Origin of the sequence: uncultured Massilia sp. (assembly GCF_913773735.1) — a bacterium.
In the GTDB taxonomy this organism is placed as follows: Bacteria; Pseudomonadota; Gammaproteobacteria; order Burkholderiales; family Burkholderiaceae_D; genus Telluria.
Genome location: NZ_CAJYEB010000003.1, coordinates 1 through 56,351 on the forward strand (window position 1 = coordinate 1; position 56,351 = coordinate 56,351).

Annotated in this window: 49 protein-coding genes and 1 pseudogene (1 of these 50 running past the window's edge); 15 read left to right on the forward strand and 35 right to left on the reverse strand. The window is 66.6% G+C overall.

The genetic code is table 11. From position 1 onward, the window contains the following. From QZ749_RS01235 to mnmG, 12 genes and pseudogenes are all read right to left on the reverse strand, one after another. A pseudogene (locus tag QZ749_RS01235) lies at window positions 1-530 on the reverse strand (F0F1 ATP synthase subunit beta); the annotation flags it as partial. 54 nt (window positions 531-584) lie between these two features. Beyond that, window positions 585-1,466 carry a F0F1 ATP synthase subunit gamma gene (gene atpG / locus QZ749_RS01240; protein ID WP_296942418.1) on the reverse strand — a complete coding sequence of 294 codons (882 nt, stop codon included), beginning with the start codon at window positions 1,464-1,466 and terminating at the stop codon, window positions 585-587. Window positions 1,467-1,529: 63 nt separating this feature from the next. Continuing rightward, window positions 1,530-3,065, reverse strand: coding sequence for a F0F1 ATP synthase subunit alpha (atpA, locus tag QZ749_RS01245; protein ID WP_296942420.1), 1,536 nt, complete (start codon window positions 3,063-3,065; stop codon window positions 1,530-1,532). 76 nt (window positions 3,066-3,141) lie between these two features. Continuing rightward, window positions 3,142-3,675 carry a F0F1 ATP synthase subunit delta gene (locus QZ749_RS01250; RefSeq protein ID WP_296942422.1) on the reverse strand — a complete coding sequence of 178 codons (534 nt, stop codon included), beginning with the start codon at window positions 3,673-3,675 and terminating at the stop codon, window positions 3,142-3,144. A 2-nt stretch (window positions 3,676-3,677) separates the two neighbouring features. Then, window positions 3,678-4,148, reverse strand: a complete 471-nt coding sequence (locus QZ749_RS01255) for a F0F1 ATP synthase subunit B (RefSeq protein ID WP_296942424.1) — start codon at window positions 4,146-4,148, stop codon at window positions 3,678-3,680. An 80-nt stretch (window positions 4,149-4,228) separates the two neighbouring features. Further along, complete coding sequence (gene atpE / locus QZ749_RS01260) at window positions 4,229-4,471, reverse strand: F0F1 ATP synthase subunit C (protein WP_091665119.1); 243 nt, start codon at window positions 4,469-4,471, stop codon at window positions 4,229-4,231. An 88-nt stretch (window positions 4,472-4,559) separates the two neighbouring features. Continuing rightward, window positions 4,560-5,393, reverse strand: coding sequence for a F0F1 ATP synthase subunit A (atpB, locus tag QZ749_RS01265; RefSeq protein ID WP_296942427.1), 834 nt, complete (start codon window positions 5,391-5,393; stop codon window positions 4,560-4,562). A 2-nt stretch (window positions 5,394-5,395) separates the two neighbouring features. Next, window positions 5,396-5,734: an ATP synthase subunit I gene (locus tag QZ749_RS01270; RefSeq protein WP_296942429.1), complete on the reverse strand. Its 339-nt coding sequence runs from the start codon at window positions 5,732-5,734 to the stop codon at window positions 5,396-5,398. A 502-nt stretch (window positions 5,735-6,236) separates the two neighbouring features. Further along, on the reverse strand, window positions 6,237-7,118 hold the full coding sequence (locus tag QZ749_RS01275) for a ParB/RepB/Spo0J family partition protein (RefSeq protein ID WP_296942431.1): 882 nt from the start codon (window positions 7,116-7,118) through the stop codon (window positions 6,237-6,239). Window positions 7,119-7,137: 19 nt separating this feature from the next. After that, window positions 7,138-7,908 carry a ParA family protein gene (locus tag QZ749_RS01280; RefSeq protein ID WP_296942433.1) on the reverse strand — a complete coding sequence of 257 codons (771 nt, stop codon included), beginning with the start codon at window positions 7,906-7,908 and terminating at the stop codon, window positions 7,138-7,140. Window positions 7,909-8,043: 135 nt separating this feature from the next. After that, window positions 8,044-8,697 carry a 16S rRNA (guanine(527)-N(7))-methyltransferase RsmG gene (gene rsmG / locus QZ749_RS01285; RefSeq protein WP_296942435.1) on the reverse strand — a complete coding sequence of 218 codons (654 nt, stop codon included), beginning with the start codon at window positions 8,695-8,697 and terminating at the stop codon, window positions 8,044-8,046. Next, entirely contained in the window at window positions 8,694-10,628 is a 1,935-nt protein-coding gene (gene mnmG / locus QZ749_RS01290) for a tRNA uridine-5-carboxymethylaminomethyl(34) synthesis enzyme MnmG (protein ID WP_296942437.1), read from the reverse strand. Before mnmG ends, rsmG begins: the two co-directional genes overlap by 4 nt. Before the next feature lie 202 nt (window positions 10,629-10,830). On the opposite strand from mnmG, the gene QZ749_RS01295 reads away from it, so the two are divergent. Then, complete coding sequence (locus QZ749_RS01295; RefSeq protein ID WP_296942439.1) at window positions 10,831-11,877, forward strand: DUF1176 domain-containing protein; 1,047 nt, start codon at window positions 10,831-10,833, stop codon at window positions 11,875-11,877. Window positions 11,878-11,900: 23 nt separating this feature from the next. Here the strand turns inward: QZ749_RS01295 and QZ749_RS01300 are convergent, their stop codons facing one another. Both QZ749_RS01300 and QZ749_RS01305 read right to left on the reverse strand, forming a co-directional pair. Then, window positions 11,901-12,671 carry a TSUP family transporter gene (locus QZ749_RS01300; protein ID WP_296942441.1) on the reverse strand — a complete coding sequence of 257 codons (771 nt, stop codon included), beginning with the start codon at window positions 12,669-12,671 and terminating at the stop codon, window positions 11,901-11,903. Window positions 12,672-12,750: 79 nt separating this feature from the next. Continuing rightward, entirely contained in the window at window positions 12,751-13,584 is an 834-nt protein-coding gene (locus QZ749_RS01305; protein WP_296942443.1) for an alpha/beta fold hydrolase, read from the reverse strand. Between the two features lie 1,474 nt (window positions 13,585-15,058). Between QZ749_RS01305 and QZ749_RS01310 the strand changes: the two genes are divergently transcribed. Then, the gene (locus QZ749_RS01310) at window positions 15,059-15,874 is read left to right on the forward strand and encodes a 5'-methylthioadenosine/adenosylhomocysteine nucleosidase (protein ID WP_296942445.1); all 816 of its coding nucleotides are present in this window, start codon (window positions 15,059-15,061) and stop codon (window positions 15,872-15,874) included. On the opposite strand, the gene ald is transcribed toward QZ749_RS01310, so the two are convergent. Together ald and putA are read right to left on the reverse strand one after the other, a co-directional pair. Continuing rightward, window positions 15,844-16,959: an alanine dehydrogenase gene (ald, locus tag QZ749_RS01315; protein ID WP_296942446.1), complete on the reverse strand. Its 1,116-nt coding sequence runs from the start codon at window positions 16,957-16,959 to the stop codon at window positions 15,844-15,846. The genes QZ749_RS01310 and ald overlap by 31 nt on opposite strands. Window positions 16,960-17,079: 120 nt before the next feature. Beyond that, window positions 17,080-20,733, reverse strand: a complete 3,654-nt coding sequence (gene putA / locus QZ749_RS01320) for a trifunctional transcriptional regulator/proline dehydrogenase/L-glutamate gamma-semialdehyde dehydrogenase (RefSeq protein WP_296942448.1) — start codon at window positions 20,731-20,733, stop codon at window positions 17,080-17,082. 213 nt (window positions 20,734-20,946) lie between these two features. Between putA and QZ749_RS01325 the strand changes: the two genes are divergently transcribed. Continuing rightward, window positions 20,947-21,402, forward strand: a complete 456-nt coding sequence (locus QZ749_RS01325; RefSeq protein WP_296942450.1) for an Lrp/AsnC ligand binding domain-containing protein — start codon at window positions 20,947-20,949, stop codon at window positions 21,400-21,402. Between the two features lie 82 nt (window positions 21,403-21,484). Here the strand turns inward: QZ749_RS01325 and QZ749_RS01330 are convergent, their stop codons facing one another. Further along, window positions 21,485-22,465: a LysR family transcriptional regulator gene (locus tag QZ749_RS01330; protein WP_296942452.1), complete on the reverse strand. Its 981-nt coding sequence runs from the start codon at window positions 22,463-22,465 to the stop codon at window positions 21,485-21,487. Window positions 22,466-22,630: 165 nt separating this feature from the next. On the opposite strand from QZ749_RS01330, the gene QZ749_RS01335 reads away from it, so the two are divergent. Continuing rightward, the gene (locus QZ749_RS01335) at window positions 22,631-22,924 is read left to right on the forward strand and encodes a hypothetical protein (protein WP_296942454.1); all 294 of its coding nucleotides are present in this window, start codon (window positions 22,631-22,633) and stop codon (window positions 22,922-22,924) included. Window positions 22,925-23,655: 731 nt separating this feature from the next. Here QZ749_RS01335 and QZ749_RS01340 read toward each other — a convergent pair. The 6 genes from QZ749_RS01340 to QZ749_RS01365 all read right to left on the reverse strand — a co-directional run bounded on the left by QZ749_RS01340 (window position 23,656) and on the right by QZ749_RS01365 (window position 27,669). Next, entirely contained in the window at window positions 23,656-24,252 is a 597-nt protein-coding gene (locus QZ749_RS01340; protein ID WP_296942456.1) for a chalcone isomerase family protein, read from the reverse strand. Between the two features lie 151 nt (window positions 24,253-24,403). Beyond that, on the reverse strand, window positions 24,404-24,970 hold the full coding sequence (locus QZ749_RS01345) for a DUF1003 domain-containing protein (protein ID WP_296942458.1): 567 nt from the start codon (window positions 24,968-24,970) through the stop codon (window positions 24,404-24,406). Between the two features lie 176 nt (window positions 24,971-25,146). Continuing rightward, window positions 25,147-25,413 carry a YfhL family 4Fe-4S dicluster ferredoxin gene (locus QZ749_RS01350; RefSeq protein WP_296942460.1) on the reverse strand — a complete coding sequence of 89 codons (267 nt, stop codon included), beginning with the start codon at window positions 25,411-25,413 and terminating at the stop codon, window positions 25,147-25,149. 17 nt (window positions 25,414-25,430) lie between these two features. Next, on the reverse strand, window positions 25,431-25,931 hold the full coding sequence (gene coaD, locus QZ749_RS01355; RefSeq protein ID WP_296942462.1) for a pantetheine-phosphate adenylyltransferase: 501 nt from the start codon (window positions 25,929-25,931) through the stop codon (window positions 25,431-25,433). Window positions 25,932-26,052: 121 nt separating this feature from the next. After that, complete coding sequence (rsmD, locus tag QZ749_RS01360; RefSeq protein WP_296942464.1) at window positions 26,053-26,685, reverse strand: 16S rRNA (guanine(966)-N(2))-methyltransferase RsmD; 633 nt, start codon at window positions 26,683-26,685, stop codon at window positions 26,053-26,055. Window positions 26,686-26,772: 87 nt separating this feature from the next. Next, complete coding sequence (locus QZ749_RS01365) at window positions 26,773-27,669, reverse strand: DUF6279 family lipoprotein (protein WP_296942466.1); 897 nt, start codon at window positions 27,667-27,669, stop codon at window positions 26,773-26,775. Window positions 27,670-27,696: 27 nt separating this feature from the next. Here QZ749_RS01365 and glmU point away from each other — a divergent pair, with 27 nt between their 5' ends. After that, window positions 27,697-29,073, forward strand: a complete 1,377-nt coding sequence (glmU, locus tag QZ749_RS01370) for a bifunctional UDP-N-acetylglucosamine diphosphorylase/glucosamine-1-phosphate N-acetyltransferase GlmU (RefSeq protein WP_296942468.1) — start codon at window positions 27,697-27,699, stop codon at window positions 29,071-29,073. A gap of 315 nt (window positions 29,074-29,388) precedes the next feature. On the opposite strand, the gene QZ749_RS01375 is transcribed toward glmU, so the two are convergent. Continuing rightward, window positions 29,389-29,862 carry an Lrp/AsnC family transcriptional regulator gene (locus QZ749_RS01375; protein ID WP_296942793.1) on the reverse strand — a complete coding sequence of 158 codons (474 nt, stop codon included), beginning with the start codon at window positions 29,860-29,862 and terminating at the stop codon, window positions 29,389-29,391. 150 nt (window positions 29,863-30,012) lie between these two features. Between QZ749_RS01375 and glmS the strand changes: the two genes are divergently transcribed. Further along, complete coding sequence (gene glmS, locus QZ749_RS01380) at window positions 30,013-31,842, forward strand: glutamine--fructose-6-phosphate transaminase (isomerizing) (RefSeq protein ID WP_296942470.1); 1,830 nt, start codon at window positions 30,013-30,015, stop codon at window positions 31,840-31,842. Between the two features lie 6 nt (window positions 31,843-31,848). On the opposite strand, the gene QZ749_RS01385 is transcribed toward glmS, so the two are convergent. Then, on the reverse strand, window positions 31,849-32,940 hold the full coding sequence (locus QZ749_RS01385) for an HNH endonuclease (RefSeq protein WP_296942472.1): 1,092 nt from the start codon (window positions 32,938-32,940) through the stop codon (window positions 31,849-31,851). Continuing rightward, window positions 32,940-33,332: an HIT family protein gene (locus QZ749_RS01390; protein ID WP_296942474.1), complete on the reverse strand. Its 393-nt coding sequence runs from the start codon at window positions 33,330-33,332 to the stop codon at window positions 32,940-32,942. The genes QZ749_RS01385 and QZ749_RS01390 overlap by 1 nt, the downstream gene beginning before the upstream one ends. Window positions 33,333-33,485: 153 nt before the next feature. On the opposite strand from QZ749_RS01390, the gene QZ749_RS01395 reads away from it, so the two are divergent. Beyond that, window positions 33,486-34,379, forward strand: coding sequence for an AraC family transcriptional regulator (locus QZ749_RS01395; RefSeq protein ID WP_296942476.1), 894 nt, complete (start codon window positions 33,486-33,488; stop codon window positions 34,377-34,379). A gap of 69 nt (window positions 34,380-34,448) precedes the next feature. Here QZ749_RS01395 and QZ749_RS01400 read toward each other — a convergent pair whose 3' ends face one another. Next, complete coding sequence (locus QZ749_RS01400) at window positions 34,449-35,204, reverse strand: SDR family NAD(P)-dependent oxidoreductase (protein ID WP_296942478.1); 756 nt, start codon at window positions 35,202-35,204, stop codon at window positions 34,449-34,451. A gap of 101 nt (window positions 35,205-35,305) precedes the next feature. Then, a complete protein-coding gene (locus QZ749_RS01405) occupies window positions 35,306-36,919 on the reverse strand; it encodes an aryl-sulfate sulfotransferase (RefSeq protein WP_296942480.1) in 1,614 nt (537 codons plus the stop codon). Between the two features lie 170 nt (window positions 36,920-37,089). Between QZ749_RS01405 and QZ749_RS01410 the strand changes: the two genes are divergently transcribed. Continuing rightward, window positions 37,090-37,788 (forward strand): MOSC domain-containing protein, encoded by a 699-nt coding sequence (locus QZ749_RS01410; protein WP_296942482.1) that lies wholly within the window; start codon window positions 37,090-37,092, stop codon window positions 37,786-37,788. A 7-nt stretch (window positions 37,789-37,795) separates the two neighbouring features. Here the strand turns inward: QZ749_RS01410 and tssG are convergent, their stop codons facing one another. From tssG to tssE, 3 genes are read right to left on the reverse strand one after another with little or no spacing between them, the layout of a single operon-like run. Continuing rightward, window positions 37,796-38,926 carry a type VI secretion system baseplate subunit TssG gene (tssG, locus tag QZ749_RS01415; RefSeq protein WP_296942484.1) on the reverse strand — a complete coding sequence of 377 codons (1,131 nt, stop codon included), beginning with the start codon at window positions 38,924-38,926 and terminating at the stop codon, window positions 37,796-37,798. After that, complete coding sequence (tssF, locus tag QZ749_RS01420) at window positions 38,890-40,731, reverse strand: type VI secretion system baseplate subunit TssF (protein ID WP_296942486.1); 1,842 nt, start codon at window positions 40,729-40,731, stop codon at window positions 38,890-38,892. The genes tssG and tssF overlap by 37 nt, the downstream gene beginning before the upstream one ends. Window positions 40,732-40,733: 2 nt before the next feature. Then, the gene (gene tssE, locus QZ749_RS01425) at window positions 40,734-41,228 is read right to left on the reverse strand and encodes a type VI secretion system baseplate subunit TssE (protein ID WP_296942488.1); all 495 of its coding nucleotides are present in this window, start codon (window positions 41,226-41,228) and stop codon (window positions 40,734-40,736) included. A 212-nt stretch (window positions 41,229-41,440) separates the two neighbouring features. Between tssE and tssK the strand changes: the two genes are divergently transcribed. Both tssK and QZ749_RS01435 read left to right on the forward strand, forming a co-directional pair. Continuing rightward, window positions 41,441-42,784, forward strand: coding sequence for a type VI secretion system baseplate subunit TssK (gene tssK, locus QZ749_RS01430; RefSeq protein WP_296942490.1), 1,344 nt, complete (start codon window positions 41,441-41,443; stop codon window positions 42,782-42,784). Window positions 42,785-42,913: 129 nt separating this feature from the next. Beyond that, window positions 42,914-44,524, forward strand: coding sequence for a hypothetical protein (locus QZ749_RS01435; protein WP_296942492.1), 1,611 nt, complete (start codon window positions 42,914-42,916; stop codon window positions 44,522-44,524). 85 nt (window positions 44,525-44,609) lie between these two features. Here the strand turns inward: QZ749_RS01435 and QZ749_RS01440 are convergent, their stop codons facing one another. Together QZ749_RS01440 and QZ749_RS01445 are read right to left on the reverse strand one after the other, a co-directional pair. Next, the gene (locus QZ749_RS01440; RefSeq protein WP_296942494.1) at window positions 44,610-46,457 is read right to left on the reverse strand and encodes a patatin-like phospholipase family protein; all 1,848 of its coding nucleotides are present in this window, start codon (window positions 46,455-46,457) and stop codon (window positions 44,610-44,612) included. Window positions 46,458-46,558: 101 nt separating this feature from the next. Continuing rightward, window positions 46,559-47,827 carry an ROK family protein gene (locus QZ749_RS01445; protein ID WP_296942496.1) on the reverse strand — a complete coding sequence of 423 codons (1,269 nt, stop codon included), beginning with the start codon at window positions 47,825-47,827 and terminating at the stop codon, window positions 46,559-46,561. 492 nt (window positions 47,828-48,319) lie between these two features. Between QZ749_RS01445 and QZ749_RS01450 the strand changes: the two genes are divergently transcribed. After that, complete coding sequence (locus tag QZ749_RS01450) at window positions 48,320-51,364, forward strand: TonB-dependent receptor (protein ID WP_296942497.1); 3,045 nt, start codon at window positions 48,320-48,322, stop codon at window positions 51,362-51,364. Window positions 51,365-51,493: 129 nt separating this feature from the next. On the opposite strand, the gene QZ749_RS01455 is transcribed toward QZ749_RS01450, so the two are convergent. Continuing rightward, window positions 51,494-52,450: a zinc-binding dehydrogenase gene (locus QZ749_RS01455; RefSeq protein WP_296942499.1), complete on the reverse strand. Its 957-nt coding sequence runs from the start codon at window positions 52,448-52,450 to the stop codon at window positions 51,494-51,496. 220 nt (window positions 52,451-52,670) lie between these two features. On the opposite strand from QZ749_RS01455, the gene QZ749_RS01460 reads away from it, so the two are divergent. Next, a complete protein-coding gene (locus tag QZ749_RS01460) occupies window positions 52,671-53,591 on the forward strand; it encodes a LysR family transcriptional regulator (protein WP_296942501.1) in 921 nt (306 codons plus the stop codon). A gap of 46 nt (window positions 53,592-53,637) precedes the next feature. Here QZ749_RS01460 and QZ749_RS01465 read toward each other — a convergent pair whose 3' ends face one another. After that, window positions 53,638-54,450, reverse strand: coding sequence for a TOBE domain-containing protein (locus QZ749_RS01465; RefSeq protein ID WP_296942503.1), 813 nt, complete (start codon window positions 54,448-54,450; stop codon window positions 53,638-53,640). Window positions 54,451-54,562: 112 nt separating this feature from the next. On the opposite strand from QZ749_RS01465, the gene modA reads away from it, so the two are divergent. The 3 genes in view from modA to modC are tightly spaced (each overlapping or abutting the next) and all read left to right on the forward strand, a layout consistent with a single transcriptional unit that may run on beyond the window. Further along, window positions 54,563-55,315, forward strand: coding sequence for a molybdate ABC transporter substrate-binding protein (gene modA / locus QZ749_RS01470; protein ID WP_296942505.1), 753 nt, complete (start codon window positions 54,563-54,565; stop codon window positions 55,313-55,315). Next, on the forward strand, window positions 55,316-55,999 hold the full coding sequence (gene modB, locus QZ749_RS01475) for a molybdate ABC transporter permease subunit (RefSeq protein ID WP_296942507.1): 684 nt from the start codon (window positions 55,316-55,318) through the stop codon (window positions 55,997-55,999). Continuing rightward, window positions 55,996-56,351, forward strand: the beginning of a protein-coding gene (gene modC / locus QZ749_RS01480; RefSeq protein ID WP_296942509.1) for a molybdenum ABC transporter ATP-binding protein. The gene runs 718 nt beyond the window's last position; 356 of the gene's 1,074 nt are visible here — the first part of the coding sequence; its start codon is at window positions 55,996-55,998; its stop codon lies beyond the right edge, outside the window. The genes modB and modC overlap by 4 nt, the downstream gene beginning before the upstream one ends.

Here is a 56,351-nt window from a genome sequence, read left to right on the forward strand (position 1 = left end):
CCGGCGAACACGGACAGACCCGAGTGCGCCTTGGCGATGTTGTTGATCAGTTCCATCATGTTGACGGTCTTGCCGACGCCGGCGCCGCCGAACAGGCCGACCTTGCCGCCCTTGGCGAACGGGCACACCAGGTCGATCACCTTGATGCCGGTTTCCAGCAGGTCCTGCGACGGCGACAGCTCGTCGTACTGCGGTGCGGTGCGGTGGATCGAGGCGGTGCGCTCGGCGCTGACCGGGCCGCGCTCGTCGATCGGGTTGCCCAGCACGTCCATGATGCGGCCCAGGGTGGCCTGGCCGACCGGCACCATGATCGGGTTGCCGGTGTTCTGGATGGTCATGCCGCGACGCAGGCCTTCCGAGCTGCCCAGCGCAATGGTACGGACGATGCCGTCGCCCAGCTGCTGCTGGACTTCCAGGGTCAGTTCGGAGCCTTCCATTTTCAGTGCGTCGTACACTTTCGGCATTGCGTTGCGCGGGAATTCCACGTCAACCACGGCGCCGATACACTGAACGATTTTGCCATCAGCCATGTTCGTTCCTTCAGATATAGTTTTAATGTCGTTACGAGAGGTCGCTTACCGGGCTTAGCCGCTGATCGCAGCTGCGCCGGACACGATCTCCGAGAGTTCTTTCGTAATCGCCGCCTGGCGGGTCTTGTTGTAGACCAGCTTCAGCTCGCCGATGACGTTGCCCGCGTTGTCGGTCGCGGCCTTCATCGCCACCATGCGCGCCGACTGCTCGGACGCCAGGTTCTCGGCCACCGACTGGTAGATCAGCGCTTCGACGTAGCGCATGAGCAGCTCGTCGATGACGACCTGCGCGTCGGGCTCGTAGATGTAATCCCACGAGTGCGCGCCGCTGTCGGCTTGCAGGTGGCCGGCCGGCAGGGGGAGCAGCTGCTCGACCACCGGTTCCTGGCGCATGGTGTTGATGAACTTGGTGTAGCACAGGTACACCGCGTCCAGCTGACCATCCTGGTAAGCGTCGAGCATGACCTTGATCGGGCCGATCAGCTTTTCCAGGTGCGGGGTGTCGCCGATCTGCGTGACACTCGAGACCACCTTCACGCCGATGCGGTTCAGGAAGCCCAGACCCTTGTTGCCGATTGCAACGACTTCAATGCGATTGCCCGCGGCTTCCAGCTCGCGGGTCTTTTGCGTCACCTGGCGCAGCACGTTGGTGTTCATGCCGCCGCACAGACCCTTGTCGGTCGTGACGACGATGAAGCCGACGGCTTTCGCCTTCGTGTCCTTGGCGTTGGCCATGAACGCGTGGGTATATTCCGGGTTCGCGGTGGCGAGGTTGGCCGTGATGTTGCGGACCTTCTCGCTATAGGGACGGGCGGCGCGCATCCGGTCCTGCGCCTTGCGCATCTTGGACGCGGCGACCATTTCCATCGCCTTGGTGATCTTCTTCGTATTTTCTACGCTCTTGATCTTGCCACGTATCTCTTTGCCTGCTGCCATGAGCCCTTACTCCTTGTGAGGACGGGAATCGCTTCCCGTCCTGCGATCCATCAGAAAGCCGCCTTAGAACGACTTCTTGAAGTCGGCGATGGCGGCGGCCAGCGCTGCTTCGCCGTCCTTGTCCAGGGCCTTGACCTCGTCGATCTTCGACAGCAGCGCGGCGTGGCTGGACTTCAGGAAGTTGTGCAGGCCCGCTTCGAATTCCAGCACGCGCTTGACTTCGATGTCGTCGAAATAGCCCTTGTTGACGGCAAACAGCGATGCGGCCATCAGCGAGATCGGCAGCGGCGAGTACTGCTTCTGCTTCAGCAGTTCGGTTACGCGTGCGCCGCGGTCCAGCTGCTTGCGGGTCGACTCGTCCAGGTCCGACGCGAACTGCGCGAACGCGGCCAGTTCACGGTACTGCGCCAGGTCGGTACGGATACCGCCGGACAGGCCCTTGATGACCTTGGTCTGGGCTGCGCCACCGACGCGCGACACCGAGATACCTGCGTTGATCGCCGGACGGATACCGGCGTTGAACAGCGAGGTTTCCAGGAAGATCTGGCCGTCGGTAATCGAGATGACGTTGGTCGGCACGAAGGCCGAGACGTCGCCCGCTTGCGTTTCGATGATCGGCAGTGCGGTCAGCGAGCCGGTCTTGCCGGTCACGGCGCCGTTGGTGAAGGCGGACACGTAGTCGGCGTTCACGCGGGCGGCGCGCTCGAGCAGGCGGCTGTGCAGGTAGAACACGTCGCCCGGGTACGCTTCGCGGCCCGGCGGACGGCGCAGCAGCAGCGAGATCTGGCGGTAGGCGACGGCCTGCTTCGACAGGTCGTCGTACACGATCAGCGCGTCTTCGCCGCGGTCGCGGAAGTATTCGCCCATCGCGCAGCCCGAGTAGGCCGAGATGTACTGCATCGCTGCCGATTCCGAGGCCGAGGCCGCGACGACGATGGTGTACTCCATCGCGCCGTGCTCTTCCAGCGAGCGCACGATGTTCTTGATGGTCGAGGCCTTCTGGCCGATGGCGACGTACACGCAGGTGACGCCCTGGCCCTTCTGGTTGATGATCGCGTCGACGGCCACGGCCGACTTGCCGGTCTGGCGGTCGCCGATGATCAGTTCGCGCTGGCCGCGGCCGATCGGCACCATGGCGTCGATCGACTTGATGCCGGTCTGCAGCGGCTGCGACACGGATTCGCGGGCGATGACGCCCGGGGCGATCTTTTCGATCGGAGCGGTCAGCGCGGTGGCGACCGGACCCTTGCCGTCGATCGGCTGGCCCAGGGCGTTGACGACGCGGCCGCGCAGTTCCGGACCGACCGGGACTTCCAGGATGCGGCCGGTGGTCTTGACGGTATCGCCTTCCGAGATGTGCTCGTAGGCGCCCAGGATGACGGCGCCGACCGAGTCGCGCTCGAGGTTCATCGCCAGGCCGAAGGTGTTGCCCGGGAATTCCAGCATCTCGCCCTGCATCACGTCCGACAGACCATGGATGCGGCAGATACCGTCGGCGACGGAGATCACCGTGCCTTGGTTACGAACATCAGCCGAACCTTCCAGGCCCTGGATGCGGCTCTTGATCAGTTCGCTGATTTCAGACGAATTAAGTTGCATGAGTGCTAACTCCTAATAGTTTCTTGATGCGTAGGGCAAGTGCCGGTGCGTCGCGACGGTGCTTATTCTTCGATCGTCAGGCAACCAGCGCGGCATGCATCTGCTGCAGCTTGGCGCGGACCGAGGTATCGAGCACTTCGTCGCCGACGACCACGCGCACACCACCGATCAGCGACGGATCCACTGCGACCGTGGGGTTCAGCTTGCGGCCAAATTTCTTTTCCAGCGAGGCGACCAGTTGGTTAACCTGGTCGGCCGAAAGGTCGAACGCGCTATGGATGGTCGCGTCGGCGGCGCCAGCCAGTGCGTTCTTGAGCACGGTGAACTGGACGCCGATTTCCGGCAGCAGGGCGATGCGGCCGTTTTCGGCCAGCATCGCGATGAAGTTCTTCGCCTCGAGGTTCAGCGGCGACTTGACCAACGACGCAATCGTGTCGACCAGCTGGTCCTGCGTGACGTGCGGATTGCCGGCGAAGGCCTGCAGGTCCGGGTTGGCGCCGATCTGGGCCAGTTCCCCGACGATGGCCGACCAGGCCGCCATGTCGCCGTTCTGGGCGACACGGAACAGCGCTTCGGCGTAGGGGCGGGCTACGGTTGCGAGTTCGGCCATGATCAGAGCTCGGTCGACAGACGGTTCAGCAGGTCGGCGTGGGCCGCTGCATTGACTTCGCGCTTCAGGATCTGCTCTGCGCCGGCGACGGCGAGGGTAGCGACCTGGCCGCGCAGTTCTTCGCGCGCGCGGGTAATCTGTTGCTCGGCATCGGCACGGGCAGCCTCGATGATGCGGGCGGCTTCGACGGTCGCCTGTTGCTTGGCTTCGTCGATGATGGCCTGGGCACGCTTCTCGGCGTCGGCGATGCGCTTGGTGCTCTCGTCGCGGGTGGCGGACAGTTCGGCGGCGATGCGCTTTTCGGCAGCGGCCATTTCGGCCTTGCCGCGGTCGGCGGCGGCCAGGCCGTTCGCGATCCTCTGGGCGCGCTCGTCGAGCGCTTTCATCACCGGCGGCCACACGAATTTCATGGTGACGAATGCCAGGATGAAGAAGACCACGAACTGGGCAAACAGGGTTGCATTCAAGTTCACGGTAGATTCCTTCTCAGAAAAACGGATGCCGAACCAAGGAAGGTTCGGCGCTTGGAAGCACGATGTCTATCGTGGGAATCTTAGCTGGTGAACGGCTTGGCGAACACGAACAGCATGGCGATACCGACACCGATCAGGAATGCCGCGTCGATCAGGCCAGCCAGCAGGAACATCTTGGTCTGCAGGGTGTTCATCAGTTCAGGCTGACGTGCCGAAGCTTCCAGGTATTTACCGCCCATGATAGCGATACCGATACATGCGCCGATAGCGCCCAGGCCGATGATCAGACCGCAAGCCAGTGCAACGAAAGAAACGTCAGTCATGAGATTTACTCCAAAAGTTAATTTAAAAAACTAGAAAATTACAACTTCTTTACTACCACTATCTTGGTCGTTCTTGCGATCGCGCCGATCAGTGGCCTTCATGGGCCTGACCGATGTACACCAGCGTCAGCATCATGAAGATGAATGCCTGCAGGACCACGATCAGGATGTGGAAGATTGCCCAGATCGAACCCGCAATGACGTGGCCGACGAAGCCGAACACGGTTGCAGTGGAGCCGAGCAGTGCAATCAACAGGAACAGCAGCTCACCGGCGTACATATTGCCGAACAGTCGCATGCCCAGCGACACGGTTTTTGCTGCGTATTCGATGAGGTTCAACAGGAAGTTGAACGGCGCCATGTAGATGCCAAACGGTGCTGCGAACAATTCGTGGATCCAGCCGCCCAGGCCCTTGATCTTGATGCTGTAGTAGATCATCAGCGCCAGCACGCCGAGGGCCATGCCCAGGGTGCCGTTCAGGTCGGCGGTCGGGACGACGCGGAAGTGCGGCTCGCCCATGCCCAGTGCGCGGAAGATGCCGGCGAACAGGTCGACCGGCAGGAAGTCCATCGCATTCATGAAGGTGACCCAGATGAACACGGTCAGCGCCAGCGGGGCGATGAAGGTGCGGTCGCCGTGCACGATCGACTTCGACTGGTCTTCGACCATTTCGACGACGGCCTCGATGGCGGCCTGGAAGCGGCCCGGCACGCCCGACGTGGCGCGGCGCGCGGCCAGCCACATGACGAACACGGCCAGGATGCCCATCACCGACGACCACAGGACGGTGTCCAGGTTGATGATCGAAAAGTCGACCACGAAGGTCTGGTGACCGCTGGCCAGGTGGCCGAGGTGGTGCTGGATGTACTCCGATGCGTTTGGAGCGTGCTGCGCTGCGCCTTCTACGGTTGGACTCGTCATTGTCAGTGCCTAAATAATAAAATGATGTAACTTTTTAGCGCCACGATGAAACCGACCAGCAGCGCCAGCCAGTTCAGATCGTGGTACAGCCGCGCCGTTGCGAGCAACAGCGCCAGCGTTAAAGCAATCTTTACAAATTCCCAGATGAAAAATGTGGCGGGGTTTGCTCCGCCCATTTTTTGTGAACTGGCAAACAGGCGAACAGCCATGACGCCATTGGGCACGACACAACACAACCCGCCAAGTACCGCCGAAAACATCGCAGACCATCCCCCCAGCAGTCCGGCGATCAGGCCGGCCACAAGTGTTGCCAGGAGTTGCAGGGAGACCAAGCGCAGCATTGTTATTGTTCTTTCGCGCTAGCCGTGATGGAACCGAGTTACGGTATGGTAATTACATGAATCAGCGGGATTATAAAGGTTTATCGAATGCATAGTCAAACTGTTCCGACCCGTGATGAGGGCGTTTGCGATGTAAAAACGACAAAGAAAAATCGGCTGAATTTGTTAAATTTCCTACGTTTTTGACGTCGGTTTTGTCCTATTCCGCCTGTAAACGCTGGCGTTCTGCCATTCGCGGGCGTCGATCGAAGGAAACTTGGGATAACGTCGCGTGATAACGACAGTGCACCGTGGAGGTGAGGAATCACTTTCCTTTTCGGTGCGGATATGCTTGATGTCGGTGCGCAGCGGCAACACGCCGGCGGCCGTCGACGCGGCGACCGGCGTCGTGTGAGCGCCCACCAACTGCCCGGCGCGTGCTGCGCCGGCGATACGCCATCGCGCGCGGGGCGGGTGTCCGCGCGCGCCATGCACTAGAGGGAACCGCGCTGCGCCTGCGCGCTCAGGCGCGCAGGCGCGCCAGCACGCTGTCGAGGATGTCGAGATCGGCGAAGTCGATGATCATCTGCCCGCCGCCCCTGGCGCCCATCTTGAACACGACCGGGGTCGCCAGCCGGTCGGACAGTTCCTCTTCCAGCCGGACGATGTCGCCCGACTTGTCCTTCTGGCGCCTGGCGGCCGCCGGCGCGTCCTGCTCTTCCAGTGCGCGCGCCACCACCTTCTCGGTCTCGCGCACCGACAGGCGCTTGGCGATCACCTGGTTCGCCAGCGCGATCTGGCTGGCGGCGTCGACCGCCAGCAGCGCGCGGGCGTGGCCCATGTCGATGTCGCCGGCCATCAGCATCGTCTGCACCGGCTGGGCCAGGTTCACCAGGCGCAGCAGGTTCGAGACGGCGCTGCGCGAGCGGCCGACGGCGCCGGCCGCCTGTTCGTGGGTGAAACCGAATTCGGCGATCAGGCGCGCGATGCCCTGCGCCTCTTCGAGGGGATTGAGGTCCTCGCGCTGGATGTTCTCGATCAGCGCCATCGCGGCGGCGTTCTGGTCGTCCACGTCGCGCACCAGCACCGGGATCTCGTCCAGTCCCGCCAGCTGGGCCGCGCGGAAGCGCCGTTCGCCGGCGATGATCTCGTAGCGCGCGTCCCCTGCCCCGTCGATCGGCCGCACCAGTACCGGCTGCATGATGCCCTGGGTCTTGATCGACGCGGCCAGCTCGGCCAGCGAGCCGTCGTCCATGCGCGTGCGCGGCTGGTACTTGCCGGCCTGCACCTGATTCACCTTCAGCGTCGACGGCGCGCCGGACGGCGCCGCCGGCGTGTCGTCGGACGTCGCGCCGAGCAGCGCGTCGAGGCCACGGCCGAGCCCCTTGAGTTTCTTGGTTGCCATGATGTCTGCTGTCTTCTCTTTATAGGGTCTTGATGCGCTCGACCATCTCGGCGCCGAAGGCGATGTACGCCTGGGCGCCCTTGGACGAGGGATCGAACACCACGCCGGGGATGCCGTAGGACGGCGCTTCCGCCAGCCGCACGTTGCGCGGGATGATGGTCTTGAACACCTTGTCGCCGAAATGCTGCTCGAGCTGGCCCGAGACCTGCTGCGACAGCGTCATGCGCGGATCGAACATCACGCGCAGCAGGCCGATGATGCGCAGGTCGTGGTTCAGGTTGGCGTGCACCTTCTTGATCGTGTTGACCAGGTCGGACAGGCCCTCAAGCGCATAGTATTCGCACTGCATCGGGATGATGACCCCGTGCGCCGACACCAGCCCGTTCAGGGTCAGCATCGACAGCGCCGGCGGGCAGTCGATCAGGATGAAGTCGTAGTCGGCGTCCACCTTGGCCAGCGCGTCCTTCAGGCGCCGCTCGCGGTTTTCCAGCTCGACCATCTCGACCTCGGCGCCGGCCAGCTCGCGGTTGGCCGGCAGCACGTCGAAGCGCCCGGCCTCGCTGCGCAGGCGGCTGCCCTGGACGTCGGCTTCACCCAGCAGCACCTCGTAGATCGACGAGGTCAGCCCGGCCTTGTTGATGCCGGCGCCCATGGTGGCGTTGCCCTGCGGGTCGAGGTCGACCAGCAGCACGCGCTGGTCCAGCTTGGCCAGTCCCGCCGACAGGTTGACGCTGGTGGTGGTCTTGCCCACCCCGCCCTTCTGGTTAGCTACGCAAAATATTTTCGCCATGCAGTATCTTGTTCCTTGGCGGCATAAATCAACATACCATTAATATCGTTAAAACGATTTATATCGTTCATACGGTATTAACGATACTAATCGTTTATACCATTTACATGGTTGATCGGATTTTCGACGCCGGCCTCACGGCGCCGGCTCGACGAATACCAGGTGGCGTTCCGCGCCCAGCCTGGGCACCTGCAGCGGCTGCACCCCGCTCACGCGCCAGCTGGCCGGCACCCGCTCCTGCTCCTCCCTGGGCGCCGTGCCCTTGAGCGCGATGTAGCGCCCGCCCGGTGCCAGCAGGTGATGCGACCAGTCGATGAAATCGGACAGGTCGGCGAAGGCGCGCGAGGTAATGACGTCGAACCTGGCGCCCTCTTCCTTTTGCAGGTCCTGCACCTTCATCGTGTGGACGGTGGCGTTCGCCAGGCCGAGTTGCGCCTTCACCTGGGTGAGGAACGCCGTCTTCTTGTGCACGGTGTCGATCATCGACACGGCCATGTCCGGCCTGACGATGGCCAGCACGATGCCGGGCAGGCCGCCACCGGAACCGACGTCCAGCACGTTCTTCGCGCCGGCGAACGCCGGCACGGCCGCCAGCGAATCGAGCAGGTGGTGGGTCACCATCTGCATCGGGTCGCGCAGCGACGTCAGGTTGTACACGCTGTTCCACTTGAACATCAGCGCCAGGTAATCCAGCAGTCGTTCCTGCTGGGCCGGCGTCACGTCCAGTGCCATCTCCTTGACGCCGTCGGCCAGTACCTGGCCCAGCGCGGCGCGGTCGAAATGCTTCATGCTGCGGATTCCTCGTTCGACACGCTGGCAAAGCCCTTGGCGCCGCGCTTCTTCAGGTGCACCAGCAGCAGCGAGATCGCCGCCGGGGTCACGCCGGAAATGCGCGATGCCTGGCCCAGCGTTTCCGGCCGTTGCTTGTCCAGCTTCTGGCGCACCTCGATCGACAGCGCCGCGATGTCCAGGTAGTCCAGGTTTTCCGGCAGCTTCAGGTTTTCGTAGTGGTCGTGGCGTTCCACCTCGCGCGCCTGGCGGTCGATGTAGCCCGAATATTTCAGCTGGATCTCGACCTGTTCCTTGACGGCCGGATCCTCGATGCCGGGGCCGGCCAGTTGCTGGCCGTCGGTGCCGGTCAGCGTGACCAGCTTGTCGTATTCGACGCCCGGACGGCGCAGCAGGTCGGCCAGGTTGTATTCGCGCTCGATGGCCTGGCCGATCACGCGTTCGGATTCGGCCGCCGCCAGGATGCGCGGATTGACCCAGGTCGACCGCAGGCGTTCCAGCTCGCGCGCGACGGCCTCGCGCTTGCGCTCGAACGCGTCCCATTGCACGTCGCCGACGACGCCCAGCTTGCGGCCGATTTCCGTCAGGCGCATGTCGGCATTGTCTTCGCGCAGGCTCAGGCGGTACTCGGCGCGGCTGGTGAACATCCGGTACGGTTCGGCCACGCCCTGCGTGGTGAGGTCGTCGACCAGCACGCCGAGATAGGCTTCCGAGCGGCCCGGGGCCCAGGCCTCGCGGCCCTGGGTCTGCAGCGCCGCGTTGATGCCGGCGAGCATGCCCTGCGCCGCCGCTTCTTCGTAGCCGGTGGTGCCGTTGATCTGGCCGGCGAAGAACAGCCCGCCGATCGCCTTGGTTTCCAGCGAGGCCTTCAGGCCGCGCGGGTCGAAGTAATCGTATTCGATCGCATAGCCGGGACGCAGGATGAAGGCGTTTTCCAGGCCCTTCATCGAGCGCACCAGCGCCAGCTGCACGTCGAACGGCAGGCTGGTCGAGATCCCGTTCGGGTAGAACTCGTTGGTGGTCAAGCCTTCCGGCTCGAGGAAGATCTGGTGCGACTCCTTCGACGCGAAGCGGTGGATCTTGTCCTCGATCGATGGGCAGTAGCGCGGGCCGACGCCCTCGATCACGCCGGTGTACATCGGGCTGCGGTCCAGGCCGTTGCGGATGATGTCGTGCGTCTGCGCATTCGTGTGCGTCACCCAGCACGGCACCTGCTTCGGGTGCATCGCGGCATTACCCATATAGGAAAACACCGGGACCGGGTCGAGGTCGCCCGGCTGCTCGGTCATCGCCGAGAAGTCGATGCTGCGGCCATCGATGCGCGGCGGCGTGCCGGTCTTCAGGCGGCCCTGCGGCAGCTTGAGTTCCTTCAGGCGGCTCGACAGCGACAGCGCCGGCGGATCGCCCGCGCGGCCGCCCGCGTAATTCTGCAGGCCGACGTGGATCTTCCCGTCGAGGAAGGTACCGGCGGTCAGCACGACGGCGCGCGCGCGAAAGCGCAGGCCGACCTGGGTCACGGCGCCGACGACGCGGTCGCCCTCGACCATCAGGTCGTCGACGGCCTGCTGGAACAGCCACAGGTTCGGCTGGTTTTCCAGGCGCGCGCGGATCGCCGCCTTGTACAGGACGCGGTCGGCCTGGGCACGGGTGGCGCGCACGGCTGGTCCCTTGGACGAGTTCAGGATGCGGAACTGGATACCGGCCTCGTCGGTGGCGATCGCCATCGCGCCGCCCATGGCGTCGACTTCCTTCACCAGGTGGCCCTTGCCGATGCCGCCGATCGACGGGTTGCAGGACATCGCGCCCAGGGTTTCGATATTGTGCGTGAGCAACAGAGTCTTCTGGCCCATGCGTGCGGACGCGAGTGCCGCTTCGGTGCCGGCATGGCCGCCGCCAACGACGATCACGTCGAATTCTGTCGGAAATAGCATGATGGAGTGTAGTGCGAGGAGAGTTAAGCGTGGATTATAGATTCTTTTTTCCGTGCGGCTCGAAAGCGGTTCGGAAAACGACAGATTTTGTTTCACGTGAAACCGTCATACGCGACGTTTGCCGCGCACGCCAGCGCGGCGCGCACGGAAGCCGGCAAGTCATCATGCTAAGCTGCCATCTCCTCCATTACCCCGTTCGCCCATGATGCATCGCTACCTGTTCAGCCTATTGCTCGGCACCGCCGCCATCGCCCATGCCTACCCGCGTTCCGACCTTCCCTCCGTCAAGTTCGAGCACAAGGATTGGGAACTGGTCTGCGACAACACGAGGACGTGCCGCGCCGCCGGCTATCGCAAGGAAACCGAGGACCCGGGGGCCAGCATCCTGTTGACGCGCCTGGCCGGCCCCAACCAGCCGGTACGTGTCGAGCTGCAGCTGGCCGACGATCCCGACCACCCGCCGCCCGCGAGCGTGCGGATGACGATCGGTGGACGCGCCGCGGGCGTCGTGCGCTTCGAGGGGGGCGCCAGCGTCGCGACCTTGTCCAGCGCCCAGGTACGCGCGCTGCTGCCGGCACTGCTGCAGGACGATCCCATCGTCTGGACCGCCGGCAAGCGCAGCTGGACGATTTCCACCGCAGGCGCGAATGCCGTGCTGTTGAAGATGGACGATTTCCAGGGACGGGTCGATACGCCCGGCGCGCTGGTCCGCACCGGCGCCAAGGCGGAATCGTCGGTGCTGCCGCCGCTGCCGAAACCCGTCGTGCGCGCCACCGCCGTCCCGAAGAGTCAGCCGCAACAGATCCACCTGGCGCCCGCGCAGGAGCGTCAACTCATCGCGGAATTGCGCAAGACGCTGTCGGAAGGCGATTGCGACCTGCTCGAGTCCGACGGCGACGAGCATGCGCCGTTCGACATCCGACCCCTGTCGAGCGACAAGCTGCTCGTGTCGCACCTGTGCTGGCGTGGCGCCTACAACACCGGTGACGGCTATTGGGTCACGGCGACGAAGCCGCCCTACTCGCCCGTGCTCGTGACGACATCGGCGACCGACTACAAGGACGGGACGATCGGCGCGACGCAGCGTGGCCGCGGCATCGGCGATTGCATGGCGGCGTCGAGCTGGGTATGGGATGGCCGGACGTTTTCGCAGACGCTGGAGCAGACCTCGGGCATGTGCCGCCAGATCGCCGCCGGCGGCGCCTGGGACCTGCCGACGCTGGTGGCCGACGTGCGCCGCCGCAACTAGTCGTGCTGTTTCACGTGAAACAGTTACCAGCCCAGATGGCGGAAGGTGTCCCAGGCAGTCTTGACGATGAGCAAGCTGACCACGACCAGGAACAGCTTGCGCACGAAACCGCTGCCGTGCTTCAAGGCCAGCCGGGTCCCCACCAGCGATCCGGCAACCTGGCAGACCGCCATCAGCGCGGCCAGTTGCCAGATCAGGTGGCCGCTGTAGCCGAACCAGAGCAAGGCCGAGACATTGCAGGCGACGTTCACGACCTTGGCCGCGGCAGAGGCGCTGAGGAAGTCGAAACCGAAGAAGCGGACAAACAGGAAGATCAGGAAGCTGCCGGTGCCGGGACCGAAGAAGCCATCGTAGAAACCGATCGCCGAGCCGACGCCGATGGCCAGCAGGCGCTCGGTATTTCCGCTGTGCAGCGGCGCATGGGTGGAACCCAGGTCCTTCTTCTTGAACGTGTAGATCGCCACCGCCAGCAGGATCAAGGGCAGCAGGCTGCGCACGAAATCGCCCGGGACGCGGGTCACGGTCCAGGCACCGACGAAGGACAGGGCGAACGCCGCAGCCGCGGCCGGCGCCGCCGTGCTCCAGGCGACCCGGACGCGACGCGCATACTTGACCGCCGCCACGGTCGTCCCGCACATCGATGCCAGTTTATTCGTACCCAGCAAGGTCGCCGGCACTTCTTTTGGATACACCGCAAAGATCGCGGGAATCTGGATCAACCCTCCCCCACCGACGACAGCATCAACGAGACCGGCAACGAAGGCCGCGCAGGCCAGCAGGGTGAAATCGAACATGGGAAGCGGAGAGATCGGCGGGAAACCGATATTTTAAAGTAAGCAACGCTTCCCGGCCGGCATCCGCTTTGCGGCCAGTTCAGGACGGCAGGTGCGCCTCGCCCAGGAATGCCAGCAGCAAGGCGTTCACCTTCTCGTGCGCCGTCAGTTGCAGCCAGTGGTCCGCGCCACGGATGCGTTCGAACCGGAATTCGCCTTCCACGTAATGCGCCGAGTCGCGCATCTGCTTCTCGCCCATCGCCGGATCGCGGTCGCTCCAGATTCCCATCACCGGCACCTTGATGCGCGAGTAGGTTTGCGGCAGCACGAGGCCGGCATTGGCGCGGTAATAATTCAGCGCGGCCGTCAACCGGCCCGGCGCCGACAGTTCGCGTTTCCAGTGATCGGCCTGCCCGGGCTCGTCGGTGAACTGGCGCAGCATGAACCAGTCGCCGGCGCGCAGCACCTGTTCGGCGATGACGGGCAGGATGAAACCCAGCACATACGTCATGCGCAGGTACTGGAAGGGACCGGACCGGGCGATCGCGAGCGGATGGCCGACCGACAACGCCACCAGGCGATGCACGCGTTGCGGCGCCAGCGTCGCCACCTGCCAGCCGATCAGGCTGCCCCAATCGTGGCCGACGATGCATGCCTTGTCGATGTGCAGCGCATCGAGCAGGCCGAGGACGTCGCCGCGCAATTTGTCCAGCGTGTAATCGGCAATACCGCCCGGCGCATCGCTGCGGCCGTAGCCGCGCAAATCCGGCGCCAGCACGCGATAACCGGCCCCCGCCAGCGCATCGACCTGCTTGCGCCAGACCTGGTGGGTGTCGGGAAATCCGTGCAACAACAAGACGGCCGGACCGTGCCCGGTCGTGGTGACATGCATGCGTATGCCGTTTACGTCCAGCATCAGGGAGTCGTCGATCACGTCCTGCCTCCGTTTCGTCAGCGCCGCACCGTGTTGTCGTCCTGCGAGCGTCCGCGATGGCGCTCGCGACCCATTCTACGCGCCTCTTGCCGCTGTCCACGCACCCGATCCTGGGCGATGACGGGCCTTGCCGGGCTGTGGATAAGCCTATGCATATCCACAGGTACGAAATGTGGGGAAACCCGGATATCTCGACGATCGAAAAATTTATTCATTTTTTCCACTAGGAACATACATGGAAAACCCACCGGCTTGCACGCATCGTAAACGCTTGATCTTGTGGAAAAAACCCAGCTTATCCACAGATGAGTACCACCGTTAACTACTATCATCATTCTGTATACAAGCTTTTGGTTGTAAACCTGGCGCCGTGCGGCGCGCCGGCGTTCGCGCAAAAAAAAATCGACTCCGGCCCTGCCGACGTCGATGCGACGGGAACGACGTCGACCACGCCGGATAGCCTTGACGATCCGTCGCCAGGCCGGCACGACGAACGCGTCGACGGTCGCTTCGATGGCCACTTCGACTACGCCGTCCACCCTGGAAACATCTTTTCGACGCCATTTCCCGCACGCCTGTGGACAAACCCTTGCATATCCACAGCACGGTATGTGCGAAACCGGCCGAGTTGGCCACCGCCAATTTTTTGTCCAGTTTTGCTCCAAGCCGGATACAAGGCTTGTCCAGCCGCTTCGACACCACGTAAACCCTTGAGCTTGTGGAAAAAAATCGGTTTATCCACAGTTCAGGGCGCGTTTACTACCACTACTATCCTTTCTTTCTATCCAAGTTAACTAATATAAAAAAAAGCGCTCGCTACGCTCGCGCCAGGACATCAACTCGACAAATACCCTAGCCGCAAAGCAAAGGCAGTCGGTTCGCAAAAAAAATCGTCTACAGGAACAAGGCCGATCTCAGGCCTGCATCCCCAGGCAGGCCAGTTCGACGCAAAAAAAAAGCGCCGCCACCGTCTGCGAACGGCAGCAAGCGTCAACACGGTGCAAACGCTCGACGGTCTACAGGAAAACGACGACGCCCACGTCCAGGCTGCAAAACAAGACAGCGTCATGCATGCCCCTGTCGTTCCGGCAAGGACAGCCGTAGCGACCGCTGCTGGCGGGATGGATGACCTGCCAGCCATGCTATGCAGGCAAGAAAAGACGCGCGGTCGGCAGCGTCTGTGGAAAAGCGCCTGCATATCCACAGGAGCAAGTGTGCAAAACCGGGCTGTTTTCTGGAAAACCGTTTTTTGTCCAACATCGGTCCCGCATCGATACAATGCTTTTCCAGCACTTCCGGCAACACGTAAACCGTTGACGCTGTAGACAAATCCCGTCTTATCCACAGCAACATCGACGTTTACTATCACTACCAGTTTTTATATATACCTACGTTTACTAAAACAAAAAGACCGTGAACAAGGTGCACAAGCCTTGAAAAACGGTTTTCCAGACCATCCAGGACGATCGAACACATGCGACTAGGGATCATCAGCGCGTTGCACGAAGAACAGCAGGGGCTCGTGGAGGCCATGCAGAGGCCCTACAAGCTCATCCACGGCATGCGCGAGTACGTTGTCGGACACCTCTGGGAAATCGACGCTGTGTGCGTCCTATCGCGTATTGGCAAGGTTGCTGCGGCAATGACAGCCACGACGCTTGTGGAGAAGTTCGGTGTTACCCACATCCTGTTTACGGGAGTCGCCGGTGCCGGCGATGCGGCGATCCGTGTCGGCGACGTCGTCGTGGCCGAATCGCTGGTCCAGCACGACATGGATGCGACGCCGCTGTTTCCGCGCTACGAAGTGCCGTTGACGGGGCTGACGCACTTCCTGTCCGACCGCCGGATGGCCGTGCACCTGCTCGAGGCGGCGCAGCGTTTCCTGGCGCACGACTTCGCCGCGGCCATCGAGGCGCAGGAACGGGCCGCATTCGCCCTCCAGCAGCCGCGGGTGCACCGCGGGCTGGTCGCCAGTGCCGACGAGTTCGTGAAGGGCCGGGAGCGCGTACGGGCCCTCCACGCGGCCTTGCCGGGCCTGTTGGCGGTGGAGATGGAGGGCGCGGCGGTGGCGCAGGTGTGTTTCGAGCTCGGCATCCCGTTCGGCGTGATCCGGACGATTTCCGACAATGCCAACGAAAACGCGGCCACGGATTTCATGCGCTTCGTGAAATCCGTGGCCGCGCGGTATGCGTTCCACATCGTCAGGCAGTTCTGCCTGGGGTGGCGGGACGGGCTGCCCGCCGCCGGTGCCGCCCCGGCTCAGGCCAGCAGGGACTCGGCCGGCACGTAGTCGTAGCCCAGCGCGCTGGCCACGGCCGCGTGGGTGACCTGCCCCGCGCAGACGTTCAGGCCGTTCCTGAGGTGCGGATCGTCGCGCAGGGCCTGGCGCCAGCCCTTGTCCGCCAGCGCGACGGCATGGCCGATCGTCGCATTGTTCAGCGCGAAGGTCGACGTGCGCGCCACCGCGCCCGGCATGTTGGCCACGCAGTAGTGCACGACGCCGTCGACGACGAAGGTCGGATCGGCATGCGTGGTCGGATGCGAGGTATCGAAGCAGCCGCCCTGGTCGATCGCCACGTCGACCACCACCGCGCCCGGTTTCATGCGCGCCACCATGGCCTTCGTCACCAGCCTGGGGGCTTGCGCGCCCGGTACCAGCACGCCGCCGATCACGAGGTCGGCCGACAGCACCGCTTCCTCGACCGCGTGGGCCGTCGAGAACAGCGTCGCGATGCGGTTGCCGTACACCAGGTCGAGCTGGCGCAGGCGGTCGACGTTCTTGTCGAGGACCGTCACGCGGGCGCCGATGCCGGCCGCCATCTGCAGCGCATTGGTGCCGACCACGCCGGCGCCCAGGATGACGACGTGGCCCGCCGCCACGCCCGGCACGCCGCCCAGCAGGACACCGGCGCCGCCCTTCGATTTTTCCAGGTGGCTGGCGCCGGCCTGGATGGCCATGCGGCCCGCCACCTCGCTCATCGGTGCCAGCAGCGGCAGCCCGCCGCCCGCGCCCGTGATGGTCTCGTAGGCGATGCAGACGGCGCCGGACGCCAGCAGCGCCTTCGCCTGCTCCGGATCCGGCGCCAGGTGCAGGTAGGTGTACAGGATCTGTCCCGGGCGCAGCAGCGCGCATTCCTGCGGCTGCGGCTCCTTGACCTTCACGATCATGTCGGCGCGCGCGAAGATGTCCTGGGCCGAGGGGACGATCATGGCGCCGGCCGCCGCGTAGTCCGCATCGGCCAGGCCGATGCCCGCGCCCGCGCCGGCCTGCACCAGCACCTGGTGGCCATGCGCCGCCAGTTCGTGGACGCCGGGCGGGGTCAGCCCCACCCGGAATTCGTTGTTCTTGATTTCTTTGGGAACGCCTACCAGCATGTCTGCCTCCATGTTGTAAAAGAACTACCGCACCACGCTTCTCCGACCAGTGAAAAAAAAAGCGTGCCGCAGCGCAGGACCAGCCTGCACCGCGGCACGCCGCGTCTCGTTGCCTCCCGCTTATGCGCCGAGCGTCATCAGGCTGGCGTTGCCTCCCGCCGCCGTCGTGTTGACGCACAGCGCCCGCTCGGCCACCAGGCGCCACAGCGCGACCGGTGCGCCTTCCTGCGTGTCGACGATGCCGACGATGGCGCCCGGGCGCGCCGCCAGCGTGCGCTGCATGTCCGCCTTCAGGCCGGCATCGACCAGGGCCATGGCGATGTCGCAGCCGTCCAGCTGCGCCGCGTCGACGAAGCGCAGGCGCGCCGTGGCCGCGGCCGGCAGCGTCGTCAGCGCATGATCGCGCGCATCGGCAAGGACCAGCGCGTGGTTGCCGGTGGCGAACACGGCCGCCAGCTGGTTCAGCAGTGCCGGCACGCCGCCGGCCGCGCACAGCACGGCGCCGCGCGGGACGAAGGCGAGCTGGTTGCGCTCGCCGGTCGGGCCCGGCAGGTCGATGCGCACGCCTTCCAGCGAGGCCGCGCGATAGGCTTGCGCCAGCGTGGCCACGTTGCCGTGGCCGTTGGCGCGGGCCCAGTCGAGCAGCGCATCCAGGGCCGCGTCGGTACGCGGTGCGCGCGCCTGCAAGGGCTGTTGCCCGGCCTGCTGCTGCAGGCGCTTCAGGTACAGCGGGCCGCCGGCCTTGGGACCGGTGCCGGACTTGCCCTCGCCGCCGAACGGCTGCACGCCGACGACGGCGCCGACGATGTTGCGGTTCACGTAGATGTTGCCGACGTGGGCGCGCGAGGTGATGAAGTCGATGGTCTCGTCGATGCGCGAATGCACGCCCAGGGTCAGGCCGTAGCCGGTGGCATTGATCGCGTCGATCACCTGCGGCAGGTCGGCGCGGCGGTAGCGCACGATGTGCAGCACGGGGCCGAACACTTCGCGCGTCAGTTCGGCCAGCGCGCCGATCTCGAGCACGGTCGGCGGCACGAAGGTGCCCTGCGCCTGCAGCGTCTCCGGCAGGGCCAGCGAGAAGTGCTGCTTGGCCGTGGCCTTCATGCGCTCGATGTGGCCGAGCAGGTTCTGCCGGGCTTCGGCATCGATCACGGGACCGATGTCGGTCGCCAGGCGGTCCGGCACGCCCACGCGCAGTTCCTGCATCGCGCCCTTGAGCATCTTGATGGTCTTGTCGGCGACGTCTTCCTGCAGGAACAGCACGCGCAGCGCCGAGCAGCGCTGGCCGGCGCTGTCGAAGGCCGACGACAGCACGTCCTGCACCACCTGTTCCGGCAGCGCCGAGGAATCGACGATCAGCGCGTTCTGGCCGCCGGTCTCGGCGATCAGCGGGATGTCGCAGCCTTCGCGCGCGCTGCGCTCGGCCAGCACGCGGTTGATCAGCTGCGCCACTTCGGTCGAACCGGTGAAGATCACGGCTTTCACGCGCGCGTCGCCGGTGAGCGCGGCGCCGACGGTCTCGCCGCGGCCCGGCAGCAGCTGCAGCACGCCGGCCGGCACGCCGGCGTCGTGGAACAGCTGGACGGCGCGGAAGGCGATCAGCGGCGTCTGCTCGGCCGGCTTGGCCAATACGGTATTGCCGGCGGCCAGCGCGGCCGCGACCTGGCCGGTGAAGATGGCCAGCGGGAAGTTCCACGGGCTGATGCAGGTCACCGGGCCCAGCGCGCGGGTGGCGTCGGCGGCGCGCACTTCGGCGGCGTAGTAGCGCAGGAAGTCGACGGCCTCGCGGATCTCGGCGATCGCGTTCGGCAGCGACTTGCCGGCTTCGCGCACGGCCAGTGCCATCAGCTCGATCATGTTGTGCTCGAACAGGTCGGCGGTGCGCGCCAGGATGTCGGCGCGGGCGGCGTTGCCCATGCCTTCCCAGGCCGGCAGCGCGTTCATGGCCGACTGCAGCGCCGTGTCGACGTCGCCCGTCGTGGCTTCCGTCACCTGGCCGACGATGTCGGCCGATTGCGCCGGATTCACGACATTGACGGCGCCGGCGGCTTCCAGCACGCCGTCCACGACCGGCGCGGCCAGGTAGTGGCGCGGCGTGGCCAGTTCCATGCCCAGCGCGGCCAGCACGTTCTCGTTGGCCAGGTCGAGGCCGGCGGAATTGCGGCGGCCATCCGGGAACAGGTCGCGCGGCAGCGGGATGCGCGGATGCGGCTGGCACCGCGCGGCGCGCGCCTGCGCGAACGGGTCGGCCAGCAGGGAATCGATGGGGACGCTTTCGTCGACGATCTGGTTGACGAACGAGGTGTTGGCGCCGTTTTCCAGCAGGCGGCGCACCAGGTAGGCCAGCAGCGTCTCGTGCGAACCGACCGGCGCATAGATGCGGCAGGCCTTGCCGAGGTTGGCGGCGCCGACGACCTGGTCGTACAGCGTCTCGCCCATGCCGTGCAGGCACTGGAATTCGTAGTTGCTCACCTTGTCGGCCTGCGCCCAGGTGTAGATCACCGACAGCGTGTGGGCGTTGTGCGTGGCGAACTGGGCATAGATGACGTCGGTGGCGCCCAGCAGCTTGCGCGCGCAGGTGAGATAGGACACGTCGGTGTACACCTTACGCGTATAGACCGGGTAGCCCGGCAGGCCGTCGACCTGGGCGCGCTTGATCTCGGCGTCCCAGTAGGCGCCCTTGACCAGGCGCACCATGAACTTGCGGCCGCTCCTGCGCGCCAGGTCGACCACGTAGTCGATCACGAACGGGCAGCGCTTCTGGTAGGCCTGCACGACCAGGCCGATGCCTTCGAAGCCGGCCAGTTCCGGATCGAACGCCAGCGCTTCGAGCATGTCGAGCGAGATCTCGAGGCGGTCCGCTTCCTCGGCGTCGATGTTGATGCCGATGTCGTACTGCTTGGCCAGCAGCACGAGGCTGCGCACGCGCGGCAGCAATTCGCCCATCACGCGCGCGTACTGCGCGCGGCTGTAGCGCGGGTGCAGGGCCGACAGCTTGATCGAGATGCCCGGGCCGTCCTTGATGCCGCGGCCGTTCGACGCCTTGCCGATCGCGTGGATCGCCGCCTCGTAGGAGGCATAGTAATTGCTTGCATCGGATTCGGTGAGGGCGGCCTCGCCGAGCATGTCATACGAATAACGGTAGCCGCGGGTTTCGTTCTCGCGGCTGTTCTTCAGCGCCTCGGCGATGGTCTGGCCGGTGACGAACTGGTTGCCGAGCATGCGCATGGCCAGGTCGACGCCCTTGCGGATCAGCGGTTCGCCGCCCTTGGCGATGAGGCGGGTGAGCGCGGCGCCCAGGCCGTTCTCGCTGTTCGAGGACACCAGCTTGCCGGTGACGAGCAGGCCCCAGGTGGCGGCATTGACGAACAGCGAGGGCGATTCGCCCAGGTGTTTCTTCCAGTCGCCCTTGCTGATCTTGTCGGCGATCAGGCGGTCGGCGGTCTCGGTGTCCGGGATGCGCAGCAGCGCTTCGGCCAGGCACATCAGTGCGACGCCTTCCTCGGACGACAGCGAGAATTCGTGCATCAGCGCGTCCACGCCCGAGGAGCGGGTGCGCTTCTGGCGCACGGCCGAGACGAGGCGGTGCGCCAGCGCGTGGGCGTCGGCGTGGGCGCTCGCCCCCTGGGCCAGCAGCCATTCCACGGCGGCGGTTTCGTCGCGGCGGTAGGCGTCGGTGATGGCGGCGCGCAGCGGCGTCTGCTCGCGGCGGGTCTCGGCCTGCAGGGCGTCGAAGGGAACGTAGGTGGTGGCCGAAGTGGCGGCAATGTTCATGGAGGTCTTGAGTAAGCGATAAGAAAAACGGGAGGCCTGCATGGCAAAACGCGCCGTACCGTGGATGACGGCCGACGCGAATGTAAATGCACCTCAATGATTCGATTGTAGAAGGATTTCTTCTGGATTAATTCTGTTTTTACGGAAGACTAGGAAAAGATAGTTTTTGGTGAGAGAATTTCACCAAATAATATTTATAGTGGAGAGTGAAGTATGCTGGACAAGATCAGCAAGAAAATTCTGGCCGAGCTCCAGAGCGACGGGCGTATCAGCAACGTCGAACTGGCGGCGCGGGTCAACCTGTCGCCCGCGGCCTGCCTGGAGCGTGTGCGCAAGCTGCACGAGTCCGGCTACATCATGGGGTACACGGCGCAACTGAACCCGCAACTGCTGGACGTGTCGCTGCTGGTATTCATCGAGGTGGTGCTGGACCGCACCACGCCGGAAGTGTTCGACGCCTTCAAGCAGAGCGTCCAGCTGATCCCGGAAGTGCTGGAATGCCATATGGTGGCGGGCGGCTTCGACTACCTGGTCAAGGCGCGCGTGAAGGACATGGCGGCATACCGCGAATTCCTCGGCAAGACCTTGCTGCAGAAGGGCGTGCGCGAGACGCACACCTATGCGGTCATGGAAGAGGTCAAGAACACGACCAAACTGCCCATCAGGTAAGCCGCGCGTTTCCCTTCCACCTCCATCGACCATCTCATCGACCCACCGTCGCCCCGGCGCGACGGGTGCGGGTTGCCATCGTTCAGGCGATCTTTTCCATCTTTTCCGTCACTTCGGATTTTTGCGGCAGCATCTTCTGCGCCGTCGCCGACATGCTTTCCAGGTTCTTGCGCAGCCAGCGGTGGGCCGGGCTGCGGCCGTCGCGCTCGTGCCACAGCATGTCCAGGTGCACGGCCGGCAGCTGGAACGGCAGTTCGCGCCACACCAGCGCGTCGGCGGCGCCGGTCGAGGGAATCAGGTGCTTCGGCAGCACCGTCACCAGGTCGGAATTGGCCACGACGCGGCCGGCCGTGAAGAACTGGTTCACCGTCAGCAGGATGCGGCGTTCGCGGCCGATCTGGGCCAGCGCCTCGTCGACCAGGCCATGGGCGCGGCCGGAAAAGCTCACCAGCAGGTGGTTGGCCTTGCAATAGTCGTCCAGGTCCAGCTTGCCCAGGGCCAGCGGGTGGTTCTTGCGCATCACGGCCACGTATTCGCCCGAATACAGGCGTTCGTGGCGGATCGGCGAACCCGTTTCGTAGGACAGCTGGGCGGCCACGCCCGGGAAGAAGCCAACGGCCAGGTCGATGTCGCCGCGCAGCAGCATCGGCCGCGGTTCGCGCGTCGTCAGCGGCACCATGCGGATGTTCACGCCCGGCGCTTCCTTTTCGATCGAACGCACCAGCGACGGCAGCCACAGCGCCGCGGTGGCGTCGGCCATGGCCATGCGGAAGGTGGCCTGCGCCTTCGACACGTCGAAGGTTTCCGGCATCACGGCCGCTTCCAGCGCGGCCAGCGCCTGGCGCACGGCCGGCCACAACGCTTCGGCGCGCGGCGTCGGCTTGACGCCGTAGGCGGTGCGGATCAGCAGTTCGTCACCCAGGCTCTCGCGCAGGCGTTTGATGGCATTCGACACGGCCGGCTGGGTCATCGCGAGATGGCCGGCGGCGCGCGTCAGGTTTTGCTCGGTCATGACGGCATCGAAGACGCGGAGCAGGTTTAAATCAAGCGTGAGGAAGCTCATGGGACTCCGTTCAGGACAAGCAGGGATACAAGCGTTACGCAGCAGTGTACCCGGTTTCATTCACAAACAACATAAGGGCTATCAGAAAGCGTAATTAGATTTATATGTTGCGTTGCACTACAGTTACATCGAACACATCGATCATGACCCACTGAGCCTTCCACCATGTCTTTCGCCGATACCCTGATCCAGACCCCGGTGACGGCCCTGCCCTTCACCCAGCTGCTGACCGGCATGGTCCAGCTGATCCTGCTGGCCGGCCTCCTGATGTACTTCCGTCCGCTGCTGGTGGGCATTGCACGCGCGCTGGTGCTGGCCGTCCGTCCGCGTCCGACCAAGGACGAGCTGGCGGCGCGACGCAAGCTGCGCGATGCGCAAGCCCTGCAGGCAAGCAACGCCGCAACCGCGGCCGGTGCCAACGACACCGCCGGGATCCGCGCCTTCGGTTCGCGCTCCTGATCTTACCAGTTTAAAACAGTCTTCCCTCGAAAGCGGCATCCGGGTCTCCGGGTGCCGCTTTTTTTTCATCCCTTCCCTGCGCCGCTGTCAGACGGTACCTGCGTCGCCAGGCATGGCGCCGTTTCCCGGTGTGCCGCCGGGCGTGCCCGACCCCATCTCACGTCCCGATGACGACTTCCGGTCAACCGGTTTGACCAGCGGTTTTACGTCGGCACGATTTAACATTGAGTCGTCATGAATGTTGACAATGAAAAATTCGATGTTCGACTATTCAAAATAATGTCCGTCGTTAATGGAAACTTACAGGACTTTGATGCATTTTGCATGGTATCGATGGTGCCGAGAGAACGAAGCATGCATTGTCGTCATCATCGAGTTTTGCCGCCATGTTATCGATATATCCCGGGTGTTTGATTGAATAATGCATGAAGTTAACTATCAATCCATCATATGGAATAGTTCAGGTAATCATCGAAGAAATCGAAGATATGCATCGCAGGAGACGCGTTCGGTCCCGGACGAGGGTGGACGCATCCCGGAAAAAGGACGGCACGCAGTCAAAAAAATCGGACGGTATTGCGCTACCCCGGGCATGCGGCGATGGCGGCGATTTCGCGGTAGAGAAAGGGGAACGATGCGGAACGGGCGCATGCCGGCGGCGGCGCGCACGATGGGCGAAAAAAAAGCGGCCGCCGGTGTCCCGGGGCCGCCTGGTGCAAAAACGCTGTGGATTACTTGGTGTCGCCCAGCATGGCTTGCTTGAGCGAACGGTCGACGGGCTTGTCGCCCAGCCAGATGCGCAGGATGGCGTTATAGAAGGCGATATCGGGCAAGGTGCTGCCCAGTTTCTTGCCGTTCAGCTCGCACACGGTGCCGGTGCCCGGGATCCAGTCCAGGTGCAGGACGTCGCCCTTCTTGAGGCCGTCGACCATGGCGAAGATCTCGCCGAACTTGCCGATCTGCGACACGATCCGGGACTTCTCGGCGCGGTCGACGTTATCGTTCAGGCCGTCCATGAACGCCTTGCCGAAATCCTCGGACGAGACGTCGCGCGCCATCTGCAGGGTCACGCGGCGCGGGCCTTCCTGCTTGAGGATATCGGCCACCGCGGTCTTTTTCTCGGTAAGGTACAGGCCGGCGGCATAGACCTTGACCACGAACTTGGTGCGCATGCCGGCGCCGTTCAGTTTCAGCTCCTGGCCGGCGAGCTTGTCCGTGTCTTCGAACTTGTAGCCGCCGACATCGACGGCGGCGCCGGCCTGGCCGAATGCACAGGCCAGCAGGATGCCGGCAGCCAGGGTCTTCAATCCGGTACGTCGTGAAATCATCTTGTCTCCTCATATTGACAGGTTCGGTCGGGCCGGGCCGCAGGCAGCTTGCCGCGCAGGGCCAGCCCTCTTTTTCGCATGCTCATGCACTGTATGCCAGAGCATCACCGACGAGCAATTCTAATTCCCATGCCGCAGCACGGGCGGCCGCTCATGGCGCGCGGCGCCGGCCCGCTTCGCCGTAGGGCTCGTCCTGTTCGCGTTCGATGGCAGCGAGCACGGCTTGCGGATCGGCCGGTTCGGCCATTTCCCTCGCTTCGCGGTCTTCCTGCTTGTTCGTGCCCGGCAGTTCGCGCCGCAGCGTTTCCAGCATCTCGATGATCTTGCTGGTCTTTTCCTCGGTGAGCAGGTTGACCTGGAGGTCGAGGTGGGCATGGTGATCGGCCAGCGCCGACATGCGGTTCTGCCGGATCAGCACGGTGGTGGAGATGACGAAGGCATTCAGGCCGACGAGGCCCTGCAGCCAGAAGAACGGCGGCTCGTCGACCTGCTCCCAGCCGAGATCGGGCGCCATGAGGTTGCCGGCGATCCAGAACACGATGAACAGGATATTCCCGGCGACGTAGCTGGGGCTGCCCAGGAACAGCGCCACTTTCTCGACGACGCGCTGGGTGGCCGAGACGCGCTGCTCGTGGCGCGCATAGAACTCGGCGATGGTGCCGATGTTTTCCCCCACCGAAGAGGGCAAGGGGTCGTCGGGGGCGCGTTCGTCGTCCATGAACCAGCATAGCATGCGCCCCGCGGCACCCGTGCACCGCTGCCGGCATCAAAGATTGCATGCACAATGAATTAATCTATTGCGAATGCAATCAAAACCAGGAAAGTTATCCACAGGAGGTTGTGAAGAGCGGCGGGCAAAAGAAAAGCCGGCATCGGCCGGCTCGGGGATCGGGATCAGGCTGCCTTGGCGGCCTTTTCCGCGGTCAGGCGTTCGTACTTCGCCTGGAGTTGTTCGCGCGTTTCGCGCCATGCGGGATCGAACGGAATGCACGCCACAGGACAGAGTTGCTGGCACTGCGGCTCGTCGAAGTGGCCGACGCATTCCGTGCACTTGTGCGGGTCGATCTGGTAGAACTCCTCGCCCATCGAAATCGCGTCGTTCGGGCACTCGGGCTCGCACACGTCGCAATTGATGCATTCGTCGGTAATCAGCAAAGCCATGGTAGAACGTTCGAACCTTATGCTTTCGGTGCGGCGTGGATGGCGGCGATTTTCTTCTGCAGCCAGCGGTCGACCGAGGGGAACACGAATTTGGACACGTCGCCGCCCAGCATCGCGATCTCGCGCACGATGGTGCCGGAGATGAACTGGTACTGGTCGGACGGGGTCAGGAACAGGGTCTCGACGTCGGGCAGCAGGTAGCGGTTCATGCCCGCCATCTGGAACTCGTATTCGAAGTCGGAGACGGCACGCAGGCCACGGACGATGACCCGCGCATCGTGCTGGCGCACGAAATCCTTGAGCAGGCCGGAAAAGCTCTCGACCTTCACGTTCGGATAATGCCCCAGCACTTCGTTGGCGATCTCCAGGCGTTCGTCGAGCGAGAAGAACGGTTTCTTGTTCTTGCTGTCGGCGACACCGACCACCAGGGTGTCGAACAGACCCGATGCGCGGCGGACCAAATCTTCATGGCCGCGGGTCAGCGGATCGAAAGTACCTGGATAAACGGCTACAACCATTGCGGCTCCCTGGAAAATGCACCTGAATAGACGCGCATTATGCCTGAAATTTCGGCAGCCGCCCCGGTCTGGGGCGCTATTTGCTTAAACTTTAAGCAGATTTGCGCGTTGGCGCGGTGTTTTAGTGCAACTTCAGCAAATGGAAATGCACCATTCCCGCTTTATCGGCCCTGACCTGGGTCCAGCCCTGCAGCCATTCCGGCATGGCGTCGTCGTCCTGCTCGGGGAACGGCAGGCGTTCGCCGGACTCCGCGTAGACCAGGCCGCCGTCCTTGAGCAGCGCGCGGCACAGGGGCAGCGCCTGGGTCAGGAAGTCCTGTTGATAAGGCGGATCGAGGAAGATCACGTCGAAGCGCTGGCCGCGCTGGGCCAGGTCGCGGGCGATGGCGAGCGCGTCGGCGCGCAGGACTTTCACCTTGTCGGCTTTCAGCTTGTCCTTGATCAGTTCGAGCTGGCGCACGGCCGGCCCGAAGCTGTCGACCATCGTGACCGACTGCGCGCCGCGGCTGGCCGCCTCGAAGCCGAGGGCGCCGCTGCCGGCGAACAGGTCGAGGCAATCGGCCTGCTGCCAGTCGGCGTCGATCTGGTGATTGATCCAGTTGAAGACGGTTTCGCGGACGCGGTCGGGCGTGGGGCGCAGGCCGAGGGCATCGAGGACGGGGAGCGGCGTGCGTTTCCAGGCGCCGCCGATGATGCGCACCTGCTGCGGCGGGCCGGGCCGGCGCGCCTGGGAGTGGAAGGGCTTCTTTTGCATGGCGGGAATATAGCATGGGAGGGGTCAGAGCCCGGTGTTGCTTTTCGAGGGCTCTGACCCCGGTGTCAACGACGGCCCGGCATGCGTTTATTTACCCGCCGCCAGCGCATTGAAATCGTTGATCCACCCCTGCATGCGCTGCTGCGCATGGGCTTTCTGTTCCGGCGTGGTGATGCGGATGCCGGCGATGACGAACTTGGCCGTGTTGTCCACGTAGGCATCGTAGAACGCCTTGCGGTCCGGTGCTTCCATGCGGTCGAAGAATTCGCGCAGCAGGCCGTGGATGGCCGACATCGTCTGTTCCTTGTTCAGCTTTTCCTGCTGGATGCGGCGAAGCAGCGCGACGATCTTCTTCTGGCGCAGCATGCGCTCCTGCAGGAACACGTCGTTGTCGAGCGGACGCGCATCGGATGCCTTGCGCAGCTGCGCTTCCTGCTCGCGGCTGAAATTGCCGAACCACAGCTCGAACTGTTCGCGCGCCTTCTTGTAGCGCGCTTCCTGCTGGTCCTCGACGCTGCCGCTCATGAATTTCTTGCGGAAGTCGGCATTGTTCTTGGCGAATTTCTTTTCCATTTGCGCGACCTGCTCCGGCTTGATCGACAGCGCCAGGTCGGCCAGGTCGGGCAGCGCCTTGAAGGCCAGCAGCTCGGTGCGCGCCTTGATGTCGCGGTAGTCGGCCAGCAACTCGTCCTGGGTGACGTTGCCGTCGGCGAGCTGGCGCTGCATCTTGGTCATGATGCCGGCATAGTCGCGCAGCTGGGTCGCGCGGTGCCACTGGAACAGCTTGTCGATGTCTTTCTTGACCCAGTCGGACTGGTCGCTGTCGAGATCGATGTAAGCATTCAACCACCAGTACAACAAGGTGTCGCCATGGTTGTAGGTGAACCGGATGGTGCTGCAGCCTGCGGCCAGCACCATCAGCGCGATCACGCACAGCGTGCGGGTGCGCTGGAGCAGAAAATGGGGCGTGTTAAACTTTTTCATCTTTAATAACCTGATTGAGAACGGCTTATGAACGTAGTCATCCTCGCCGCCGGCATGGGAAAGCGCATGCAATCCGCCCTGCCGAAAGTCTTGCATCCGCTGGCCGGGAAGCCGCTGTTGCAACATGTTATCGATACCGCACTGAGCCTCGAGCCCAGCCGATTATGCGTGATTTACGGGCACGGCGGCGCAGCGGTGCCCAGCGCCGTGCAGGCCTGGGGCGGCAAGTCCGGCCTGACGATCGACACCGCGCTGCAGCAGCCGCAGCTAGGCACCGGCCACGCCGTCATGCAGGCGCTGCCGCAGATCGACGCGGATGCGCCGACGCTGGTGCTGTACGGCGACGTCCCGCTGACCACCGCCGCCTCGCTGCGCCGCCTGGTCGAGGCCGCCGGTAGCGACAAGCTGGCCATCCTCACCGTCGAGCAGGCCAATCCCTTCGGCCTGGGCCGCATCGTGCGCGAAGACGGCCGCATCGTGCGCATCGTCGAAGAAAAGGACGCGACCGAGGCCGAGCGCGCCATCAAGGAAATCAACAGCGGCATCATGGTGATCCCGACCCGCTACCTGGCCGGCTGGCTGCAGGCGCTGGGCAACGACAATGCCCAGGGCGAGTACTACCTAACCGACATCGTCGCCAGGGCGGTCGCGGCCGGCGTGCCCGTCGTGTCGGCCCAGCCGTCTGCCGAGTGGGAAGTCGCCGGCGTCAACAGCAAGGTGCAACTGGCCGAGCTGGAGCGCCGCCACCAGCTGAACATCGCCACCGCCCTGCTCGAGCGCGGCGTGACGCTGCTGGATCCGGCGCGCATCGACGTGCGTGGCGAGCTGCTGTGCGGTCGCGACGTCACCATCGACGTCGGCTGCGTGTTCGAGGGCCGCGTGGCACTGGGCGACGGCGTCACCATCGGCGCCAACTGCGTGCTGGTCGACACCAGCGTCGCCGCCGGCGCCCAGGTCAAGCCGTTCTGCCACTTCGAGGGCGCCGTGGTCGGCGAACAATCCGTCATCGGCCCGTACGCGCGCCTGCGCCCGGGCACGACACTGGGCCAGGATGTCCACATCGGCAATTTCGTCGAGGTCAAGAACAGCACGGTCGCGGCGCACAGCAAGGCCAACCACCTGGCCTACGTCGGCGACGCCGACGTCGGCGCGCGCGTCAACATCGGCGCCGGCACCATCACCTGCAACTACGATGGCGCCAACAAGTTCCGCACCACCATCGAGGACGACGCCTTCATCGGCAGCGACAGCCAGCTGGTGGCGCCGGTCACCGTCGGCAAGGGCGCCACGCTGGGCGCCGGCACCACGCTGACCAAGGATGCGCCGGCCGGCAAGCTGACCATCTCCCGTCCCAAGCAATTGACCATCGAGAACTGGAAGCGTCCGGTCAAGGTCAAGAAGTGATCCGGTCCGTGCCTGTCCACCGGATGGGCACAGCCAGTGCACAGCAAATCCACGCGCGATCCACAGGCTTGTCGACAGGCTTGTACAGGGGATGGTCACAGCCTGGTCCACCGCCTGTGCACAGGGATGTCAACCGCTCGTCCACAGTGTATTCCACAAAGTCATCCACAGGCCCGTGCGCAGCCCCGGCGGGCCGCCTCCCGCCGGAAGCCCGGATTGGCGGGGCTGCCGGGCGCGGCCGGCCACCGCCGCCGCCGCCGGGACCGGCATGCGCACAGACTTATCCACAGCGCGCCGGGCGCCATGTGGACAGGTTCAGACCGCGATGCGGGTTTCGAATTTGCTCCGGAACGTCGAAAAATAGGTTTTGACGTTGCGCACATTGCTGTGCGTGGTGAACAGGCGGTGCGCCAGCGCATGGTAGGCGGGCATGTCGGCCACCTGCACGACGAGCACGAAGTCCGGCCCGGGCGACACGCGGTAGCACTGCAGCACGGCCGCTTCCCCGGCCACCACGCGTTCGAACTCTTCCATCCGGTCGGCGGCCTGCACGTCCAGCGTGATCTCGACGATGGCGCTCAGGCGGGCGCCGACCTTGTCCGGGGCGACGATCGCAACTTGCCGTTCGATAACACCGTTTTCCATCAGCTGTTTGACGCGGCGCAGGCAAGTTGGCTGGGAAACGTGCACCAGCGCTGCCAGCTCGGCATTGGTGTGCGATGCGTCAAGCTGCAATGCATTCAGGATGCGACGATCGAGGTCGTCCAGTATCGGGTCTTCTGTCGACATATTCATAAAAATAACGATAAAAAATGAAAGGAAATTTCATGATTAGCGTAGCATGAAATAATATTTCAAATTCGATAGAACTCTGAAAGCTTATTTCATGTCGTCTGTTCTACAGTACTTGCGTCATTTAAATTTTCTGGAGAACATCCCATGTGCGGCATCGTCGGCGCAGTAGCCCAACGCAACATCACCCCCGTCCTCATCGAAGGCCTGAAGCGGCTCGAGTACCGCGGCTACGACTCCTGCGGCGTCGCGCTGCACGTCGACGGCCACCTGTCGCGTTCGCGCAGCACCTCGCGCGTGGCGGACCTCGAGGCGCAGGTCCGGGAAACCGGGCTGCAGGGCTTCACCGGCATCGCCCACACCCGCTGGGCCACCCACGGCGCCCCGGCCACCCGCAACGCCCACCCGCACTTCTCGCCCAGCGAAGACAATGCCCGCATCGCCCTGGTCCACAACGGCATCATCGAGAACCACGACGAGCTGCGCCGCGAGCTGACCGAACTGGGTTACGTGTTCCAGAGCCAGACCGACACCGAAGTCATCGCCCACCTGGTCGACCACATGTACGACGGCGACCTGTTCGCCACCGTGCAGCAGGCCGTCAAGCGCCTGCACGGCGCCTATGCGATCGCCGTGTTCTGCCGCGAGGAACCGCACCGCGTGGTGGCCGCGCGCCAGGGCTCGCCGCTGATCGTCGGCGTGGGCAAGGAAGAAAACTTCGTCGCCTCGGATGCGATGGCGCTGGCCGGCACCACCGACCAGATCATCTACCTGGAAGAAGGCGACGTGGTCGACCTGCAGCTGGCGCGCTACTGGATCGTCGACGCCGACGGCCGCCCGGCCGAGCGCGACGTGAAAACCGTGCACGCGCACACCGGCGCCGCCGAGCTGGGTCCGTACCGCCACTACATGCAGAAGGAAATCTTCGAGCAGCCGCGCGTGGTCGGCGACACGCTCGAAGGCGTCACCGGCATCATGCCGGAACTGTTCGGCGACGAGGCCTACCGCGTGTTCAAGGACATCGACCGCGTGCTGGTCCTGGCCTGCGGCACCAGCTACTACGCGGGCCTCACCGCCAAGTACTGGATCGAATCGGTGGCCCAACTGCCGGTGAACGTCGAGATCGCCAGCGAATACCGCTACCGCGACAGCGTCCCGCACCCGAAGACGCTGGTCGTGACCATCTCGCAATCGGGCGAGACGGCCGACACGCTGGCCGCGCTGAAGCACGCGCGCAGCCTGGGCATGGAACACACGCTGACCATCTGCAACGTCGCCACCAGCGCCATGGTGCGCGAATGCAAGCTGGCCTACATCACGCGCGCCGGCGTCGAAGTCGGCGTCGCATCGACGAAAGCCTTCACCACCCAGCTGGCCGCCCTGTTCCTGCTGACGCTGACGCTGGCGCAGGTCAACGGCCGCCTGGACGACGCGCAGGAAGCCAACTACCTGAAACAGATGCGCCACCTGCCGGTCGCATTGTCGTCGGTGCTGGCGCTGGAACCGCAGGTCATCGCCTGGGCCGAGGAATTCGCGAGAAAGGAAAACGCCCTGTTCCTGGGCCGCGGCATCCACTACCCGATCGCGCTGGAAGGCGCGCTGAAGCTCAAGGAAATCTCGTACATCCACGCCGAAGCCTACCCGGCCGGCGAACTGAAGCACGGCCCGCTTGCGCTGGTGACGGAAGAAATGCCGGTGGTGACGATCGCCCCGAACGACGCCCTGCTGGAAAAACTGAAGTCGAACATGCAGGAAGTGCGCGCCCGCGGCGGCCAGCTGTACGTCTTCGCCGACGTCGACTCGCGCATCACCTCGGGCGACGGCCTGCACGTGATCCGCCTGCCGGAACACTACGGCCTGCTGTCGCCGATCCTGCACGTGGCGGCGCTGCAGTTGCTGGCTTATCACACGGCGCTGGCGCGGGGGACGGATGTGGACAAGCCGAGGAATCTGGCGAAGTCGGTGACCGTCGAGTAAGCGGGGTCATGGCAGGGGGCCGCTGCCCGTCATCGGCGGCGGCCCAATCGACGCCGCCACCCGCTGCGCGAGAATGCGCCGGTAGTCCCCGGTCAGCGGCACGACGTCCTTGATGCCCAGCCAGGATTGCGACGATGTCGCGAAGCCATGCTCGTATGACCACTGCGCGACGCGCAGCGTGGTCGGCTCGTCGCAGATGAATTGTCCTGCCAGTTCGCGTTCCAGGATTGCTCCCTGGAGGACATTCCTGTTGCGCCATTTTTCCAGGTGTACCGTGGCTGGCAGCAGGTCGCGCTTGTCGCCGTTGCAGCTGCGGTGCGCCAGGACGAAGTTGTGGCCAAGGTCGCGTGGATACCGGGACCAGGGAATGAAATGGTCGACATCGCCCGTTTCCCCGAGACGGCGCTGGCAATAGAAGCACGTGTCGTCCTGCAGGTCGCGCAAGACCGGCCGGACGAGGGCCAGCGAGGCCCGGTCCGAACCGAACAGCACTTCCTCGAGATCGTGTCCTTCGCCAAGCAATGCGATGTTGCGTGGATTGGTACGGATGTGGGCCGTCCAGGCCGAACGGATGAGCTGCTGCAGCAGTCCGTGAAAGCGCCGCAGGTTGAACATCACGCCGGGGAGCAACCTGATGTAGGGGCCGGTTCCCGGGATGTACAGGAAACGCACTTCCTGGCGCCGCAGCACCTGCAGGCGCCATAGTGGCATCGTCTTGAGCAGGCCGACCGTTTCCCGCACCGCGACCTTCCACTCGCCGGATGCACGTGCCTTCGATAGCGTGCCATGACGGGCATGCAACCCGCGCAACAGGCCGATGATGGCGGCCTGCTTGCCCTTGTTCTGGACGAGGATGCCATCCTCGCCCTGCGCGCGATACGGCACGACCTGGCGCCAGTACAGTTCCAGGAATTTGTTGGCGATGTCGGCATGGAACAGGTCGAGCGTGCCACCGGTGTCGGTACCCAGTTCGACGGCCAGCTCGGTGATCGCAAGCAGCAAGGCGTACTTGTACGTCGCGACGAATTCGCCTTCTTCGAACAGCCGCTGTATATGGTCGAGAAAGACGAGCTGTTCCTGGGGCGAAGGCGGCAACATTACCTGCCGCTCCAGTAGTCGGCCTTGCCGGGGATGATCCACCTGACGCCGCCGCGCGGATCCGGCAGGTCGCCGGCATAACGCGGGATCAGGTGCATGTGGAGATGCGCCACCGTCTGGCCCGCCGCCGCGCCATCGTTGATGCCGATGTTGTAGGCGTCCGGCGCGGCTTCCTCGTCCAACGCGTGCTTGGCCCTGTCCAGCAGCGCCAGCATGGCGGCGCGTTCTTCATCGGTGATCGCGAAGAACGAGCCGACATGACGCCTGGGGATGATGAGCGTATGGCCCGGCGATACCGGAAAACCATCCCGTATCGCGATGGCCAGGGCATTGCTGTCGATGATCCGCGCGGCGGACAGGGCGCAAAAAACGCAGGGCGTGGCGCTATGCATGGTCGTACCGGAACCTGTTTCGAATCCGCTATCTTACCCGCCGCCGGGCCCGACCCGGCAATATTGAACAGCGCCTTGCCCAAGCCTCGATCATCCTTGCCCAATCCTCCGGGCTGCTCCCCATGTCCGCCGAAGCGGATTACCATTGCGGGCATGGATACCCGACTCCTCGACGCCGTACGCAGGTATGCCGATGCCTACGCCGACGGCGACGGCATCGCGCCGACGCCCATCCCCGGCCTGGCGGCGATCCGCGCGACCGCACGTACCGCATTGAGCTACCAGATCCCGCGCCCGCTGGCCTGCCTGGTGCTGCAGGGCGCAAAGCACGTCAGCATGGGGACGCAGTCGCTGACCTTCCGCGCCGGCGATTCCCTGCTGATCATGGCCGATGTGCCGACCGTCAGCCAGATCGTCGAGGCCAGCCAGGCAGTTCCCTATTATTCGCTGGTGCTGGACCTCGATCCGGCCATCATTGCCGGCTTGACGGCCGAGATGGCGGCGCTGCGGGACGATGACGCTGGCCCGGTGCGGATCGAGACCACCGACGAGCACGTCGCGGATACGGCGCTGCGCCTGGTGCGCCTGCTCGAGCGGCCGTCGGCGCTGCCGGTGCTGCGCGATTCCCTGGTGCGCGAATTCCACTACTGGCTGCTCGCCGGCCGCCATGGTGCGGCGATCCGGCGCCTGGGCCTGCCCGATGGCCACGTGCGGCGCATCGCCCGCGTCGTCGCGCTGCTGCGTAGCGCGTATGCGCAGCGCCTGCCCGTCGAGCGCCTGGCCGAGGTGGCGGGCATGAGTCCGTCCTCGTTCCACCAGCACTTCCGCGCCGTGACCTCGCTCACGCCGCTGCAGTTCCAGAAGCAGTTGCGCCTGATCGAGGCGCGGCGCCTGATGCTGGCCGAGGGGGCGAATGCCAGCCATGCGGCGTTCTCGGTCGGCTACGAGAGTGTGCAGCAATTTACGCGAGAATACGGGCGCATGTTCGGCATGCCGCCGGTGCGCGACGTGGCGGCGGCGCATGGCCGCAGCCATGTCGCGGCCTGACGCCGAGGCCGACGTCGAGGCGGACGCTGAAGCTGAAGCTGAGGCCGCCGGCGCTGGTGCCGCTGGCGCTCAGATGACCTGGCCACCCGAGACTTCGATGCGCTGGCCGTTGATCCAGCGGTTGTCCTCGCCCAGCAGGCTGGCGATCATCGGGCCGATGTCGTCCGGCACGCCGACGCGTCCCAGCGCCGTCATGCCGGCGAAGGTGGCGTTCAGGTCGGGCATGTCGCGCACGGCGCCGCCCAGGAAATCGGTCTCGATCGCGCCCGGCGCCACCGTGTTGACGGCGATGCCGCGCTTGCCCAGTTCCTTCGCCAGGTAGACGCCGAGCACTTCGACGGCGCCCTTGACGGCGGCATAGGCGCCGAAGCCGGGGTAGGAGATGCGGGTCAGGCCGCTGGACAGGTTGACGATGCGGCCGCCGTCAGCCAGCAGCGGCAGCAGGGACTGGGTCAGGAAGAACACGCCCTTGAAGTGGACGTCGACCAGCCTGTCGAACTGCGCCTCGGTGGTGTCCTCGATCATCGCCATGTCGCCGTGGCCGGCGTTGTTGACGAGGTGGTCGAAGGTGTCGCGGTCCCAGGTGGCGCGCAGGCCGGCGCGCACACTGTCGACGAAGCGGGGGAAACCGGCGGTGTCGCCGACGTCCAGCCGCAGGGCCAGCGCCTTGCGGCCCAGGGCGCGGATGGCCGCGACGAGCGCTTCGGCATCGTCGGCGCGCTGCTGGTAGGTGACGATGACGTCGCCGCCGCGGCGGGCGATGTGCAGGGCGGTGTTGCGGCCCAGGCCGCGGCTGGCGCCGGTGACGATGGTGATCTTGCTCATGGTGTGCTCCCGTGGAGGCGTGTCGAAGGAGCGCCCAGTATCCGGCGCGGGCCAGGCTGGCCGTTGCCGGATGCTGGAAGACTGTTGCCCGATCCTCCAGGCTACTTGAACGTCAGCGAGCCGAACGCGATCGGCTTGGCGAGGAAGGCGCTGGAGCAGCCTTCGCTCGGATAGGAATAATCGAACGCCACATTGCCCGCCTGGTCGAGGGCGATCAGGCGCGCGCGCGTGCGCGACTCGGCGGACGAATAGGTGACCAGCTGGACGCCGCCGTCGGATTCGTAGGTGCTGCTGCCGGTATTGAAGGCGCTGCTGCAGATGTCGGAAAAGATGTCCCGGTCGTGTTCGTAGGTCCATACCATGCGTGCCGTCCGTGCCTGTTCGTCGATCGCATACTTGACCGGGGCGCTGTAGGGAATCGTGGCGCCGGCCGGGGTGCCCGCCGGCTGGTTGAAGCTGGCCGCGCCGTTGTTGAAGAGCAGCAGCCTGCCCTGCTTGTCGAGCGACAGCGCATGCTGGCCGATCGGGGGATTGCCGCCGCTCAGGCGCAGCGCCAGCGCGCGCAGCGACGGGTAGTTGACGTACCAGTGCTTGGTGGTGTCGCCGAGCAGCCACTTGATGCGCCCGGTGTCGTAGTCCAGCTTGACGACGAAGTTCTCGCGGCTGGAGACGTACAGCGCATTGTCCGCGCTGCTGTAGATGGCCGAGTTCATGTGGAACCAGTCGGCGCCGTCGCGCACGAAATTGGCCGGGTCGTCGCCCAGGGCGCGCATGTGGTCGCGGAAGATCTGCGCCATGTCCCATTGCTTCAGTACCTGGCCGGTGCGGCTCAGCTCGACCAGCACGGCCTCGATGTTGGCGACGCCGCCTTCGCGCGCATCCATCTCGGCCAGCAGCCCGGCCTTGCCGAAGGCGAGGTCGTGGTGGAAGTTCGTCAGCGTGGGGCTGGCCAAGGTGACGGCGCCCAGGCGGCCGTCCATCTGCATCCGGTACAGCACGGGCGACATCTGGTCGCCGACGAGGAAGGCGTCGCCGTCGAACAGCGTGGTGATCGAATCGGCCAGTCCCCTGGCGACCCAGCGCAGGTTGCCGTCGCTGTCGACGACGACCGGCGTGGTCACGCCGTTGTGGATCTCGATGAAGTCGAGCCCCGGCAGCGCGCTGGCCGTGCGCGCCACCCGCACCGACGGCGCGCCGTAGAAGGCGTCCGGCGCGGTGTGGGCCGGCGTGTCCATCGCCACCTGCTCGCTGTGGCGCGACCCGTCGGCGAACACCGCCGTGACCGTGACCGCGTTGCGGTGGTTGGCGTACAGGCCGAAGACGGGCAGCGTGAGGCGCTTGTCCGCGGCGGCGTAGGCGTTCCTGCCGTCGAGCCAGGACCTGGCGTAGGTGACGCCCACCGCACCCGAACGCGTGCCGGGCTTGGGCGCGATGGTGTAGGAGACGCTGGCGAGATCCTCCCCATGCTCCATGGCGATGACGAGCGTGCGGATGAACGGCGTGACGCCGGGCGCCTGGGATACGATAGCGACGTGGGCGCGTTCGGCCTGCGTGTCGTCGTCCTTGAACCTGCCGCAGGCGGCCAGCAGCAGGCAGGCCAGGCACAGTGGCAGGTACTGGCCCAGGCACCGCATCAGATAGTGCGCCGGGTGGTGTGCCGGGTAATGTGCCGGGTAGTGTGCCGGATGCTGCGCGGTGTGTGAACGTGGTCTCATGGCGTCATCCCGAAATGGTTTTGGCAGGAAACTCATCCAATGTGCGCGAAGCCGGGCTTGCGCGTAACCGATGAGATCAAGGCGCGTCGTCGAACTTTGCGACGGATTGCCGGACCAAGACCTTGTCACCACGATGTGGATGCCGGCGGCATCCCGAACCAACGGACGATATGGATATCGGACATCTCGACGCGCTGGCGCTGCGGCCCGCGCATCCTTCTCCTGTGCAGGGCGTGGAGCGCGCCCTGGCGATCGCGGCGACCGGCCTGGCCGGCGACGTGCACGCCGATCCCCTGTCCCCGCGCCAGCTGCTGCTGGCCGGCAGCCCGGCGTACCGCGACCTGGGCCTGCCGGCGCATGCGCTGCGCGAGAACCTGCTGCTCGATCTCGATACCGCGCGGCTGCGTTCCGGCACCGTCCTGCAGGTCGGCCAGGACGTGCTGCTGCGCCTGATGTTCCAGTGCGAGGCCTGCGGACGGCTCGACCGGCAGCGCGCCGGCCTGGCGCGTGCCGTGGGGGCGCGGCGCGGCATGCTGGCGCGGGTCATCGCCGGCGGCACGATCCGGCGCGGCGACGTCGTGCTCGACCTCGGACCCCTGCTGCCGCCCTGGTCCGACGACTGGCGCGAACGGGTGTTGCGGGTACTCGACGCCGTGCCGGCCGGCTGCGTCGTCGAATACCGCCAGCTGGCGCAGCTGGCCGGCATCGCTGCGACGTATTGCCGCGCCTTCCCGGCCGTGCTGCGCAAGCTCGATCCGGCGCGCGCCGTCAGGGCGGTGCCGATGCGGGTGGCGCCCGACCGTCCGCGCTGGGATGGGCGGGGATTGTTCGACGACCTCGCGCTGGGGGGAACGATCCAGGCCGCCTGAAGGGCATTCAGGCCGCGCGCAGCGTGTAGCGGACGTCCCTGCGGTCGTCTTGCTGCGCCTGCGTGACCAGGTAGGCGTCCCAGCCGAGGCGCCCGGCATGGGTGGCGAGGTGGCCGTCCGCCCGCGCGCCCGCGCCGCTGCCGGCGCGGCCCCCGTCCAGCACCGTGGCGCGCACCGCCCTCCCCAGCAGCACCAGTTCCACGTCGTACTCCAGGGTCATGCCGGTAAACAGCGAGAGCAGGTTGTTCATCGCGCGCGCCGCCAGGCCGCCGGGCAGGAAGGCATCGAAGCGCGCGCCGTCGAGCGGTCCGACCACCAGGCGCAGGCGCAGGTCGCGCTGCCACACGCGCACCCCGGCCATGGCGCCCGCGCCCAGCACGGCATTGGCGCCGCCCAGCACGCTCTGCTGCGCCGGCGGCACCTCGTACCAGTGGCCGATGAACTGCTCGGCCACGACCGGCTGGCCGAAATAGGCCGCCAGCACGCGCGCCAGCTGCGCCGCCGATGCCGGGCGATGGCGCAGGGCCGCGGCGAGGTGGCCGATCGATTCGTCCAGCAGGGCGCCATCCGCCGTCGCGGCGAAGCGCCGCCGCAGCGACGCGTGCCCGAGGCCGGCCAGGCTCAGCAGCAGCGGCAGGAAGCCGTCGGCGCCGCCGGGCCGGTATGCCAGCGCCAGCCGGTACTTGCGCCAGGCCGCGTAGAACAGCGCCAGCGAACGGTGCGAGAACGCATCGAGGAAGGCGCGCGGTCCCGCGTCGGCCTGGTGCTGCTGGTGGCTGGCGATGCGTTCGGTGTAGTGCATCGGCAGCACGCCGTTGCCGCCCAACAGGCCCATGAACGCGGGCGTGATGCGCACGTATTCCAGCGTCGCGGCCTGCAGCGCCGCACCGAGCGATGACGCGTCGCGCGCGAGGCCGCGCGGCTCGACGTCGATGGCCGCCACCTCGCTGGCCGGGAACGCCAGCGAAGTCGGGTTCTGGAAGCGCAGCAGGTCGGCCCGCTTGCCCTGCCGCGGCGGGGCGTGACGCTCGAGCCAGAGTTCCAGCAGGCGCACCGCCTGGAAGTACTCGAAGCGATAAGGTTCCTTGAACAGGAGCTCAATTACAGCAGGCTCAAATCTCCGCTTCTTGGCAGGCATGTCAGCAACTCTTCTCCGGTGTTGTGCGATACGATGACCAGGCGGGTAAAGCTGTTGGCATGCACGTACAGCCCCAGGAAGCGCTCGAGCACGTGGGCAAACACGTGGATGCCGCTGCCGACGAAGGCTTCCTCGTCGATCGTCAGGCGCACCTCGATGCCGCGCACGAGGCAGGCGAACGGGTTGCCCGGCAGCCAGGCGCTGCAGGCCTGGTAGGAAACCGCCACGATGCCGGCTATCTGGCGTTGTGACGATGGCGAACGCGGCAGGTCGTACAGGGCCAGCATTTCGCGCAGGGCGCTCACGCCGCCCCCGCTGAGCGACAGGTGGTTCAGCGACAGGTGCGACACCAGGCGCCAGTGGGCGCCGCGGCCGCTCTCGAAACGCAGCGAGGCAGTGGGCTTGCGCAGGAAGCTGATGGCCCGCATGCTGGAGCCGCCTTCGAGGAACAGGTCGCCGCCCTGCTGGCCGTACGGGAGCAGCGCGGGCAGGTCGCGGTTGGTGCAGGTCAGTTCGATGTTCAGGGTCTGGGTTTCGACCGCGGCCGGGTCGAAATCGATGTCGACGATGGCGATCTGGGTTTCGAAGCCGGGGCTTTTCTCGGCCAGCGTCTCGTCGCGCCGCATCACCCAGTAATGGCCGTGGTGTTCCGGTGTCTGCGCGTGCTCGAGCGAATAAAACGGGCGGAACGCGACGACCGTTTCTCCCTGCGGCGTCTGGCGCACCAGGTTGACGGCATCGATCGCGTGCACCTCGTAGGCGAAGGCGCGGCGCGCGTCGGCCAGCACCGGGTAGCTGGCGCCGGTGTGGGTCAGGCGGATCGGTTCCCCGCGCTGGCGGAAACGGTTGATCACCGGCGTGCAGCCCAGCAGCACGTTGTTGGTCGACAGGGTGTCGAGCATGCGCGCCGTGTTCGAATCCGCGCGGATGCCGGCCAGCGCCAGGTGCAGCGTGACGGTGCGCGCGCCGGCCGGCAGCGCGCCCGCCAGCGCCGCCAGGTCGATGTCGAAGAAGTTGAATTTTTCGGGGAAGCAGAAGTATTCGGTCAGCAGCCGGTAGGCGGGATGCGAGCGGGCCGGGAAATCGATCAGCGCCTCGTCCTTGCCGAAGCCGGCGGCGCGGATCGGGATGGCGTCCAGCCTGGTCCAGCGTCCGTCGCGGTTCGCTTCGGCATAGGCGGCCACGGGGCGCATGAACAGCGCATCGCGCAGCGCAGCGCAGAACGACGGTTCGCCGTCGATGAAGACGCGCAGCAATGGCAGGCCGGCGTTGGCGGGTGTCGCCTGCTCCGCCGTGGCGGCGATCGTCAGGCTGATGCCGGCGCCGGCGCCTTCCGGCAGGCGTAGCGCGTCCGGCGCGCGCAGGATGGCCGAGAAGGCGGCGCCGGCCAGTTCCAGCGGGGCCACGGCCACCGGATACACGGTGCGGAAGATGCAGGCCGCGCCGCGTACCGGACGCGTGGTGAGCTGGGTGCCGCGCGCGATCGTGGCGCTGGTGCCCTGCTGCTTGGTGCCGCTGGTGTCGAAGCGCGCGATCGAGCAGGATGGAAAGGGCCGCAGGTAATGCGGATACAGCACGTCGAACAGGGCTTCGGTGAATTCCGGATAGTCGTCGTCGAGGCGCTTGGCGATGCGGGCGTTGAGCAGGGCGAACGACTCGATCATGCGCTCGATGTGCGGGTCTTCGCACACCTCGCCGCTGATGAGCAGACGGCCGGCGATCTTCGGATAGCGTTCGGCGAAATCGCGCAGGTTGCGGCGCAGGTAGCCCAGCTCGCGCTCGTAATATGGCAGCATGCGTTCCAAGCTCAGGCTCCCGGCGGCATGGCGGCCGGGGCGGCGCGGCCCGGCTTGCTGATGCTGTACTGCAGCGTCGACGGTTGCAGCACCGCGTCGAAGTTCACCGGCTCCTGCGAGGCATGCGCGACCAGCAGCGCGGTGATCGAAAAGCGCAGGCGGTTCACGCTGTCCTCGCGCATTTCCAGCAGGGCTTTGACGTTCTGCAGGCGCGGTTCGTGCTGGGCGATGACCTTTTCGAGGCAGCCGCAGATGTAGGCACGGTCGGCCGGGCTCGACAGCGAGCGGTCGGCGAAATCGTTCAAGCCATACGTCACGATCGAGCGACTGCATTCCGGATACGCTTCCAGCACGCCTTCGGGGATCGTGGAGCGCGTGTTGAGCAGCGCTTCCAGGTCGCGCGCGACCGCGTCCTTCAGATCCTCGGCCGACATGCGCATGGCGCCCGGACCACGCATCGGCGTGCCCGTCAGGCGGTCGAACAATCCAGGCGTGAATCCCTTCATTTCCTGCTCCTTCGCACGACGCCGCAGTGGCGTGCCGCCAATGCAAAACGGCATCTTTGCACAGCCTTGCGCAGAAAAATAGTTCAGTTGGCGACAGCCGACGCAGGCTTTGAGCGGCAGCAAAAATGCATCTGGTTCAAATCCACGATGACACGCGACGAGCTATGTTGGTGTGCTCGGCGAATCGTGCGAACCGACAGGAGGCAAGCGACATGGGCAGCAAAGTACTTTGGGGCGAAGGGCTGTTGCTGCGTCCCCAGCATTTCCAGCGCCAGGACGAATACCACGAACGCCGCCTGCACCGCAGCATCCATGCGCTGCATCCGTATGCCTGGGGCGTCGAACGGCTGCAGGTCGATCGCGATGCGCTGGCCAGCAATGTCTTGCGCATCCTCGACCTGGCGCTGCGCTTCCAGGATGGCGAGCTGGTCGACGCACCCGCCGTCGACGAGTTGCCCGCGAGCGTGGACCTGAGTCCGGCGGGCGCGCAATCCATGCAAGCGCTGACGTATTACGCCGCCCTGCCCGGCCTGAAGCCATTCAGCGGCAATTTCTCGCAGCCAGGACAGACAGGCACCACGGCCCGCTTCGTGCAGGCCAACCAGGAAACGCCGGATCTCTACACCCAGGCGGCGCCGGCGCAGTTGTCCTATCTCCGGAAAATCGTGCGCCTCGTGCCGGAATTCGAACCACGCGATGCCTACATTCACTTTCCGCTGCTGCGTCTGCGCCGCGCCGCATCCTCGGGGTTCGAGCTGGACGATGCCTTCGTCGCGCCCAGCCTGTCGGTGGGCGCCGCCCCGGCCGTCCTGCTGCAACTGCGCCGCCTGCTCGATGCGCTGCAGGCCAAGGTCGGGGCACTGTGCGGCCACCAGCGCGAGCCGAGCCGCAACGTGATCGAATCGCGCTCCGGCGACATGTCCTCGTTCTGGCTGCTGCACACGGCCAGTTCCGCCTGCGCCACGCTGACGCACTACCTGCACCATCCGGACCTGCATCCGGAACGCCTGTTCGAGCAACTGCTCGGCGTCGCCGGCGGCCTGATGACGTTTTCCAGGAGCTGGACGCTGGCGGACCTGCCGGCCTACCAGCACGCCGATCCGGGCCCGTCCTTCGCCAGGCTGGTCCAGATCGTCCGCGAGCTGCTGGACACCGTCATCTCCTCGAAATACTTCGCCATCGTTTTGAACGAAGTGCGGCCGTCCTATCACCACGGCATGCTCGACTCGGGCAAGATCGACGACCGCACCGCCTTCTACATCGCCGTCTCGGCCGACATCCCGGCGCTCGAACTCGTCGACACGGTGCCGCTGCGCTTCAAGGTGGGCGCACCCGACGACGTCGAGAAATGCGTGCTCTCCGCCCTGCCCGGCGTGCGCCTGCAATATGCGCCGCAACTGCCGGCCGCGGTGCCGGTGCGTCCCGACACCTGCTACTTCCTGCTCGACGCCAAGGGACAGATGTACGAGCGCATGCTGCAGGCGCAATCGGTATCGATCTATGTTCCGTCCGGGATGAAGGAACGCAAGCTGGAACTGCTGGCGGTGGCGGCCTGAGCGGCGGCGGACCGCAGGAGACACATCATGCCAGGACCATCGATCCGGCGCGGCGACGGGATTGCCCGCGGCGCGACGTCCGTTACGGGAGCGCAGGCATCGCGCGACACTTTCCAGGCGAGGCGCGCCATGCCGACGACGTCCGGCACCACGCCCGCCGCCATGCGCCCGCTGCCCCGCTGGTGCCAGGATGCCATGCTGGCCGGCGTCGTCGTCTTCCTGTGCTGGGGCGCCGCGATCGCGTACTGGCGCACCACCCGCAGCGCGCCCGGCACCGGCGAGCTCGCCATTTACCTGCTCGGCGTCCCGTCGCTGCTGGCGCTGGCCTTGCTGGTCGCGGGGCGGATCGTCGGCGACAAGCCGCGCGGCCGGCGTAGCGCGGCGTCCCCGCCCGTGGCGCCGGCCGCACCGGCCGCGCCGGCCGACAAGGCGATGGACGAGGCGATGAACGAGGCGATGAACGAGGCGGCAGCGGCACGGCAGCCGGCGGCAACGCTGGCGATCCTGGCGACGGCGCTGCGCACCGCGCATGGCGCCTCGGCGCAGGCACTGGCGTCCAGCATCGCCGCCGGCGGTGCGCGCGCCGACCTCGATCCGGAACTCGTCGACGACGACGGTTTTCCCGTCATGAGCGTGCGCAGCCCCGCCGCGCGCGACGAGGCCTTGCAGGACGAGATCGGCGCATGGCTGGCGCGCAACGGCATGGCGGACCCGCGCTTCGGCGTGGAGCAGTGGCGCGCGCTGGTGCTGGGTACGGCGGTGCTCGAGGAGCTGGTCGGGCGCGCCGCGCAACTGCTGCTCGCCAACGCCGACGCCGACGCCGACCCCGAAGCGGCTGCCGCGCCGCAGCCACGCCTGGCGCCCCTGCTGCGCGTGGCGCCGCTGCTCCCGGCCGACTGGACCGCCGAACACCGTGACGCCGCCAGGAGCTGGTTCGAGCACGCGGCCGGACGCTGTGGCTGGCCGGCCGCGCACGTGGCCCTGCTCGCGGAGACCGTGCCGGCACCGGCGGCCACGGCGCCGGCCGCGCTGTTCGATCGCCTGGCGCGCGCCGCCGGGGGTGCCGATGCCGCTGCCGGGGCCGTTTCCGTGACCGATGCCGTGGACGATACTGGCGCCGGCGCTGGGGCCGATGCGACGCTGGCCGTTCTGGTGCTGGCCTGCGCGTCGCGCATCGGCGCCGCGACCGTCGAGCGCTGGTGCGCCAACGGCACGCTGTGCACCGCCGCGCACCCGCAGGGCGCGATTCCCGGCGAGGGCGCGGCGGGCCTGCTGTTGACGGACGTCGCGCAGGCGCGCGCATGCGGCGCGGCGTTCGCGCTATTGGCACCGGTGCCGGAGACGCGTCGGGCTGCGTGCGCCGACGACGCCCGGCGCACGCAGGCGGACGCCCTCGCCGCGGCGGCGCGGCTTGCGCTGGCGGCGCTTCCGCCCACCCGCGCATCCGCGGCGCCAAACGTCAGGTGCGTCGTCGCCGACACCGGCCACCGGTCGCGCCGCGTGCGCGAGCTGATGGGATGCGTGGCCGAGACGCTGCCCCGGCTCGACGAGGTGGACGACGTCGTGCGCGTCGGCGAGGCGTGCGGCGACTGCGACGCCGTGCCGTTCGTGGCGGCGCTGGCGCTCGCCTCGCATTGTGCGCTCGACGGCGCGGCGGCGGTGCTGTGCCTCGCCAACGAGGACCCGCACCGGTGCCGGTCGGCGCTGGTGCTGCCGTCCGGCCGCGCCCGCCCGGGGTAGTTTACCGGTTACGCTCCGCCCGGCAACGTCCGTCGGCTACGATTCGATGTAAACCGTATAAATCGTTATATCAGGTTAGATCAGCTCAGCTCAACTTCGGCGCGATCGCCAGCTCCGGCTGCGGCTGCGGCGCATGGTCCGACAGGTCGGCCGGCGCCAGCTGTTCCGGCAGCGTCACGATGCGCTGCCACAGCGCGAAGCCCACGCTGCGGTTGGCCTTGCTCAGGCGATAGGCTGGCAGCGCGTCGGCGCCCTGGGCCTGCCAAAGCGCCTCGTAGGACGGCACCAGGCTGGCGTCGTGCCAGGCCTCGCCGAGCGGGGCCAGCATGTCCTGCAGCACGGCGGCCGTGCTGCGCATGCGCACCCAGCGATGGTTCAGCCAGCCGTTGCGCTGCGGTTCCGGATCCAGGAAGCGGTCGAGGATGCGGCGCGCGGCCACGCTGCCGCTGCGGCTCATGGTGGCGATGGCGCGGCGCGTCATGTCCAGGTTCAGGCCGCCTTCCTGCTTCGTGTGGCGGATCAGCACGATGCGGTCGCGGTAGCCGGGGGTGCGCTTGAGGGCCTCGTCGCGCCAGGTACGGATGGTGCGCAGCATGGCGCCGGCGAAGCGCGCCAGCGCCGGGCGGCCGTCGGCGGCGTCGATCGCGAGCCAGGCCGGGACGGCGCCGTCGGCATTGTTGGTCGGCAGGACGACGCGATGGGCGAACGGGGCGCCGGCGTCGAGGTCGGCCTGCAGCGTCACGCCGAAGGTCGGACGGGTGGGCAGGATGGCATCGAAGAAGTGGATCGGAAAATTGCTGGTCAGGCCGCCGTCCGAGAACCAGGTGCGCAACAGTTCCAGGCCGTGGCCGCCCGCCGGCGGCACGCGCAGGCGGTACAGGGGCACGGCCTGCAGCAGCACGGGAAAGCTCAGGCTCATGCGCGCGGCCACCACCACCGGCAGCGCGTCCGCCGGCGGCATGAAGTACCAGTCTTCGCCATCCGCGTTCAGGCGCGCCAGCAGCGCGCTGGTCTCCTTGCCGTGCTTGCTGCGGCGCGCGCCGGCCAGCAGCGCGGCCATGACGGGCGGCGGGAACAGCGCCTCCAGCTCCGAGGCGCGGAACACCAGGTCGGCGCTGGAATGCGGCAGGCGGTGGGCGCGCAGTTCGGACAGGCCGGTGGTCATCAGGGCCAGCTCGATCGGCGGTTGCGCCGTGCGCAGCTGGCCGAAGGTCAGCGGCGCGGCGTCGTCCAGGCCGGCGATTTCCTGCACCAGCGCATGCAGCCATTCGGTCAGCGCCGGCGGGCTGCCGGGATCCGTGCGCAGGCCCGGGCAGATGCCGCAGCGGTTGGCGCGCAGCCCGCGCCAGGCGGAGAATGCGGCGTGCAGCGCGGCGCCGGCCAGGGCGGCTGCCAGCAGGCACAGGCCGAACCACAATCCGGCCGCGATGGCGCCACCGGCCGTGCGCGGCCAGTGCCCGCCCAGCAGGCCGGCGCTGACCACGAAGCCGAGCATCCACGCCAGCGCGCCGCTGCCGGTACCGATGGGAAAGCGCAGCAGCAGCGCGGTGGCGGCGCGCAGCACGGCGCGCGGCCGGCTCGGCGCGTTCAGCGAGGCCGCCAGCACGCCGAAATGGGGCGCCAGGTCGGCGCAGGGCTGGAACAGGGAGAACAGGCGGGTGTGGCCGCCAACGCGCGCCTGCAGGCGGCGCGGCAATCTGGCGAGGATGGTGAAACCCGCGTCATCGTCTGCGCCGCCTTGCGCGCGCGCGCGGTTGCGCCGGTACTGGGCCGCCGCCGCCGCGACCGCGGCCACGGCGCCGACGCTGGCGCCGCCGATCGAGCGCAGCGTGAAGCGGCGCGCCAGCCGTGCCACGAAGGCCGGATAGACGATGCCGGACGTGACGCCGCCCTCCATCACGATGTCGCATTCCGTGGGCAAGAAATCGTTCATCGCCGTCGCCGAACAGGATCCTGGGACGATTATGCCGCGCCTGCGGCGCGCACGGCTCTCGAAATGTCACGCATGCGCATCCGGGGCGGCCGCCCTGTCGTTCACGCCGGCATGACCACCCCGTCCGCCATGCGCGCGGCCGCCAGCGGACGGCCGGCGCGGCGTTCGATGCTCTGCACGTCGAGCGGCCGCGTGACGCGGTAGCGCACCAGCGCGGCGGCGCCCACGGCGACGGCCTGGGCGCCGAAGTGCGAGGTGCGGATGGCCGGCGCCGTCAGCAGCGCGGCGTCGGCGTACTGCGCCAGCACCGCGCGCGCCGGCGCGATCAGGGCGTCGCCCAGTTGCAGCGCCGGGCCGCCGATCACGATCGCCATCGGGTCGAAACCGGCCCACAGGTTGTTCAGCAGGATGCCGAGCTGGTGCCCGGCCGCGGCGACGGCCGCGCAGGTGGTGCGTTCGCCGTCGGCCACGCGCGCGAACAGGCGCTCCAGCGCCGCGTGGCTGGGACGCTCCTTGCCGAGCAGCGAGCCCAGGCCGATCAGGGCGTCGGCGCAGCCGCGCCGTCCGCACGAGCAGGGCGGACCGTCGGCCTGCAGGATCGCGTGCCCCACTTCGCCGGCGAAGCCGTGCAGCCCGGTCAGCAGGCGGTCGTTGACCAGCACGCCGGCGCCCACGCCGTAGCCGATCGACAGGTAGATCAGCGGGTCGGTGGAGGCCTGGTCGGTGAATTCGAATTCGCCCAGCGCGGCGACGTTGGCCTCGTTCTGCATGTACAGCGGCAGTCCCGCCAGCGGCGAGCCGGCGAAGTGCAACTGCACCTGGCCGGCCACGTCGACGTCGCGCCAGCCCAGGTGCGGCGCGTGGCGCAGCACGCCCCGCGCCTCGTCGACGGCGCCGTGCAGGCCCAGGCCGACGCCCAGCACGCGCCGCGCCTGCGTGCCGGCGCCGGCGGCCCGGCCGAGGCGGCGCGCCAGCCGTACCAGGGCCAGCGCCACCAGGCGCAGGCAGGAGGCCGGATCGGCCGCGTCCTCGTAGCTGACGATGCGCGTGTCGAGCACTTCGCCGAGCAGGTTGGTCGCCACCACGCGCGCCTCGTCCACGCCCAGCTCGGCGCCCAGCAGGGCCAGGCGGTCGGGCGCCAGGTGCAGCGGCGTCGCGCGCCGGCCGACCTCGCCCGTGACCAGCAGTTCGCTCTCGGCCAGCCAGCCCTCGTCCACCAGTTCGCGCGCCAGCATGCTGACGGTCGACTTGGTCAGCTGCAGCACGTCGGCCAGCGCGGCGCGCGACAGGCCGGGCTGGATGCTCACCTGGCGCACGAGCGCCATCCGATTCAATTGCTTGAGTAATTGCTGGTCACCAGTGACGGGCATGGCGCGATCGACGTCCAGGATGTGATGATTATGCAACATCGCCCCCGTTGTCGGCGGAGGTGGCGGACGGCCGTTTTTTGATTTTTTATCCACGTGGCCGAGCCGCCAGTATAAGCCCGGACGCCCGCGGAGGAAGATGCCGAAGTCATTGATTTGTTTATGAAATCGATTTCTTGGCATGGCCGGGCGACCGCCGCGGCGGCCTGCCGGAACGGCCGGAACGCTTGTCCGGAAAACCGCACTTACCCGATTCGCATGGCGAAAAATGTGAATTTAGTTTGTTCGTTGGATTGACCAATTGACGTGTTTTTTCTACTCTTCACTTTGATAAGTACGTTCGTGACACATGAAGTGACCGCAGAGTCGCTTTCCAGCACAGAACGCAGTCCCACGAAAACAACGAGAACAAGGGACAGGTGAGTTTCGCAGGACCACCGACGACGCCGTCCGCCAAGGGCGAGCGCGTTACTTTCCACAGAGAGAGGAGACACCGTGCCGTACACCACCAAGGGACATCCCCATTTTCGCCTCCATACCCGGCAGCGCCTGGTCTGCCTGGCCGTTGCCGGCGCCTGCGCGGCGCTGGGCGCGCCCCTGCATGCCCAGGAAGCCGCGGCCGATGCCGCGGCCCAGCCGGCAGCCCAGGCAGCGCCCGGTCCCGCCGTCACGAATGCGCCGCCCACCGCGGCCAATACCGTGGTCGTGACCGGCATCCGCGCCAGCCTGCAGTCGACGCTGAACCTGAAGCGCAACTCGGACGGCATCGTCGACGGCATCGTGGCCGACGACATCGGCAAGTTCCCGGACACCAACCTGGCCGAATCGCTGCAGCGCATCTCCGGCGTGTCGATCGACCGCAACCGCGGCGAAGGCGCCAACGTCACCGTGCGCGGCGTCGGCCCCGACCTCAACATGGTGCTGCTCAACGGCCGCCAGATGCCGACCGCCAGCCTGGGCGACCAGGCCGGCCGCGCCTTCGACTTCAGCAACCTGGCGTCGGAATCGGTGCAGCAGATCCAGGTCTACAAGAGCGCGCGCGCCGACACGCCGCCGGGCGGCATCGGCGCCACCATCAACATCATGACGGCGCGTCCGTTCGACCTGGGGAACACGGCCAGCGTCGGCATCAAGGGCGTGTACGACACCTCCAACGACAACCTGCCGGACGCCGACAAGGCCAAGCGCTCGTACACGCCCGAGATCTCGGGCATCTACAGCACCACCTTCGGCAACGGCATGTTCGGCGTGGCCGTCAGCGGCAGCTACCAGGAACGCAACCTGGGCGTGAACCAGGCGTCCGTCACCAACGGCTGGCTGGGACCGTTCAAGATGGGCGACACGTCGAGCGGCGCGATCCCGCAGCCGGGCACGCCGGGCTACGCGGGCGTGACCAACCCGCCGGGCGCCAACGACATCTACCTGACGCCGCAGAACATCTCCTACTTCATGCGCGGCTCCAAGCGCCAGCGCACCAACGGCCAGCTGACCTTCCAGTTCCGTCCGAACAAGGACCTGACCACCACGCTCGACTACACCTATTCGCAGAACAAGGTGCAGACCAAGTACCACGAGCTGTCGGCCTGGTTCAACCACGACACCACGGTCCAGTCGAGCACCTTCACCAAGGGGCCGGTGGCCACGCCGATCTACTATGAAGAGCGGGTGAGCAACCAGGACATCGCGATGAACGGCGGCGACTTCGCCACGGTGGCCAACAACAATTCCGTCGGCTTCAACGCCCAGTGGAAAGCCTCGCCGTCGCTGAAGCTGACCTTCGACGCGCACCATTCGACCGCGGAAGCCAAGAAGGACAGCCCGTACGGCTCGAACAACGACCTGGCCACCGTCAGCTTCAGCCGCGGCACCTCGGCGCTGGACTTCAGCAACGAGATGCCGGTGCTGTCGATCCAGGGCGCCGACTTCGTGCGCGCGCCGCACCAGGTCAGCGGCTCCTGGTTCCAGGACGGCATCAACAAGATGAAGATCGACCAGGCCCAGGTCGGCGGCAGCCTGAAGATGCTGCAGCGCTCGAACCTGAACTTCGGCCTCGGCTACGTCAAGAACGACAACCACTCGAAGTTCCAGCAGGTCCAGCGCGACACCTGGTCCGGCACCGCCACGGCGGCCAACGGCGGCTACGACCAGAGCCTGTGGCAGGCCGACTCGCTGCGCCAGTACTTCGACAAGCTGGGCGGCTCGGGCGATCCGAAGCTGTTCGACCAGATCCACACCTTCGACTTTTCCAAGGTGCGCGACGCCGCCATCGCCCTCACCGGCGACCGGGCCGGCTACACGCCGAGCCTGTCGGACCCGCAGTTCGACCGCACCACGGTCGAGAAGACCAAGTCGCTGTACCTGCAGTTCAACACCGACTGGGATACCGCGATGCCGATGCACACGGGCGTGGGCTTCCGCTACGAGAAGACCGACGTCGCCTCGACCGGCCTGGCCAAGGTGCCGACGCAGCTGAACTGGATCTCGCAGAACGAGCTGCCGCTGGTGTTCGGCGCGACCACCTACCAGACCCAGACGGGCAGCTACAAGAACTTCCTGCCGACCTTCGACTGGGACATGGACGTGCGCGACGACTTCAAGGTGCGCGCCAGCTACGGCGTGTCGATCGGCCGTCCGCGCTACGACCAGATCGAGGGCGGCACCAGCATCGGCACCACGGCCTCGGTGCGCGGCGTCACGGGCAACCGCGGCAACCCGGCGCTCGAACCCGTCAAGTCGAAGAACCTGGACCTGTCGGCCGAGTGGTACTACACCAAGCAGAGCATGGTCTCGCTGGGCCTGTTCCACAAGGACCTCGACAACTACGCCGGCCAGGTGGTCGTGAACGAACCGTCGACCACGGCCACCACGCCGGTCGGCGGCAAGTACTGGAACGCCGCGGTCGCCGCCGGGTGCGTGGCCACCGACACCAACTGCATGCGCAACTACATCCTGCGCAACTTCAACGGCCAGCCGGGCGTCACCATGACCGGCACCAACGAGGCGGGCAATGCGCTGGGCACCATCAGCGGCATCCCGGGCGATCCGGCGCTGCCCTACCTGCTGACGACCTACGTGAACGAGAAGAAGGCCAAGCTCAAGGGCGCCGAGCTGAACCTGCAGCACTTCTTCGGCAACAGCGGCTTCGGCGTGCAGGCGAACTACACGTGGGTGAATTCCGACCTGAAGTTCGACAACATGGGCACCGCGAACCAGTTCGCGCTGGTCGGCCTGTCGGATTCGGCCAACCTGGTCGGCATCTACGAGGACAGCAAGTGGTCGGTGCGCCTGGCCTACAACTGGCGTGACGAGTTCCTCGCCTCGGTGGCCGACAACAACCAGCCGAACCCGCGCTACGTCGAGCCGTACGGCCAGGTCGACCTGAGCATCGGCTACAACCTCACCAAGAACCTGAGCCTGTCCTTCGAGGGCATCAACCTCAACGACGAGACCATGCGCACGCACGGCCGCACCAAGGAGCAGGTGCTGACGGTGACGACCGGCGGACGCAGGTACATGGTGGGCGCGCGCTACAAGTTCTGAGCGGGACCGCAGCCCGAAGACCGTCGTCCCGGCGAAGGCCGGGACCCAATTCCTGCATGCGTTTCGACGACGCCGGCAAGATTGGGTCCCGGCCTCCGCCGGGACGACGTTGTTCTTTGTGCGGGTCTTTTACGGGACCAGCACCGCCAGCCCGGCGAGCCTGCGCGCCGCGATGTCCTCGTGCACCTGCGCCGCCCGCGCCAGCGGGTGGCGCACGATCTCCAGGTCGTCGAACAGGCCGGCGCGCAGCGCGCCGAACAGGTCTTCCGCCGCCTCCAGCACGTTGTCCGCGTTCACGTACTGCGGCGTGCCGCCGGCGCGCACGGCGATGCGGCGCCGCGCCAGCAGCGCCGGGTCGAAGCGCGGCGCACCGGAGGCCGCGCCGATCGCCACGACGGTGCCGCCGTCGCGCAGCGCATCCAGCGTCGATTGCGCCACGGCCGCGCCCACGAAGTCGTAGACCGCGTCCACGCCGTGCGGCGCGAGCGCGCGCAGCTTGCCGGCGAATCCGGCATCGTCCGCCGCCAGCGCGTGGTGCGCGCCGCGCGCCACCTTGTCCAGCCTGGCTGCCGAACCGGCCACGCCGATCACGGTCGCACCCCGCGCCCGCGCCCAGCGCGACAGGATCGCCCCGACGTTGCCCGACGCGCCCTGCACCAGGATCGTCTCGCCGGCGCGCAGGCGGTACAGCGCGTGCATGCCCATCCAGGCCGTCAGGCCCTTGGCGAGGAAGGCGGCGGCGCGTTCGGCATCGATGTCGTCCGGCAGCGGCACCAGCGCGCGCGCGTCGACCAGGCGCTCGCTGGCATAGGCGCCGGCGGCGAAGAAATAGGCCACGCGCCGGCCGGCAGCCAGGCCCGTCACGCCCGGCCCGGTTTCCTCGACGGTGCCGGCGGCCTCGAAGCCGGGGATGGCCGGCAGCGGCAGCGGGTAGCGGCCGTCGCGCACCATGGTGTCGACGTAGTTCACGCCCACCGCCTGCTGGCGCAGGCGTACCTGGCCGGGGCCGGGCCGGCCCACCTCGACGGATTCCGTGCGCAGCACCGACGGGGCGCCGGTGGCGTGGATGCGGATCGCTGTGCTCATGGCATCCTCCGGATCAGGCGACCGGGCCGCCGTCGACGTCGACGGCGGCGCCGGTGACGGGGCAACCTTGCCTTGCCGCGGCAGGGAAGAAACGGTAGGGGTGATCATGATCGTGTCCTTTCGGATGGGTTGTCGATGCGTGCACTATCCGCCGTTTATTCCTGCTTGATTAGTCCTGAATCGCTTTAAGCATTTTCAAACATTATTATAAAATCCCGGCATGGAAACCCTCAGCAACCTCGAATGCTTCGTGCGCGCGGCGGAAGCGTCCAGCTTTTCGGAAGCGGCGCGGCGCCTGGGCTTGAGCCCGGCCGCCGTCAGCCGCAACGTCGCCATGCTGGAAAGGAACCTGGGCGCGCGCCTGTTCCAGCGCTCGACGCGGCGCCTGCGCCTGACGGAAGCCGGCGAGCGCCTGCTGGCCGGCATCGGCGCCAACCTCGACGGCCTGCAGGCGGCGCTGGCCGACGTGGCGACCGGCCAGGACGAGCCGGGCGGCGTGTTGAAGCTGACCGTCTCCCCGATCTTCGGACTGGACTACCTGATGCCGCTGCTGCCGGCATTCCTGGCGCGCTACCCGCGCATCAAGCCGGAGTGGCATTTCGAGAACCGCCAGGTCGACCTCATCGGCGAAGGCTACGACGTCGCGATCGGCGGCGGCTTCGGCCTGAACCAGGGCATGGTCGCGCGCACGCTGGCGCCGGTGCACCTGGTGGCGGTGGCGGCGCCGGCATGGCTGGCGGGACGCGCGTTGCCGCGCCATCCGCGCGACCTGGCCGGCCTGGATGCGATCGGCATGCGCTTCCTGCACAGTGGCCGCATGCGCGAATGGCACATGCGCACCGGCGCCGGCGAGCAGGCGCTGCTGGAAATGCGCACGCTGGCGGTCTTGAGCGATCCGCAAGCCGTGCGCGCGGCGGCGCTGCTGGGGATGGGCGTGGCCGTGCTGGCCATGCCCGACGTGCTGGCGGGCCTGGCGCAGGGCACGCTGGTGCGCCTGCTGCCGGACTGGTACGTGGATGCGGGATCGATCTCGCTGTATTACCCGAGCCGCGCCCTGCTGCCCGCCAAGACGCGCGCCTTCGTCGACTTCGTCGTCGCGGCCTTCGAGCGCGACGAACTGGCGCGCAAGTTCAGCAGCTAGGCCCTTCGTTCCCGGCGCCGGGCGGGGCGAACGGTCGCGCCCATCCTCAGCCCGGCACGCCCACGATCACGCTCGACGCCTTGAACATCGCGGTGGCCGGCGCGCCTGCGCGCAGCGCGAGCGCCTCGGCGCTGGCGTTGGTGATGATGGCCGCGATGCTGCCGCCGCCGCCCAGGTCGAGCACGACCTCGGTGTTGACGGCGCCGGGCAGCAGGCGCGCCACGGTACCCTCGAGGCGGTTGCGGGCCGAGAAGCGCGCGCCGCCGGCATCGGTCAGCAGGATCACCGACGAGGCCTTGACCAGGGCGAAGGCCTGGACGCCGGGCGCCAGGCCCAGGCTCTCGGTGCTGTCGTGGGTGACGATGGCGACGAGCTGGTCGCCGCCGGCGATGTCGAGTGCGATCTCGTCGTTGACGGCGCCCGCCTTGACGCTGGCGACGGTGCCGAAGAACTGGTTGCGTGCGCTGGTTTTCATGTGCAGCCGGTTGAGCAGGTTGAAGTCGTCGGCCATCGCGGCCGACATGCCGTCGAGTTGCGCGACGAAGCGGCGGTGCACCTGTTCGAGCGCCTGGAAGTGCCGCACCAGGCGCGCGCCGCGCGCCGTCAGCCGCGTGCCGCCGCCGCCCTTGCCGCCGGCCAGCCGTTCCACCAGCGGTTCGCCGGCCAGGTTGTTCATCGCGTCGACGGCGTCCCAGGCGGCCTTGTAGCTCATCGGCACCGCCCTGGCGGCCTGGCTGATCGAACCGGTCTCGGCGATCTTCGCCAGCAGTTCGATGCGGCCGTGGCCGCCGAAGGGTTCGCCGCCCACCGTCATCGACAGCGTGCCCTGCAATGCAAAGTTGCCGCCTTCCTCGTCCATCGCCTTCTCCGCTTGTGCCAGGACGAGAGCATAACCGCAATCGCCGGCTGTGCACTAACGCCAATCTTTCGTTATATACTCCAGTGTATAGCGCCATTCCACGGAGAACCGCATGAAACGTCTTGCCGTCCTGCTGGCCATGCTCGGCTGCGCCAGCGCGTCCGTTGCCGCCCACGCCGCCGAGGTGCAGGTGGCCGTCGCCGCCAATTTCACCGAACCGATGAAGCGCATCGCCGCCGCCTTCGAGCGGGACACGGGCCACAAGGCGGTGCTGGCCTTCGGCGCCACCGGCAAGTTCTACGCCCAGATCGTCAACGGCGCCCCATTCGAGCTGCTGCTGGCGGCCGACGACGCCACCCCGGCCAGGCTGGAGAAGGAAGGCAGGACGGTGGCCGGCTCGCGCTTCACCTATGCCACCGGCAAGCTGGTGCTGTGGTCGGCGCGCCCGGGCTACGTCGATGCCCACGGCAAGGTGCTGGAAACCGGCGCCTACGCCCACCTGGCGATCGCCAACCCGAAGACCGCGCCCTACGGCCTGGCCGCCGTCGAGACCATGGACCGGCTTGGCGTGACGGCGACGGTGCGGCCCAAGCTGGTGCAGGGCGAGAACATCGCCCAGGCCTACCAGTTCGTCGGCACGGGCAATGCCGAACTGGGTTTCGTCGCGCTGTCGCAGGTCTGGGCCGACGGCAGGTTGACCGCGGGCTCGGGCTGGATCGTGCCGGCCGCGCTGCACGACCCGATCCGCCAGGATGCCGTCCTCCTGTCGCGGGGCGCCGACAATGCCGCCGCCCGGGCGCTGGCCACCTACCTGAAGTCGGACAAGGCCCGGGACATCATCCGCGGCTACGGCTACGCGCTGTAAGTGATCGACGCCGCCGACCTGGCCGCGATCCGGCTGACGCTGAAACTCGCGACCCTGGTGACGCTGCTGTTGCTGGCGCTCGGCACCCCGCTCGCCTGGTGGCTGGCGCGCACGCGCTCGCCCCTGCGCCACGCGGTCGGCGCGGTGGTCGCGCTGCCGCTGGTGCTGCCGCCGACCGTGATCGGCTTTTACCTGCTGCTGGTGCTGGGCCCGGACGGCGCCGGCGGCCGCCTGACGCAGGCGCTCGGCATCGGCCTGCTGCCCTTCACCTTTCCCGGGCTGGTGATCGCCTCGGTGCTGTATTCGCTGCCCTTCGTCGTGCAGCCGCTGCAGAATGCCTTCGAGGCGATCGGCGAGCGCCCGCTCGAAGTGGCGGCGACGCTGCGCGCCGGTCCCTGGGACACGTTCTGGTCGGTCGCGGTACCGCTGGCCCGGCCCGGCTTCCTGACCGCCGCGGTGCTGGGCTTCGCGCACACGGTCGGCGAGTTCGGCGTGGTGCTGATGATCGGCGGGAACATCCCCGACAAGACGCGCGTGATCTCGGTGCAGATCTACGACCACGTCGAGGCGCTCGAGTACGCGCAGGCGCACTGGCTGTCCGGCGGCATGCTGGTGTTCGCCTTCCTGGTGCTGCTGGCGCTGTCCACCTTCCGGCCGCACGCCGGGAAAGGACACGGCCGATGACGATCCGCGCCCGCATCCGCCTCGACCGCGGCGACTTCCTGCTGGACGTCGACCTACACCTGCCCGAGCGCGGCATCAGCGCCCTGTTCGGCCATTCGGGTTCCGGCAAGACCACGATCCTGCGCGCGATCGCGGGCCTGGAACGGGCGCCCGGCGGCCTGGTCGCGCTGGGAGGCGAGACCTGGCAGGACGATGCGGCCGGCATCTTCCTGCCGGTGCACCAGCGTCCGCTGGGCTATGTGTTCCAGGAGGCGAGCCTGTTCGCGCACCTGTCCGTGCGCGCCAACCTGGATTTCGGCCGCCGGCGCATCGCACCGGCCGCGCGCCGCTTCGCGCTGGCGCCGGTGGCCGA

Excerpts from the sequence above, each read along its gene's own strand:
- atpG (WP_296942418.1), bottom strand. The coding sequence starts at position 1,466 with ATGGCAGCAGGCAAAGAGATACGTGGCAAGATCAAGAGCGTAGAAAAT.
- atpA (WP_296942420.1), bottom strand. The coding sequence starts at position 3,065 with ATGCAACTTAATTCGTCTGAAATCAGCGAACTGATCAAGAGCCGCATC.
- QZ749_RS01250 (WP_296942422.1), bottom strand. The coding sequence starts at position 3,675 with ATGGCCGAACTCGCAACCGTAGCCCGCCCCTACGCCGAAGCGCTGTTC.
- atpE (WP_091665119.1), bottom strand. The coding sequence starts at position 4,471 with ATGACTGACGTTTCTTTCGTTGCACTGGCTTGCGGTCTGATCATCGGC.
- atpB (WP_296942427.1), bottom strand. The coding sequence starts at position 5,393 with ATGACGAGTCCAACCGTAGAAGGCGCAGCGCAGCACGCTCCAAACGCA.
- QZ749_RS01270 (WP_296942429.1), bottom strand. The coding sequence starts at position 5,734 with ATGCTGCGCTTGGTCTCCCTGCAACTCCTGGCAACACTTGTGGCCGGC.
- QZ749_RS01275 (WP_296942431.1), bottom strand. The coding sequence starts at position 7,118 with ATGGCAACCAAGAAACTCAAGGGGCTCGGCCGTGGCCTCGACGCGCTG.
- QZ749_RS01280 (WP_296942433.1), bottom strand. The coding sequence starts at position 7,908 with ATGGCGAAAATATTTTGCGTAGCTAACCAGAAGGGCGGGGTGGGCAAG.
- rsmG (WP_296942435.1), bottom strand. The coding sequence starts at position 8,697 with ATGAAGCATTTCGACCGCGCCGCGCTGGGCCAGGTACTGGCCGACGGC.
- mnmG (WP_296942437.1), bottom strand. The coding sequence starts at position 10,628 with ATGCTATTTCCGACAGAATTCGACGTGATCGTCGTTGGCGGCGGCCAT.
- QZ749_RS01295 (WP_296942439.1), top strand. The coding sequence starts at position 10,831 with ATGATGCATCGCTACCTGTTCAGCCTATTGCTCGGCACCGCCGCCATC.
- QZ749_RS01300 (WP_296942441.1), bottom strand. The coding sequence starts at position 12,671 with ATGTTCGATTTCACCCTGCTGGCCTGCGCGGCCTTCGTTGCCGGTCTC.
- QZ749_RS01310 (WP_296942445.1), top strand. The coding sequence starts at position 15,059 with ATGCGACTAGGGATCATCAGCGCGTTGCACGAAGAACAGCAGGGGCTC.
- ald (WP_296942446.1), bottom strand. The coding sequence starts at position 16,959 with ATGCTGGTAGGCGTTCCCAAAGAAATCAAGAACAACGAATTCCGGGTG.
- putA (WP_296942448.1), bottom strand. The coding sequence starts at position 20,733 with ATGAACATTGCCGCCACTTCGGCCACCACCTACGTTCCCTTCGACGCC.
- QZ749_RS01325 (WP_296942450.1), top strand. The coding sequence starts at position 20,947 with ATGCTGGACAAGATCAGCAAGAAAATTCTGGCCGAGCTCCAGAGCGAC.
- QZ749_RS01330 (WP_296942452.1), bottom strand. The coding sequence starts at position 22,465 with ATGAGCTTCCTCACGCTTGATTTAAACCTGCTCCGCGTCTTCGATGCC.
- QZ749_RS01335 (WP_296942454.1), top strand. The coding sequence starts at position 22,631 with ATGTCTTTCGCCGATACCCTGATCCAGACCCCGGTGACGGCCCTGCCC.
- QZ749_RS01340 (WP_296942456.1), bottom strand. The coding sequence starts at position 24,252 with ATGATTTCACGACGTACCGGATTGAAGACCCTGGCTGCCGGCATCCTG.
- QZ749_RS01345 (WP_296942458.1), bottom strand. The coding sequence starts at position 24,970 with ATGGACGACGAACGCGCCCCCGACGACCCCTTGCCCTCTTCGGTGGGG.
- QZ749_RS01350 (WP_296942460.1), bottom strand. The coding sequence starts at position 25,413 with ATGGCTTTGCTGATTACCGACGAATGCATCAATTGCGACGTGTGCGAG.
- coaD (WP_296942462.1), bottom strand. The coding sequence starts at position 25,931 with ATGGTTGTAGCCGTTTATCCAGGTACTTTCGATCCGCTGACCCGCGGC.
- rsmD (WP_296942464.1), bottom strand. The coding sequence starts at position 26,685 with ATGCAAAAGAAGCCCTTCCACTCCCAGGCGCGCCGGCCCGGCCCGCCG.
- QZ749_RS01365 (WP_296942466.1), bottom strand. The coding sequence starts at position 27,669 with ATGAAAAAGTTTAACACGCCCCATTTTCTGCTCCAGCGCACCCGCACG.
- glmU (WP_296942468.1), top strand. The coding sequence starts at position 27,697 with ATGAACGTAGTCATCCTCGCCGCCGGCATGGGAAAGCGCATGCAATCC.
- QZ749_RS01375 (WP_296942793.1), bottom strand. The coding sequence starts at position 29,862 with ATGTCGACAGAAGACCCGATACTGGACGACCTCGATCGTCGCATCCTG.
- glmS (WP_296942470.1), top strand. The coding sequence starts at position 30,013 with ATGTGCGGCATCGTCGGCGCAGTAGCCCAACGCAACATCACCCCCGTC.
- QZ749_RS01385 (WP_296942472.1), bottom strand. The coding sequence starts at position 32,940 with ATGTTGCCGCCTTCGCCCCAGGAACAGCTCGTCTTTCTCGACCATATA.
- QZ749_RS01390 (WP_296942474.1), bottom strand. The coding sequence starts at position 33,332 with ATGCATAGCGCCACGCCCTGCGTTTTTTGCGCCCTGTCCGCCGCGCGG.
- QZ749_RS01395 (WP_296942476.1), top strand. The coding sequence starts at position 33,486 with ATGGATACCCGACTCCTCGACGCCGTACGCAGGTATGCCGATGCCTAC.
- QZ749_RS01400 (WP_296942478.1), bottom strand. The coding sequence starts at position 35,204 with ATGAGCAAGATCACCATCGTCACCGGCGCCAGCCGCGGCCTGGGCCGC.
- QZ749_RS01405 (WP_296942480.1), bottom strand. The coding sequence starts at position 36,919 with ATGAGACCACGTTCACACACCGCGCAGCATCCGGCACACTACCCGGCA.
- QZ749_RS01410 (WP_296942482.1), top strand. The coding sequence starts at position 37,090 with ATGGATATCGGACATCTCGACGCGCTGGCGCTGCGGCCCGCGCATCCT.
- tssG (WP_296942484.1), bottom strand. The coding sequence starts at position 38,926 with ATGCCTGCCAAGAAGCGGAGATTTGAGCCTGCTGTAATTGAGCTCCTG.
- tssE (WP_296942488.1), bottom strand. The coding sequence starts at position 41,228 with ATGAAGGGATTCACGCCTGGATTGTTCGACCGCCTGACGGGCACGCCG.
- tssK (WP_296942490.1), top strand. The coding sequence starts at position 41,441 with ATGGGCAGCAAAGTACTTTGGGGCGAAGGGCTGTTGCTGCGTCCCCAG.
- QZ749_RS01435 (WP_296942492.1), top strand. The coding sequence starts at position 42,914 with ATGCCGACGACGTCCGGCACCACGCCCGCCGCCATGCGCCCGCTGCCC.
- QZ749_RS01440 (WP_296942494.1), bottom strand. The coding sequence starts at position 46,457 with ATGAACGATTTCTTGCCCACGGAATGCGACATCGTGATGGAGGGCGGC.
- QZ749_RS01445 (WP_296942496.1), bottom strand. The coding sequence starts at position 47,827 with ATGCCCGTCACTGGTGACCAGCAATTACTCAAGCAATTGAATCGGATG.
- QZ749_RS01455 (WP_296942499.1), bottom strand. The coding sequence starts at position 52,450 with ATGAGCACAGCGATCCGCATCCACGCCACCGGCGCCCCGTCGGTGCTG.
- QZ749_RS01460 (WP_296942501.1), top strand. The coding sequence starts at position 52,671 with ATGGAAACCCTCAGCAACCTCGAATGCTTCGTGCGCGCGGCGGAAGCG.
- QZ749_RS01465 (WP_296942503.1), bottom strand. The coding sequence starts at position 54,450 with ATGGACGAGGAAGGCGGCAACTTTGCATTGCAGGGCACGCTGTCGATG.
- modA (WP_296942505.1), top strand. The coding sequence starts at position 54,563 with ATGAAACGTCTTGCCGTCCTGCTGGCCATGCTCGGCTGCGCCAGCGCG.